The sequence below is a fragment of the Glycocaulis alkaliphilus genome, assembly GCF_004000605.1.
Taxonomy (GTDB): Bacteria; Pseudomonadota; Alphaproteobacteria; order Caulobacterales; family Maricaulaceae; genus Glycocaulis; species Glycocaulis alkaliphilus.
On sequence record NZ_CP018911.1, the window covers coordinates 1,240,191 to 1,297,861 of the forward strand.

The following is a 57,671-nucleotide window of genomic DNA, read 5'->3' on the forward strand; positions in this document are numbered from 1 at the left end:
CCGCCGAAATTCGGCTCGGAGAACATCATCAGCGCTTCGCGTCCGCCCCGGCGGAAATCAACCGGACGGGCCGAGCTTATCTGCCGGTGCCAGCCGCCGGTCAGCTGGGGGGTATCTTCCCAGAATATCTGGCAGCGGCCTCGATAATTGATGTCGAAGCAGAGCTCCCAATAGCCGCTCTGGATACGGAACGAGCCGGGAATGTCGTTGAAGTTCATGCGGCGGAAATCTGGTGCATCACCATCCACCCGTATCGAACGGCCCGTGTAGTTCGGTCCTTCAAAGAACTCGATGACCGGCGTGCCGCTGCCCGGACGTCCGCGCTGTGCCTCCGCGTCCAGCGGAATGAAAATGAACGCGATTGCGGCCGCTCCCAGAGCGGCAATGCCTTTGGCCAGGTTCATGATGGTACTCCCTTTCCAGCCTGTTCACTGCGGGAAAAGTGACCTTTCCTCCGTGAACCCCCGATGAAAGCCCTGAAGGGCTTTCGTTCATCATCAATACCCTTGTGCGGCGCCGTCCGTGCGCATTTCCGAAGCCGCGGACAGAACGCCGGTCACGGGATCGCGCCTTATTGCCTGATAACCGCCAAATCCGCCATCGCTATTGCCGAGCACATGGCCACGCTGCTCCAGCGCATCGCGGACCGCCTGCGGCACACCGCTTTCCAGATGGACAATGCCCATGCCCGCCGGCGCCCCCAGCCCGTCAGTCGGCTCGGTGGAGCCTTCATGACGCCAGCGCGCTGCATCGCCCGCCTGCTGAATGTTCAGGCCGAAATCGATCATGTTGCTGAGCACCTGCACATGCCCTTGCGGCTGCATGGCCCCGCCCATCACGCCAAAGCTCAAATAGCCCTGACCCTCATAGGTCACCATGCCGGGGATGATGGTGTGGAAGGGGCGCTTGCCCGGCTCGTAGACGTTGGGATGGCCTTCATCAAGCGAGAAGGCCTCACCCCGGTTCTGGAACATGAAGCCCAGCCCGTCGGCCACGATGCCCGCGCCCATGCCGCGATAGTTTGACTGGATCAGCGACACCATCATGCCGCTGGAATCGGCAGTGGTCAGATAGGTCGTGTCGTTGTGCTCGATCTGCGGTGGATCGCCGGGGCCCACCTGGTCCATCGCCTGCTCCATGGAGATCAGGGCGCGCCGTTCGGCGGCGTATTCGTCCGACAGCAGCCACTCCACAGGCGCAGGCTGGTAGGCCGGGTCAGCGTAGAAGCGTGCCCGGTCCTCGAAGGCGAGGCGCTTGGCCTCGATCATGACGTGCAGCGTGTCCGCGCTCATGAAGCCCGTCGAGGCAAGGTCATAACCTTCCAGGATCTGCAGCATTTGCAGGACGCTCATGCCCTGGCCCTGCGGGGGTATCTGCCAGACATCATAGCCGCGGTAATTGACCGTGACCGGGTCCACCCATTCGGACGTGTGGGCGGCGAAATCCTCATAACGCAGCCAGCCGCCAATCCGGCGCATATAGGCGTCTATCGTGCGGGCGATCTCGCCCTCGTAATAGGCATCACGCCCCTGTTCGGCGAGCAGGCGGTAGGTGCGGGCCAGATCCGGATTGCGGAACACCTCGCCCTCTGCAGGCGCGCGCCCTTGTGCGTTCAGATAGGTCGCGCGGGCATTGTCAAACTCGTTGAAGGCACCGGCATCATAGCGCGCCTGCAGGATGCGCATATTGCGCTCCCAGTAATAGGCAATCGTCTGGCTGACAGGAAAGCCCTCCTCCGCGTAGCGGATGGCAGGGGCCAGAACCAGCTCCATCGGAAGGCGGCCAAAGCGGTCATGCAGGGCAAACCAGCCATCAACCGCGCCGGGCACCGAAACGGGCAGGGGACCGACCGGAGGGATCGTGCCTTCAGGCGTCAGGTTTGCGCGAACGGTCTCGATATCGAGGCCCATGGGCGAGCGGCCCGCCCCGTTCAGCCCGTAAACCTGCTGCGTCTCCGGGTCATATACGAGAACGAAAATATCGCCGCCAATGCCATTGCCGACAGGCTCCATCAGGCCCAGCACGGCGTTCATCGCGATGGCGGCATCGACTGCATTGCCGCCAGCTTTGAGTATGTCGATGCCCACCATGCTGGCCAGCGGCTGGGCGGACGCTGTCGCGCCATTGACCGCCTGAATGGGCGAGCGCCCAGCGTAGTGGTCGCCCGTGATCCGGTCTCCGGGATAAAAGGTCTGTGCGGCGCTCGCCGGGATCATATGGGTAAAGGCCATGACGGCTCCTGCGGCCAGAACTGCGTTCAGCGTTTTCATGATGCTCCCCTTCGCCCCGCCTGCTCGGTCCGGGGCTTCTTCTTGAGCGGCATCATGGCGTTAGCTCGTGCTGACGCAAGTAAAACCGCGGGCCTTCACACGCGTGTGACGTCAATCATTGCCATCATTCCCGCTGCGGCGCTGGCGGTCGAGCAGGCCGCGCAGGAGGTCGGCTGGCGTGGGTTGTGATTGCTCCTGTTCCTCTTCGCTTTCGCCTTGCCGCTGACCCGGCAGCAGGCGGTCCAGCAGGCCGCGCGCCTGTCCGGTGGCCAGTTCCCGCGCAACCGCCTCGAAGTCGATGCTGAATGAAGGATTGCCGAAAGTGCCCCGGATACGCACCGGCACGGCAATGCCGTTCAGCTCCGGCGTGCCGCCCTGGCCTGCAAGCGACGCGACGGCGCGCGGCGAAATGCGATAATCCACCGACTGTTCCACGAGATTGAATTCACCCGCACCAGTAACCCGCAGAAGCGGGCTGAGCATGGACAGATCGCTGTTGGACAGCACACCATTGCGGATGGTGAAGCTGCCACCCAGCTCGCTGAAATCGGTTTCTTCCTCCGGTCCGAAGCCCTGCGGCAGCTGGCGGGTCGTGATCGCGGTCTGCACGCCGCGCAGTATCCGCGCCAGATTGAAGCCTTCAATCGCGCCATCGGCCAGCCGCAGATTGCCGTTGCCCGACAGCGAACGCATGATCGCCGCCGTGCTGGCGCCCGAACTGGTCAGGTCAATCGTGAAATTGCCCAAGCCCCGCAGTGCCGAGAAATCGGCGGCCGCACTCAGGAAGGGCTGGGTCTGTAGCCCCTGCAGCCGGGCGTTCAGCGTATAGCTGGGCGTCGCGCCCCGGGCATTGACGACGAGCTGCCCCGATCCGCTGCCGCCATAGAGTGTAAAGCGCGACAGGTCTGCCACCAGCCGCCCATTGGTGAGCTGGGCCCTGACATCGGCCTCGGTAACTTCGACATCGCCGAAAATCAGCCGGCCGGCGCTCAGCCGCAGATCGGCATCGACCAGCCGCAGCGCCGCCAGATCAATCTCCTCGGTGCTCCATTCGCTCTGCCCGCCTGACGGCGCCGTGCCTGCTTCCTCCTCCGGCATGTAGGGATTGAGATCGAGGCGCGGGATGACCAGTTGGCCGGTCAGAAATGGCCGTTCACCCCCGGTGCGGACGGTAAGGCCACCCGTTGCCGTGACCTCGTCGAGGCGCAGCCGGGCACTCTCGAAGCGCATCTCGCCCGGTATGCTGGTAAAGCGGCCCGAGGCCGCCGCGCTGCGCAGAGCCGATCCCGGGGGCAGGGGCTCGCCGGCAAGCCGGGCCAGGCCGGGAATGTCGGCTTCAACGCTGGCATCGCCCGCCAGATCGAACGTTCCGCTTTCCAGCGCATTGCCGTCAAAGCTCATGGTCAGCGGGGCTGACCGGACCTCCAGCGTCAACGGTGTCTGGCGTCCTTCCATGAAGGGGCGCAATCCCCCAAGCCCGGCGTTGAGCGAGATGGTCTCGCCGCGCAGCACGAAACTCCCGTTCAGGCGTGCATCCCGGTCCAGATCCGTGGCCTGCAGGCTGATATTGAGCTGCGAAACCTCCCAGGTCTCCGTCCCGTCGGAAAAGCTCACCGCGCCGTTCTCGATGCGGATATTGGAGAAAGTGCCGTCAATCGGCAGCGCGCCCGGCTGGCGGAAACCGCCATTATTGTCAGACGGCGGCGGCGCAGGAGCCTCAACGGACGCAAACGTCCAGTTATTGCCGCGGGCATTCTGGCGCAGGCGGATGACCGGATCGACCAGAACGAACTCGCTCACCTCCACCCGGTTGGAAAACAGTGGCCACAGGGCGAGGCCGAGGCGCAGCTCGGACAATTCGGCAAATGCCTCCTCGCCAAAGCCGTCCGCATTGCCGATGGAGACATCACCTGCGCTGATCTGGATGGCCGGCAGGATGGACAGGCCAATATCGCCGCCAATGCTGACCTCTCGGCCCAGCTGCTCGCTTGCGCGCCGCTCGATCTCGCCGCGCCAGTTCTCCGGCGTCAGCAGCATGGGAATGAGAAGGGCGGCGGCGATGGCGATCCCGCCAAGGACCAGGAGAATCACAAGCAGGCGGCGCATGGCATCAGCTCCGGTGTGTCAGGGCGTAAGACGACGGAAACAGTTCCGCCGCCGGTCCGGTTATGTTTAACTTCTCAAGGCAACAGTTTCCATCACCCGTGCGCCAGCATAGCGCCGCCGGGGAGGGGAGTGGATATCTTGAAGGGAGATACCGGAATGTCTGACATGGTTGATACGTCTGCAGGGCGCCTGCCGGTGGTGAAGATGGACCGGCGCGAATTGCTGATGGGACTGGCCGCGGGCACGGTCGTGCCGCTGGTCGCCGGATGTACGGCACACAACGAGGCGCTCGGCCGCAGCCAGCTGATGATTGTGTCTGATGCGCAGATCGCCCAGCTCTCCCAGCAGACCTGGCAGCAATCGTTGCAGCAGGAGCGTGTGAGCCGCGATGCCAACAAGCGCCGTCAGGTAGAGCGCGTGGGCACCCGGATCGCGCAAGGCTCCGGCCTCACCCAGTATGACTGGGAATTCGTCGTGTTCGAGAATGACCAGATCAATGCCTGGGTGCTGCCCAACGGCAAGGTCGCGATCTATTCGGGCCTTCTCGATGTGGTGGACAATGACGACCAGCTGGCCACGGTCATCGGCCACGAGGCCGGGCACGTGGCCGGGCGCCACGCCCAGGAACGCGCCTCCCAGCAAATGGCCGCAGGCGTTGGCACGGGTCTGGCGGCCATCGCACTCGATCAGGGCGGGGCAAGCAATTCGGATATGTGGGCCGGCGTGCTCGGCGCGGGGCTCACCTTTGGCGTGCTGCTGCCCTATTCGCGCCGCCATGAATACGAGGCAGACCGGCTGGGCGCCGACTTCATGGCACGCTCGAATTACCGGGCGAGCGAGGCGCTGACCTTCTGGAATGGCATGATGGCGCGCAGCTCTGGCGGCTCACAGCCTGCCTTCCTGTCCACCCACCCGTCCGATGCCCAGCGCATGCAGGCCCTGCAGGCGCATATACGCTCGTCCGGCTACGCCTGATACGCACGATACGTCACATGGCCGCCGGTCTTGCATCGCAACTCCGGCGGCGCTATGTCAGCGCTCCCGCCGCCTTGAGGCTTCGCCCTCGCGCCGGGTGAAAGCGTGCCGCCTTAGCTCAGTTGGTTAGAGCGCTAGATTGTGGATCTAGAGGTCCCCCGTTCGAGCCGGGGAGGCGGTACCATTTTTCTTACAGCGGCAGATTTCTACGCTATCGTGCGGTGTTTTAGTACATACGCTGTTGAGCGCATTTGATATCATGAAGTGATTGCAATTTAGGCTTGGTTGCGGTATGAATAACAAGCATCAGCGCACACTGAAGGCAGTTTTCGATACGCCCACCCGGTCGGGAATTGACTGGTCAGATATCGAGAAACTGTTTCTGGCTGCGGGCTGCGAACGGATCGAAGGTGCCGGTTCACGGGTAAAGTTCGTGAAGGATGGCCGTATCGCCAGTTTCCACCGTCCGCACCCGGACCGTCACGCCAAGCGCTATCAGGTAGAGGACGCACGCCGGTATTTCCGGCTACTGGGAATAGAGCCATGAGTGAAATGCGCTATCGCGGCTATCGGGCCCGCGTCGATTATGACAGCGAAGACAAGGTGTTTGCGGGCCGCATTGTCGGCATCACCGATGTCATCGGATTTCATGCCGATACCGTGGCGGCCCTGGAGCGGGCATTTCACGATGCGGTGGACGATTATCTCGAAACCTGTGCCGCACTCGGCAAAAGTCCCGACAAGCCCTATTCTGGCAATCTTATGCTGCGCATTGACCCGGAGCTGCACCGCGAGGCGGCCGTCTCGGCAGAGCTGCGCGGCAGCAGCCTGAACCAGCTCGTCGAGCAAGCGCTCAAGGACCGCCTCGCGCATTCGGGCTAGAGGCTTGCCCCGTGCATACATCCTCCGCCCCCACCCCCATTTTCCACAGGAAAGTGCTGGCCGCCTGCGCGCTGCAGGGCGCGGCTTGCTTAACAATGGGTTAATCTGTCACAGAGGGCAGCCCTAAAGTCACAATGCCGGTTGAGGGGCCGGGGCAGGGAACACGCATGGCAAGACTGACCAGCACGACCGGCACCAGCTTCATCATCCTTGATGATGGCGAGCTGTATGACGAGGCCGATATTGACCGTATCTGCGAGCGGCATGCCATCGCGGATGCTGACCAGAAAATGGCGCTCTGGCGCCTGCTGGAGGAGTGCGGCCGCGCCCTGATCGATCAGAAACGGCTGCAGACCCGGCGCACCCAGATTGCCCGTCTGCGCCAGGATTTGCAGATGGGCCTGCGCCTGACCGGCCAGCTGGCAGGCCTTGTGCCGGACGCAGCCCAGCTGCGTGACGACACCCCCACCATGACGCTGACCCGCCGCCATCTGGCCGCGCTGCGCGAGGCCGAACGCCGTCTGGACTCCGGGCGTGAGGGCAGTGCCCGCACCCGTCTGGAGGATGCGGCTCCGGCGCTGGAATGCCTGCAGCGCGTGTTCGAAATGGCGCTGGAAGCGTGCGGCGAGCGTGAAGATGAGGAGGGGCCGGACGATGCCTGGCGCGCCGCGGTGACGGCGTTTTACTCGCGCACGCTTTCACGTCCCTGGTCACGCCAGGGCGATAATGCCGGGGAGCGTTTTCTGGCCGATTGCCGGATCGCGCTGGATCGCGCCGATGAGGACGTTGAGGGCGCCGAACGCGTCAGCCCCGTGCGCCTGGCGAGCCAGACACAGGGCTGATTGGCGTATCAGTTTGCGCTCTGACGCCGTTCTTCGACGAGGGCGCGCGCGGCGTCCTCGTTTTCAACCGCTTCGATGGACGCTATGCGGCAGCGCCAGCCATCATCGGGGATGACGAACTCGCTCATGGGCTGGCAGATGCGCTGATTGCCCGTGATCGAGGTGGCAATCTCCACCCCGAAATTCAGGCCCGAGCACCGCGTCGCCGTGGTGACGAGGAAAAAGCTGCTGGCGCCTGAACGCAGGATCAGGTGCCGGTCATCAATGACCGAATAGCCGCTAATGCTGCCGATCTGCACGCAGCGCTCTGACTGTATGGTCCCGCCGGCCAAAGCTGCGCCGGACAGGGTGATTGCAGCGCCTGCAGCCGCTATAGCTGCGGCGATCCGAGATTTGGCTCCGAATTTCACCACCATGGTAATGCGAACCTTTCCTGTCTTCCTGCGTCTCGCCCTGAACCTGAGGTTCTTCGAGCGAGGCTGGTATGCGTAACAGTGCTTCACGCGTGTGCATTATCGGCGCCGGGGCAGCCGGGCTGGCACTCGCGCATGCGCTGACCTTACGCGGAATTAATACCGTTATTTGTGACGCTGGTAAGGCAGGTCAGGGCGCTTTGGCGGCATCTGCAGGCATGATCGCCCCCGGAGCTGAAATCTGGGAAACCAGAAGCAGTGCTCACCCGCTTGCCGGCGCCTTCGGTGCGCTCGCCCGCCACAGCGCTGCACTATGGCCAGCCTGGGCGGGCAGGCTGCAGGCGCAGACGGGTATCGACATCGCTTATCGCGCCAGCGGCGCGCTGCTGCCAGCTTCGCCCGGCATGGCAGAATGGCTGGCGCGGCATGGCTTCGACGCGCTGGCGCTGGACGCTGATGAGGCGCGCTCGCGCATCCCTGGCCTTGCTTTGCAGGAAGGGGCGCTCTTCCTGCCCGGCGACGCTCATCTGTCCGCGCCGATGCTGGCCTCGGCCCTGATCGAGGCCATCACGGCCCGCGGTGTCACCCTGAACGAGAATGCCCGCGTAACGCGGCTTGAACGGAAGGAAGATGGCGGCTGGCGCGTCAGGCTTGCGGCCGGCGGCGTGATCGAGGCCGACATCGTGGTGCTGGCTGCCGGCTGGGCCGCCGCAGAGCTGCACCCGGCCGCGGCGGACATCTACCCGGTAAAGGGGCAGGCCCTGATGCTGGATGCGCGCGCTCCGCTCGACTGGCCGCTCCTGCGTGGCGGCGATGTGTATATGGCCACCAAGCCGGGAGGGCGGTTGCTCGTCGGCGCCAGCACGGAACCGGGCCGCAGCGATGACCGCGCCGAACCGGACATGGCCGGAACGCTGCTGGCCCGCGCGGCGCGCCATGTGCCGGACATCGCTGACATGGCGCAGCTGGCGCACTGGGCCGGCGTGCGGCCCGCCTTGCCGGGCCTCATGCCGCGCGCGGGGCTGGCAGAGCCGGGCCTTGTCGTGTCGCTTGGCGCCTACCGGCACGGTGTCATGCTCGCTCCGGCGCTGGCCGAAGGGCTCGCAGAACTGATTGCCGGGGGCAGGGTGGATGACGCCCTTGCGCCGTTCGCGCCCGGTACAGTTAACGAAGGCTTATCCTCCGCTGAGTGAGATGGGACGCAAGCGATTCTTTTTCGGAGCGTCCCGTTCTCATGCCCGACCGCATCGGTAATGCCCTCGCAGGCCAGTTGCAGAATACCTTCTCGCCGTCGCGGCTGATCTCCGATGCGGCGAGCGCTACGGGTGCCAACTTTGATTTTCTGATGCGCACGGCGGCCCGGGAAAGCAATTTTGATGCGGGCGCGCGCGCCAGCACCTCCAGTGCATCGGGCATGTTCCAGTTTATCGAGCAGACCTGGCTGGCCATGGTTGCCCGCCACGGCGAGCGGCATGGCTATGGCGACATGGCTGCATCTGTGCGCCAGGACGGAAGCCGGTTTGTCGTGGATGATCCTGCCCGCCGCCAGGAAATTCTCGACATGCGCTTTGATCCGCGCGCGGCCAGCCTGATGGCCGGCGAGCTGACGGCGGAGAATGCGGCAATCCTGCGTTCGGCCACTGGCCGCGAGCCAACGACCGGCGAGCTTTATGCCGCGCACTTTCTGGGCGCCTCACGCGCAGCGCGCCTGATCGAGACCGCTCATACCAATCCGGACATGCGCGCCGATGCGCTGTTCCCCGATGCAGCGTCGGCCAACCGGCGCGTGTTTTTTGATGGTGCCCAGCCGCGCAGCGCTTCGCAGCTATTGTCGTTCCTGACCCGGGAGCGTCCGGTGGCCAACGTGCCCGAGACGGTTACGGCGCCGCGTATGGTGGCAGACGCGCAGGCCGGTGCCAGCCTGCAGCGTGTTCGCGAAGGCCTCCGCGCCGGTGTATCGGGCTATGCCACAGGCGGCGCGCCGGGCGCCGTACTGTCGCCGGCTGTGGTGGAAATCCTCAACACGCTCGACATGCCGTTGCGCAGCCGCGCGCGGCGCTCCTGATCGGTTCGCCCAAGTACAGCAATAACTCGTTAAGATTTAGGGCGCACGCTTGTGCCGATCGGGTGCCCTGGTTGTCTGGGAGTTTGATGCCATGAGCGTAAAGGCTTTAAGAGCGAGTCTTACCCGTGAGGATGTCGCCCGTCTTGCCAGTGCAAAGGACGATGAGGGCAGGGCCCTTGCGGCGCGAAAGATCTGCGCCCGCATCTCCATGCCCGGCCTGACACAGAGCGAGCGCACCGCCGCCAACGCCATTCTTGAAGTGCTGGCGGTTGATGCGGCGGACATTGTCCGGCGTGCATTGTCCGTCACCCTTGCCCGCTCGCCGAACCTGCCGCGCGATGTCGCACGCAAGCTGGCGGCCGACATCGATTCCATTGCCGTGCCCGTGATTGCCGGCTCTCCCTCGCTGACCGAAGAAGACCTGACGGAAATTGTCCGCTCCGGTACGGTCATCCGGCAGCTGGCGATTGCCGGGCGGGCCGAAGTGCCGGGCAATGTGGTGCGCGAGCTCGTCTTGCGCGGTGCTGACCCGGCTGTGCAGCGCGTGATCGCCAATGATGGCGCGCATTTCGATGCCGGATCCTACGCGCTGACGTTTGAGCGCTATCATGATCAACCCGCCATGCTCGAGCAGTTCGTGGAACGCGCGAGCTTGCCAATGGAAGTCACGGAAAAGCTGATCAATGTCATTTCCGAGACGGCTGTGGAGCGTCTTGTTTCACGCCACGCCTTGCCACCGCAGCTGGCTGTGGAGCTGGCCGAAACAACCCGCGAGCGTGCGACGGTTGACCTTGTTGAACAGGCTGGCCTCAGCCCCGACCCGCGCCGTTTTGTCCAGCAGCTGCAGATGAACGGGCGCCTGACGCCCTCCCTGATCCTGCGCGCGCTGTTCCGTGGACACATGAGCTTCTTTGAGCACTGCATGGCCGAGCTGGCGGGCATTCCCCACGCCAAGGCCTGGCTGCTGATCCATGATGCAGGGCCGCTGGGACTGGATGCGGTGTTTGAGCGCTCTGGTCTGCCGCGCCGGATATTGCCGGCGGTGCGCGCATCGGTCAGTGCCTACCACTCGCTGGAAGTTGGCGGGCAGGGGCCCGGCGATGTGTTGAAGTTTCGTGCGGCGCTCACCCAGCGCATCTTCACCCAGTTTCAGGGTGCGCCGGAGGCAGATCTCGAATACTGCATGTCCCGGCTGGAAGCTGATATGCGCGCCGCCAATGAAGCGGCGCCGGCCGGAGCCGCCCGTCAGGCAGGCTGATCCATTTTCAAAGGAAACTGCGCCGGCTCAGGCCGGCGCGCCGACCAGCTCGATAACGCGCGTTTCCAGCTCTTCTGCCAGCGTGCGGCCGACAGCATGCTCGTCTGTACGGATGTTCTGGCGCAGGGCTGCGCGGATTGCCCCGACATGGGCCTCCACCAGCTGCACCGGGACCAGCTCGCGCTTCTCGCCGGTCTCCACCAGGCGGGAAAGGGAAGCCGCCATGCGCGTTACCAGTGGAAACTCGTAGGTAGCGCCAAGCCCGCGCAAATCGTGGGCAACGGTGAACAGCTCATCTCCCGCTTCGCTGGTCAGCCCGTTGGCCTGCACCCTGGCAAGGGCCGCTTCCAGCTTGTTGACCTCTTCGGCCAGCCAGTCGGCAAACTCGTGCTTCATCTCGGCAAGCGCGGCTTCGGCCCGTGCGATTGCCGCCGGATCGGCTGGCGCAATCCGCCCGCCCACTTTTACCTTGAGCATGTTGGGCGGGTTGATGATTTCGATGGGTCGTTCGCGTTGCGTCATGGCCTTGTCCCTTCCCCTGTCACACTAGAGCGCCGCGTCTTCGCGGCGTTCAGGGCCTTCGTATTCATTGTTCAGGCGCCGCCGGTCCGGCCCGAAAAACATCTTGGTGCGGACAAACGGGCGCGGACGGTTAACGATGACCTGCAGCCGCTTGTAAAGCTGTTCAGCTGAAAACGGCTTGACGAGAAACTCGGTGACGCCGGCATCGCGCGCTTCGCGCACGCGCGACGGTTCGGCATAGGCCGTGAGCATCACGATGGGGATGAACGGATTGCTGCTTTTTTCGGGGTTGCGCAAATGGCGCACCATGGCCAGCCCGTCTACAGGCGACATCTTCCAGTCAGTGATGATGACATCAATCTGCTCTACCGACAGTATGCCCAGCGCGCGCTTGACATCTGCCGCCTCGAAAACGTTGTCGCAGCCAAAGGCGCCCAGCACGGCACGTACCAGCCCGCGCATGGCTGCGTTGTCGTCGACAAGCAATACGCGCAGCTTGGTGAAAGCCATGTCAGCACTAAGTTCGCCAGCCAAAGCGCTACCTCTTTCGCAGAGTCCCCACTCGAAGACAAACCCTACGCGGCACTTGCTTAATATACGGCTAAGCGAACGCTCACGAGGTGAATTGCTCAAGGATGATGCGTTCATCCAATGCCCGGCCGGCGTCGAACAGCATGGTGAGCGTCACATCATCGGCTTCCGCAATGGTGACCGAGCTCACATCACGGAACTCGCGATTATCCGCCACCGCTGCCACCGGGCGCCGTACCGGCTCTATCACCTCGAACTTCACGGTGCTGGCATGGCTCAGCAGCGCCCCTCGCCAGCGCCGTGGCCGGAAGGCGCTGATGGGCGTGAGGGCCAGCAGGCTGGCATCAATCGGCAGAATGGGCCCGTGCGCGGAAAAATTATAGGCGGTCGAGCCGGCAGGGGTGGAGACCAGCACGCCGTCCGCTGCCAGCTCCTCCATACGCTCGATCTCGTCGATGAATATGCGGATCTTGGCCGTCTGGCGGGTCTGGCGCAGCAGTGAAACCTCGTTGATGGCAAGGGATTCGAAGGCCTCGCCCGAAACGCTGGTCCCTTTGGCGCGCAAGGGATGGATGATCGCCTGCTCAGCCGCCTGCAGATGCGCGGGCAGGTCATCGTGTACCGGATCGTTCATCAGGAAACCGACTGACCCGAAATTCATCCCGTAAACGGGTATGTTGTGGCCCATCACGGCGTGCAGCGCGTCCAGCATGCAGCCATCTCCCCCCAGCGCCACCACGCAGTCCGCTTCCAGAAGCGGGCTGTCGCCATAGCGCTTTACCAGCGCGTTGCGCGCGCTCAGGGCATCGGGCCGGTCGGCGGCATGGAAGGCCAGGCGCATGGGAAAATCCGTAATCGGGACAAGCGGGGAATCCCATTGAAGCGGTGCCGGTGGCGCCGTGCAAGGGGCGAAAACGTTAGTGGAACCCCTTGCGTGTCTTTCCGTAACCCTTCGGGGTGTGCCAGAGTTGAATGCAAGCAGACGGAGCCGGGTTTGAAATGGCTATTGAAACTGCCGTAATGGCGTCTGGCGATCCCGCTCATCTCGTGCGCGCCGGCCTGCTGGACCGCTTTCATCGCCTGCGGATGCGCTCCACGGCGCTGACATCACGCCTGTCTGACGAGGACATGGGCGCCCAGACCATGGAGGATGTCTCTCCGTCCAAATGGCACCTGGCCCATACCAGCTGGTTCTGGGAGACCTTCCTGCTGGAGCCATACCTGCCCGGCTATGAGGTCTTTGATCCGCGCTTCGGATTTCTTTTCAATTCCTATTACGAGGCTCTGGGGGAGCGGCAGCCACGTGCCGCACGTGGCCATATCACCCGGCCGGGCATTGCCCATGTCATGGCCTATCGCGCCCATGTTGACGGTGCGATGGAGCGCCTTCTGGAGACGTGCGGGGAGGCTGATCTGGAACGGATTGCCGCGCTGATCGAAACCGGCATCGCCCATGAAGAGCAGCATCAGGAACTGATCCTCACCGACATCAAGCACGTGCTCAGCGTCAATCCGTTTGCACAAGCCTATAGCGAGGTCTTGCCGCCGCCTGCCCAGCCCGGCCCGGCTGCGGGCTGGATCGAACATGCTGGCGGGCTTGAAGATTTTGGTGCGGAGGCAAACGGCTTCGTGTTCGATAATGAAGGGCCGCGCCACAAGGCATGGCTTGCGCCCTTCGCGCTATCCACCCATTGCGTGACGAATGGCGAGTACGCCCGGTTCATCGCAGAAGGTGGATATGAGACCGCCTCGCTCTGGCTTTCCGACGGCTGGGCACGGGTGCAGGCAGAGGGACGCAAGGCCCCGCATTACTGGCGTGGCGCGCCCGGCGAATGGCGCGAGTTCACCCTGCATGGCGAGCAGGAGATGGACCTGTCAGCGCCGGTAAGCCATCTCGATTATTTCGAGGCCAGCGCCTTTGCCGAATGGACCGGCTATCGCCTGCCCGAGGAACGCGAATGGGAGCTGGCCGCGCGCCAGTTCAATGCTGGAAGCGCCCGCCCCATGACGCCTGATGGCTGGCTGCATCCAGCTTCAGCTGATCAGGCAAACCTGTTTGGCGGGGTGTGGCAGTGGACCCGCTCGGCCTACGCGCCCTATCCGGGCTATCGCGCGCAAAGCGGCGCGCTGGGCGAATACAATGGCAAATTCATGTGCGGGCAGTTCGTTCTGAAGGGTGGCTCTGCCCTGACGCCGCCGGGCCATATCCGGGCCAGCTACCGCAACTTCTTCCCGCCGCAGGCCCAATGGCAGATGACGGGCCTGCGTCTGGCGAAGGACATCTAGCTGTCATGGACCGTGCGATGATTACAGATGTGGCGGATTATTTCGCCAAAGGCTGCGGGCGCTGTGACCGTTTCGCCACGCCGGACTGTTCTGCGTATCTCTGGGCGGATGGCCTGGCGGCGCTACGGAGTATCTGCCTAGATGCAGGTCTGCTGGAGACCGCAAAATGGGGCCATCCCTGCTACATGCATGCCGGGCGCAATATCGTGATTATCGGCGCTTTCCGGGGTGATTTCCGCCTCACCTTTTTCAACGCGGCCTTGATGAAGGATTCACAGGGCGTACTCGAAAGGCAGGGAGCCAACACCCGCCACAAGGACATGATCTGCTTTCGTGAGAATGTGCAGGTCGCGCAGATGGAGGCGGTGATAAGGGCCTATCTGGCCGAAGCCATGGGCTATGCCGAGGCGGGTATCAAACCTGTCAAGGATGACGGCGCGTTCGAGCTGCCCGGCGAACTGGCCGAAGCGCTGGATCACGATCCCGAACTTGCCGAGGCCTTTCACGCCCTCACCCTCGGGCGCCAGAAGAGTTATGTCATCAATATCGGCTCGGCGAAGGCCTCCGCGACCCGGCACGCACGCATCGCCAAATTCCGCCCGAAAATATTGGCCGGAAAAGGCGCAATGGAGCGGTGAACCTTCATGTCAGCCCGCTTGGACGTCCTGACCCCAGGCGGGGAAGGGATCGCGCAGGCCGGAGTGGAATTCGGGTACGAATACGTCCTCTGAGCCCTCGACGAGGCAGTCTTCCAGGCGCGCGCGCAGGGCGCTCTCGTCCATGCCGATGCCGATGAAGACCAGTTCCTGGCGCCGGTCCCCCCAGACCGGATCCCAGTGCTTTTCCATGAGTGTGCGAAATGCCTCGCTGTCAGGCCAGCGCTCGCGCGGCACCTCCGCCCACCAGCGGCCAAGGCCCTGATGACGAACAAGCGCACCGGCCTGGCTCAGCTCTCCGACCCAGTCGGGCCGTGTGGCGATCCAGAAATGGCCCTTGGCACGAATGACATTGGGCCAGGTCTCACCAAAGAAGGCGTGCAGCTTTTCCGGATCAAAGGGGCGTCTGGCACGGAATACAAAGCTCTCGATCCCGTACTCCTCGGTCTCGGGCATATGGTTGGCAAATTCGTAAAGCTCCTTCGCCCAGAGCGGATGGCTCTGCGCCTTGTCGAAATCAAACCGGCCCGTCGCGATAATGTCGCCGGGCCTCGCCCGGCCAAACATGGTTTCTATCAGGTGAGCTTCAGGGTTCAGGCTGCTTACGATCTTGCGCACAATCACCAGCTGCTCGGGCGACACGTCAAACGCCTTGTTGATGACGATCGTATCAGCAAACTCGATCTGCTCCACGAGCAGGTCGATGATGGCGCGCGTGTCACCATCGCCAGAGGTTTCGCCCCTGTCAGAAAGAAACTCCGTAGAGGCGTAGTCCTTCAGCAGATTAACGGCGTCGACCACCGTTACCATGCTGTCAATGCGCGCCAGATCACCCAGAGACCGGCCATGTTCGTCGCGAAAGTCGAACGTCGCTGCCACGGGCAAGGGTTCGGAGATGCCGGTCGACTCGATGACCAGCGCGTCAAAGCGGCCGGCTTCGGCGAGCTTGCGCACCTCGACCAGCAAATCCTCGCGCAGCGTGCAGCAGATGCAGCCATTGGTCATTTCCACCAGGGCTTCGTCAGTACGTGTAACGCCGCCTGCATGATCGACGAGGTCTGCGTCAATATTCACCTCGCTCATATCGTTGACGATGACCGCAATGCGCAGACCGTCCGAGTTTGTCAGCAAGTGGTTGAGCAAGCTCGTTTTTCCGGCGCCCAGAAAGCCGGAAAGGACTGTTACCGGCAAGCGTTCTGATGGTGGGATATACATGGCCGTCGGCTCTCCGCGTGGGACTGACGGCCGCTTATAGCGTTACAGTATAACATTTCAAGGCGTGCCCGTCAGAGGAGTTGATTTGACCTGCGTGCATGGTCGCGCAATTCTTGACGGAGCAAACAATGAGAGGCCCGCCGTACGGGGCCGCACGGGAGAAAAGCCATGGATGACCGCGCCCAGCTTTCAGTAAAAGATCAGGTCTCGGCCGAGGAATGGAAGGCGCGTTGCGATCTGGCCGCGCTTTACCGGCTCATCTTCATGCATGGCTGGGACGATCTGTTCTTCACCCACATCTCCATGCGCGTGCCGGGCCCGGAGGAGCATTTTCTGCTCAACCCGTTCGGCCTGTTGTTTGAAGATGTTACGGCCTCCAATCTCGTGAAGGTCGACCTTGAGGGTAATGTCCTGCCGCCCAGCCAGTACGGCATCAACCCGGCCGGCTTTACCATCCACTCGGCGATCCATCATGCGCGCCCGGACGTGAAAGTGGCGATGCACCTGCATACCGATCAGGGTGTCGCGGTGTCGGCGCAGAAGCGCGGCCTTCTGCCCATTTCGCAAAGCGCCATGACGGTGATGAAGGATGTCGCCTATCACGGCTATGAGGGCATTGCCCTGGAAGAGGACGAGAAAGAGCGTCTGGTGGCCGATCTTGGCGACAAGAACCTGATGATCCTCAATAATCACGGCACGCTGACCACGGGCGACCATCCCTTCTCGTGCTATGTGCGCATGTATATGCTGGAGCGCGCCTGCAAGATGCAGACACTGGCGCAGGGCGCCGAGCTGGTCGAATGGGGCAAGGACATGCAGGACCGTGTCTACGCCCAGGGTGAGCAGGCCTTCACCAACGAGTTCTTCAAGGAGATCGCCTGGGCGGCCTTGCGTGGCCGGGTGGACAGGCAATCTCCGGGCTACGACGTTTAGGCGCCTTTGCTTTGCGCGGCCCATGGGTGATAGCCGCCTGTGTGCCGCTGCTGGCAGGTGTTCTGGCCGGAGAGGCGCAGGCTGGCGCATGGACCCAGAAACGCGGCGAGGGCGTGCTGCTGACCGGCTACTCCACGCACTGGCTTACCGCGCCGGGCGGGACACAGTTGCGCAAGTCGGAAATCAGCTTTTACGCTGAATATGGCCTTGTGGACCGGGTGACACTGGTCGGGCGTTTTGCGTTGCAATCGCTCAGCGAAACCCGCGCCGCGCCGGATGAAGTGGCAGACACCGCGTTCAGCAATGCGCTGGTCGCTGTTGGCGGCACCGAGGCTGGCGTGAGGCTGAGGCTTCTCGAAACCGGCCCCTGGGTGCTCTCGGCGCAGCTTTCACGCACGTTTGAATCGGGCGGCGAGAACCGCAATAATCAGCGTTTCGGGACTGGCGGGGGTGATGTGGAGACCCGGCTGCTTGCCGGGCGGGCATTTGGCCGGGATGGCTTTGCCGACATCCAGCTGGCCCGGCGGTCGCTGGCCGAACGCGGCGGCGAGGAGTGGCGCTTTGACAGTGCGCTGGGTGTGCCTGTTTCACCGCGCTGGCGCATCATCACTGAGACTTTTTCGGTGCGTGCCAGCAGGCAGCCCGGAGGGCCGGCCTATTCCGGCCATCGGGTACAGCTCAGCGCCGTCTATGATGCGCCTGCCGGGTTTTCGGTTTCTGCTGGCGTGCTGGGTACGCTGCAGACTGACAATTCCGCCCGTGAGAGAGCGGCGTTCACTCGCCTCTGGCGGCGTTTTTAGACCATGCAAGCACGCCCTTGAGCGGCGGCGGTGATGTGCTCATCACGGCTAATTCATTTTGCTTTTCGGGCCACGCGACGCATATCGCTACGCAAAAGAAAAAGAGAGACCGCCATGCGCCGCGCCATGTTCCTCATCATTGTTGCCATCATCTTTGCCGGAATGGCGGCTGCGGTTGTTGTGCGGGCGGTGTCTCAGAACTCGGGCGGCGCCGGGCAGATGCGCGGCATGGCGACGCCGGTAGCCCTGTACGAGGTCGAACCGCGCAGCTTTGCCGATATTGTCGAGGCACTTGGCACTGCCAATGCCAATGAGTCGGTGCTGGTGACAGCCAAGATTTCCGACACGATTTCACGCATCCACTTTGATTCCGGTCAGCGCGTCGCGGCTGGCGATCTTCTTGTTGAGCTGCGCGACGCCGAGGAAGTGGCAGGCTTGTCGGAAGCGCGCGCCTCCCTGCGTGAGGCACAACAGGAGCTGGAGCGCATCCGCGACCTGTCTGAGCGCGGGGTGGCGCCGCGTTCGCGCCTTGATGAGATACAGGCCAATGCCGAACGGGCCCGCGCGCGCGTCGCCGCGCTGGAGGCCCGCGTGGATGACCGGCTTATCCGCGCGCCGTTTAGCGGCGTGGTGGGGCTGCGCGCGGTCAGCCTTGGCCAGCTGGTGCGCCCCGGCGATACCATTGCCCAGCTGGACGATACCAGCATCATCAAGCTTGATTTCACATTGCCTGAGCGCTTCCTTGCCACCGTGTCCGCCGGGATGGAGATTGCCGCCCTCACATCGGCATTCCCCGGCGAGGAATTCACCGGCGAGATCACCCAGGTCGACAGCCGCATTGATCCGGCTACCCGTGCCGTGACAGTCAGGGCCGAGATTGAGAATGCAGATGGCAGGCTGCGCCCCGGCCTCCTGATGACGGTGCAGGTCCGGCGTGATCCGCGCACCCGGCCTTCAGTGCCGGAAACGGCCATCACCCGTCTGCGCGATCAGGTGTTCGTCTACACGGTGGCCCAGGACGAGGCTGGCGATTATGCGGTTCAGCGTGAGATCCGCGTCGGCGCGCGCTCGAATGGATTCCTGGAAGTGCTCGAAGGCATAGAGAACGGTACGGTCATCGTGCGTCAGGGCGTACACCGCATTCGTGACGGCGCGCGCATTGCACCGCGCGAGGACGGCAATGGCCGGCGCACGGCCAGCAGCGCGGTTGCGGCCGCGCCTGCAGGCACCGTCGCGGGGAGCGCCAATCCATGACGCTTTCCGATATTGCCGTCCGCCGCCCGGTCATCGCCTTTGTTGCCAGCGCCCTGATCGTGGTGTTCGGCATTCTGGGCGTTCGTGATCTGCCTTTGCGTGAACTGCCCGATGTCGATCAACCCGTCGTATCGGTGCGCGCCGACTTCCCGGGCGCCAACGCCGAGGTGATGGAAAACCAGGTGACGCAGCCCATTGAGGGCGCGCTTGGCGGCATTGAGGGCGTCGATATTATCCGTTCCAGCTCAAGGGATGGCGAGTCGCGTATTTCCATCACCTTCCGGCTGGGGCGCGATCTCGAAGCGGCCGCGAACGATGTCCGCGAGGCCGTATCGCGCGCGAGGCGCCAGCTGCCGCCGGATGTGGAAGAAGTTGTCGTCACCAAGCAGGATTCCGACGCGCGGCCCTTCCTCTGGTACAATCTCATGTCGGAGTCGATGACAGCCGAAGAGCTGACAGACTACGCCGACCGATTCCTCGTTGACCGCTTCTCTGTAATTGATGGTATTTCCCAGGTGCAGATCGGCGGCCAGCGCCGTTACGCCATGCGCATCTGGCTCGACCCGCAGGCCATGGCTGCCCGGCGGCTCACGGTCACTGACATCGAGAATGCGTTGCGCGCCGAGAATGTCGAGCTGCCCGGCGGCTCTCTGGAGACCGCGTCCAGCCAGCTTGTGGTGCGTGTCGAGCGTCTGTTTGCCACCGAGGACAGCTTCCGCCGCCTGCCGATAACCCGCGGTGACGGCCACATCATACGGCTTGGCGAGATTGCCGATGTAGAGCTGGCGGCAGAGCAGGAACGTGCCCTGTTCCGCGGCAATGGCCAGAACATGATCGGCATCGGCTTTATCCGTCAGAGCCGGTCGAACGCGGTGGCCGTGGCCGACTCGATCCGCGCCGAGGCTGACCGGGTCGCGCCGCAATTGCCCGAAGGCATGCAGATGCTCAACGCCTCGGACGATACGGTTTTCATTCGCGAGTCCATCAACGAGGTGTGGCGCACGCTTGCTGTCGCCGCCACGCTGGTCGTGCTGGTCATCTATCTGTTTCTGGGCAGTTTCCGCGCGGCGGTCATTCCTGCGGCCGTGGTGCCGGTCTGTCTGATCGGCGTGTTTGCCGTGCTCGCGGCCTTCGGTTTCTCGATCAACATCCTCACCCTGCTGGCGCTTGTTCTGGCGATCGGACTGGTGGTCGATGACTCGATCGTGGTCATGGAGAATATCCAGCGCCGCGTCGATCTGGGCGAGCCGCCGACACTTGCCTCGCTTCAGGGGGCGCGGCAGGTCTTCTTTGCGGTCATCGCCACGACCGCCACGCTGGTGGCTGTTTTCGTGCCGCTGGTAGTATTGCCGGGCCTGATCGGCCGCATCTTTACAGAGCTGGCCGTCGCGATCACCGGGGCGGTGGTGCTGTCCAGCTTTGTCGCGCTCACCCTGTCGCCAATGATGAGTTCCAAGCTTATCCGTCCGAGCGAGGGCGTGCGCGGCCCGGCGCGATGGGTCGACAAGGGCGTAACGAAGCTCCGCAATGCCTATAAGGAATCGCTGGATGTCGTCCTGTCGCTTCCCTGGCTGATTATCCCGTTTGTGGTTGCAGCTGTCGGCGGGTCGATCTTCCTGTTCAGCCAGTTGCCAAGCGAGCTGACGCCGCCAGAGGATCGCGGCAATTTCTTCAGCCGTTTCAGCGCAGCAGACGGCGCAAGCTTTGACTATACTGCCGAGCAGGCTGCGATCATCGAAGACATCCTCCTGGAGTATGTTGAGGCGGGTGAGCTGCGCCGCGTGCTGGTTGTTGTTCCGGGGTTTGGCGGCGGCGGCTCCAGCTTTTCCAGCGGCATTGTTGTCGGCACCATGACGCCATGGGGCGAACGCCGTCCGGGCTTGGAGATTGTCAACGAAGTCAACCAGCGCCTGGGACAGCTTACCGGCGTGCGTGCCTTTGCCTCGATGCGTTCCTCCCTGGGCGGCGGGGGCGGTGGCGGAGACGACATCCAGATCGTGCTGCAGGGGCCGGACTACGATCTTATCGACAGTGAGGCCGACCGGCTGATCGCCACACTTGAGGAGACCAATCCCGGCCTTCTGCGTGCCCGCAAGGATTTTGAGCCCAGTTCGCCGCGGGTGGTCGTTGACATCGACCGCGAGCGCGCAGCCGCGCTGGGCGTATCGGTGTCCGACATCGGGCGCACGCTGCAGACCCATCTGGGCTCCCGCCGCATGGGCCAGTTCATCGACCGGGGCGAGGCCTACAACGTCATTGCGGAAAACCGGCGCGAACAGCGCTCCAGCCAGTCGGACATGGAAATGCTCTATGTGCGCGGCGGGGCTGGCGAGCTCATTCCGCTGTCGAACCTCGTATCCTTGCGGGAAACCGGCGAAGCGCAGCAACGCAACCGCGTGAACCGTCAACGCTCGATCACGGTATCGGCCACCCTGGCCGACGGGTATACGCTGGGTGATGCCATTGACTGGCTGGACAGCTATGCGCGCGCCGAACTGCCCGCCGACATGGCGACCGAATATGTCGGCAGCGCACGCGAGTTTCTGGAATCCAACAACGCCATGCTCTTTGCCTTCGGCATGGCCCTGCTGATCGTGTTCCTGGTGCTGGCGGCCCAGTTTGAAAGCTTCATCCAGCCACTCATCATCATGCTGACCGTGCCGCTGGCAGTCGCAGGCGGCCTGTTCGGCCTGTACATGGCCGGCTCCTCGCTGAACATCTATTCCCAGATCGGATTGATCATTCTTGTGGGGCTGGCAGCAAAGAACGGCATTCTCATCGTGGAATTTGCCAACCAGCTCCGCGAGGAGGGGATGAGCGTTGCCGAAGCGACGCTGGAAGCGGCGGCCACACGCTTCCGCCCGATCCTGATGACTGGCATCTCCACGGCAATCGGCGCATTTCCGCTGGTCATGGCCTACGGCCCGGGCTCGGAAAGCCGCATCACCATCGGTGTCGTGATCTTTACCGGCGTCATGGTCGCAACCCTGTTCACGCTCTTCGTGGTACCGACGGCCTATGCGGTGTTTGGCAAATATACCAAGACACCGAACTGGGTATCGCGTCAGCTGGAGAACGAAGCGCGTCAGGCCGGTCAGAACCTTGGCGGCTCTGAAACGATCCAGCAGCCTGCCGAGTAGAATAGGGACGCTAGCGGCTGGTTTCCACCGCAAGGAACGCGATCAGGTCGTTGCGATCGGCCTCATCGCGCAAGCCCGCAAAGCTCATCCGGTTGCCGGGCAGATAGGTGCGCGGATTGGCCAGCCATTGGTCCAGCTCTGCCTTGGTCCAGACGAAATCGGCCTGTTCCAGCGCGCGTGAGAAGCGGAATCCCTCTGCCTCGCCAGCCTGCCGCCCGAACATGCCGTGAAGGTTAGGGCCAACCAGATGGCGCTCGCCACTGCCCAGCGTATGGCAGGAGGCGCAGCGGCGGAAAAGCCGCCGGCCATTATCCAGATTGGCAGACGCGTAAGGCTCGCCAAGCCCGGCAAGTATGGCCTGGCTCTCCTGCGCGCTGGCTGTGAGTTCCGGCGTGCCGCCATGGGTCTGGGGCTGCGGTGCCGCACCGGGCGTGTCGCTGCCGGGGTCTCCGCAGGCCGCCAGCATCACGGCCATCGCCAGAGAGGTCAAAGCTATCGGACGGGTCATGATGGGCGTCTCCTGTGCGGGTTCCGGCTCCAAGACCTAGCGCTGAGCTGTAGAGCTATCAATCCTTTGCTGGAGAATCGGCCTGCGTCGTGTTTACGCGCCGCGCCGTGAGGATGAACAGAAATTCCCCTTCCAGGGCTATGTCGCCATGCCTGTTGGCGATGCGTGCATGGGTGGTTGCCTTGCGGCCCGTCCTGGCGGTGACTTCGGCACTGGCAAGTGCCGGGCCGTCATCGGGCGCAAAGGGACGCCGGTATTGCAGGCTTGCGGTTGCGGTCACGAACACCTCGCCGGGATCGCACAGCGTATTGGTGGCAAGGCCCGCCACCTGATCCAGCCAGCCGGCGCTCGCCCCGCCATGAACCGCGTTGTTAAGATTCAGCCAGTGCTTCGCGACCGGGATCTCCAGCTTGGCCCGGCCATAGCCAAGCTCGATCACGTGGGCATCGAGAAGCCCCCAGAAACGCTGGTGTGCTTCATCGCTGCCAAAATGGTCCATGAGGCGGTCAGGCGGGGTCATCGGCCGGTACTGCGTTCGTCCTGCTGCGGCGGGTAGATCACACTGCGTACGCTGGAGCGCGTCACCTTGCCAACCGGATTGCGCGGCAGGCGCGGCAGGACGTGAATGGCCTTGGGCGTTTTCACCGGACCCAATAGCTCGCGCGCCAGCACGAGAATTCGCGCCGCATCAAGATCCTGGCCACGCATCGGTGTGATAGCGGCCTCCAGCCGTTCGCCCCATTGCCGGTCAGGCACGGCAAACGCGCAGGCTTCGTCGATGCCGGGCAGCGTCAGAAGCGCCGCCTCCACCTCTGCAGGGTGGATGTTGTAACCGCCGGAAATCAGCATGTCGCTGGCACGCCCGGTGATGAACAGATAGCCCTCGCGGTCGAGATGTCCCAGATCGCCGGTATGCAGCCAGCCACGGCGCAGCGTGTCGCGGGTGCGCGCGGCATCGCCGAGATACCCGTCCATCAAGAGCGGGCCTTTGACAGCGATCTCGCCTGTCTGGCCGGGCGGCAGTGCTTCGCCCTCGCTGCCCAGAATGGCGGTCTCGCATAAGCGCCCGGCCTTGCCCACACTGTTGGCAAGCCTTGGCTCCGCCAGCTCGGATTCGGTGATCGCGGCGATGGTCATGGGCGCTTCAGTCTGGCCGTAGAGCCCTGCAAGGCGCGGCCCGAACACGCGCTGTGCCCTCAGCAGCTGATCGGCCGGCATGGGAGCGGCTCCGTAAATGATGCGTTTGAGTGCCGGGGCGGCTACCGGCCTGTCGACGAGAGCGCACAGGCGCAGGATCAGCGTCGGCGCCATGAAGCTCTCGGTCACGGCCTCGTCGCGCAACAGCCGCAGGATCAGGTTGGGGTCCGGCTTGTGAAGCAGGACCAGCCGCCCCGCGCGCGCCAGCGTCGGCAGGACGAAGTGTGAGGCGCCGTGGGTGAGGGGAGAGCACGCCAGAAACACCGGCGTGTCATCGCTGCCAAACCGATCCGCCATATTGATGATATTGGCCATCACCGAGCGGTTGGACTGGACCACGCCCTTCGGCTCGCCCGTGGATCCGCCCGTAAACTTGATGGCCATCGTGTCTTCAGGCTTGCGCAACACTGGCTCAAAGCCGGGAGCGGGCGGTCCGTCCGCTGCAATCAGTTCCACATCCGGACACAGGGGTGCCAGCGCCTGAGCTTCGGCAGGCCCTGCGAGCACCAGATCAGCCTCCACCCTTTTCAGGGCGGCTGCGTTAAGTTGCGGGCCGTTGCTGGGGTTCAGCGGCACCCACACCATCCCCGCCGACTGGATGGCCAGATAGGCCGTCACATGGTCGATCGTGTTGGCTGCGGACAGGGCAATGCGCGCGCCGGGGGCAAACCGTCCGGCGAGGCTGGCAGCCAGGCTGCGCACCCGCTGGGATAGCGCATAAAAGCCGATCCGCCCGATGAGCCGGCCCTCTGAATCATATTCACAGGCGGCACCATGATCCGGGAAGCGCCGTGCCGCCTCCCAGAACAGGCTGACCGGGTGCGTGGACAGTTCAGGCTGCGTCATCGTGTCAGCACCGTCACCAGCGTGACGGCCTCCTCAATTCCCAGGAACCCGCCACCATTTTCGCAAACGCCAGCGCGCGCGCCTTCAACCTGCATACTGCCTGCCTCCCCCCTTAATTGCCGGCATGTTTCCACGATCTGGATAATGCCGGTCGCCCCCACCGGATGGCCCTTGGCGATCAGCCCGCCCCCGGCATTGACCGGAATGCGCCCGCCGCGCGCCGTCGCGCCGGATGCCGTGAACGGCCCGCCTTCCCCGCGCGGACAAAGTCCCAGATTTTCGATCTGCAGGATTTCGGCAAAGCTTGTCGCGTCGTGAACCTCGGCAACATGCATATCTGCGGCCCCGAGACCCGCGGCCTCGTACGCCAGATCAGCTGCCCGCTTGCCCAGATGCCCGTCCCAGTCATCGACGGCGCGCGCGCGGGCCGTCGTCCAGCCAGTGCCGGCCAGCTTCACCGCGCGCTTATTGCCTTTTGCGGCGCCAGTCGATTGCAGGATGAGGGCCGCAGCGCCATCGCTGACCGGCGCGCACATGGCGCGTGTCAGCGGCCAGATTACCGGCTTGTCGGCCAGTACGTTTTCAGGTGTGAAGGGCGTGCGGTACTGCGCGTTCGGGTTTTCGGCGGCGTGGGTGTGGTTCTTGGCGGCCGCCATGGCGAGCTGTTCGCGTGTGGTGCCGAACGCTTCCATGTGGGCGCGGGCAATGCCGGCATAAATATCCATGAAGAAGCTGCGGGGCGCGTCTGGGGCATCTGCCGGGATCAGGCTGGCGCCCAGGGCCGCCATGGCGCTGGCGGTTTCCTCGATGCGCTCAATATCCGTGCCGCCCCGGAAAGCGGCCATGACCTGTTCGGTGCGGTCGGGGAAGACCATCTTCTCCGCGCCAACAACCAGCACGGTCTCTGCCTCGCCTGCGCGGATCATGGCAGCGCCCAGCGCCACCGCCGAGGAGCCGGAGGCGCAGGCATTCTCCACATTGACGATTTTGATGCCTTCAATGCCAAGGGGGCTGAGCGCAATCTCGCCGCGCACGGCATTTTGCCCCTCCAGCATGGGCTGGCGCGTATTGGAGAACAGGGCAGCCTCTATCTGGTGCGCCTGCAGCCCGGCATCGGCAAGCGCGCCCGTCACCGCTTTGCGAGTCAGGTCTTTCACCGTGCGCGACAGGTGTTTGCCCAGCGGGGTCATCCCCACGCCTGTGATGTAAACGCTATCCATGAAACCTCTGCCCCGACGCGGACGGTTGCCGGGTTGCCCTGTAACTTCGATAAAGATACCTTCTATTCCGACGATACCGGCACGCGCCGGTTATGCAATCATCTTGGCACAAGAAATTTCGGCCCCGGAGGTATTTGATGAGCGTAGCAGCCCGGCTTTTCGATCAGCACCGTGAAACGCTCGACACCGCCCTGAAGGCGGTCCGGACACGCGATCACTGGAGCCCGTTCAAGGAATCGCCGAGCGCAAAACTGCATGGCGAGGATGCGCCGCGCCTTGGCAAGGCGCGCTTTGATGCCCAGCTCGGCAAGTCTTTCGATCTCGATCAGCCCGGCACGATCGGCACGCTGGGCGCGGAGGTCTCGCCCTATACGCGCCAGCCCCTTGGCATCACCTATCCCAAATCCGATCCGGCGGCGCTGTTTGCCGCCTCGCGCAAGGCGATGTCCGGCTGGATGAAGGCCAGCATCGAGGAGCGCGCCGGTATCATCACCGAAATGCTGTTCGCGATGGAGAAGAATGCCTTCGAGAACGCCCATGCCACCATGCACACCGCCGGGCAGGGCTATGTGATGGCGTTTTCCGGCTCTGGCGCCAACGCGCTCGACCGGGGGCTCGAAGCGCTCGTCTACGCCATGAAGGCGATGCAGGACGTGCCGGAGACCGCCAGCTGGACCAAGCGCTTTCTGGAGCCGGAGCCGGTCAGCCTTAAAAAGCGTTATGTGCGCGTGCCGCTGGGTCCGGCGGTGGTCATCTGCTGTGCCACCTTCCCCTTGTGGAATGCCTACCCCGCGATGACCGCCAATCTGATGACCGGCAATCCCGTTATAGTGAAGCCTCACCCGACGGGCGTGCTGCCCGTGGCGATGGCTGTGCGCACCTGCCGCGAGGTGCTGGAGAAGGCGGGCTATGACCCGAACCTCGTTCTCCTGGCCGCAGATGAGCCCCTCGATCAGATCACGATAAAGCTGCTGGAGCAGCCTGATTGCCGGATCGTCGATTACACCGGCTCGCAGCGCTTCGGCACCTGGATCGAAAACAACTGCCCCGGCAGGCTCGTCTTCACCGAGACGGCGGGCTGCAACTCGGTCGTCATCCACTCCGCCAGTGACTTTGGGCGCGTGGCGCACACCGTTGCGCGCGCGATGGTGACGTTCGCCGCGCAGATGTGTACCGCGCCGCAGAATGTCTTCATCCCGCGTTCGGGCGTGCAGACGCCGGATGGCACGATTGCCTATGATGACGCGGTGGAAGCTTTGGTCTCCGCAATGGACAAGATCGCGGGCGACAACACGCTGGGCCCGGCCATCGCCGCCGCCGTGCAGGCCGATGCGACCATCGAGAATGTGAAAGCCATGACCCGCAAGGGCGCAGCGGAGGGCAATATATTGCGCCGCTCCGGCCCGGTCTCGAACCCGGACTACCCGGATGCTCGCACCGCCAGCCCCGTCCTGATCGAGTGCGATGCGAAGAATGAGGATTTCTACGGCGAGGAGCGCTTTGGCCCTGTCAGCTTCGTCATCCCGGTGGACAGCGCAGCAGAGGGCGTGCGGCTGGCCACCTCGCAGGCGCGCACGCGCGGTGCCATCGCCTCCTATCTGTACTCCACCGATGAAAGCTTCATCGACTCCGCCGAGCCGGACTATCTCGCCGCCGGAGCCTCGCTCAGCATCAATATCGACCGTGGCATGCCGATGAACTTCATGGGCGCGTATTCCGACTATCACGTCACCGGGCTCAATCCCGCGGGCAATGCCAGCCTGACGGATCTGGCTTTCGTCGCACCCCGCTTTCGCGTCGTGCAGATGCGCAGGCCCGGCTGAGGCCTGCCGCGGTTTTTGCGCCACACTCGCTGCGAACACGACGGTTTCTTTAACAAAGTGACCTTGAGTTAGTTCGTTTATTGAAGTTATGGTGCGCGTGATACGGTGATGCAGGCGATTCCGCCTGCCTTGCCGGAATCCAAAAGACATACAGGGGAGGTTCAAATGAACAGATCAAAAGCGTGGCTACGCCTGTCTGTCGGTGCCATGGCACTGACCGGCGCGCTGGCCTCGGCAGGCACCGCTATTGCGCAGTCCGCCGAAATTATCACCGTTACGGCCCAGCGCCGCGAGCAGTCGGTACAGGACGTGCCGGTTGCCGTGACCGCGTTCAGCGCGGCTGACTTGCGCGATTCGTCCATTGCGGGCGTTGAGGGCATTGCCGAGCGTACGCCTGGCTTCACCATGACCAGGTTCAATATCGGTGAGCCGCAGCTTTACATTCGCGGCATCGGCTCCACGTCCGATTCCGCTGCAGGCGATCCGTCTGTCGCGGTATCGATCGACGAGGTCTATATCGGCCGGGCCGGTGGCGGCGCGCTCAGCTTTTTCGATGTCGAACGTGTGGAGGTCCTGCGCGGGCCGCAAGGCACGCTCTATGGCCGCAACGCGGCTGGCGGCGCGGTGAACATCATCTCGGCCCGCCCGGACGCCACCCAGTCCTTTGGCGAGTTCACCTTCGGCTATGGCGATTATAATGACCGGCAGGTCAGCGCCGTTCTGAACGGCCCGCTGGGTGAGGCTGCCGCCGGGCGTCTGGCATTCCTTTATCAGGCCAATGACGGCTACTCCGAGAGCGTACCCTCAGGCTCTGATCTGGGTGGTTCCAGCACCTGGGGTGTTCGTGGTGCCATCAGCTGGGACGCAGGCAATTGGAGCTTCCTGGCGCAGGCCGATTATGCGCGCGACGAGACCGACGGTCAGGCCCGTGTTCCGGTACTCGGCCCGAACACAAACCCGGCGTTTGTGCCGCTTATCGGCGCCATCCGTGCCGGTCTCAATGAACGCCAGAGCTTCTCCGACCCGGACACGTTCCAGGAGCGGGACAGCTGGGGCTTTCTCTTCCGCGCCGATACGACATTCGGCGACATGGATTTCACCTCGTTGACCTCGTATCGCGGGCTCGAATTTTCTTGGTTTGATGATCTGGGCGGTCTGCCCGTGCCGCCCTATGTGCTGCGCGTCGAAGACATCAACGAAGACGAAGCCTGGCAGTTCACGCAGGAATTCCGCCTGTCGCGCACGCTCGGCAATGGTGCCTTCTGGGTGGCTGGCCTCTACCTCTTCCATGAGGAAGTAGACCGCAATGAGCGCTTCATCGTCGATGCCCGCGCTCCGCTGCCCGCGATTGCATCCGGTGATGTGACCTTCTTCCAGGAAGCCACGAACCAGTCTGCTGCGGTGTTTGCCCAGCTGACCATGCCGCTTGCCGACACGCTGAACCTTACCGTCGGTGGACGCCTGACCTATGACTCCAAGGAAATCTTCGCACGCGGCGTCGATAACGATACGCCGGGCGGACCTTTCCCGGGCATTCCGCTTGGCCCGCCCCCTGGCGTCGCCTATCCGGCAGGCGCATCGGGCAGCGAAAGCTGGACCGAGCCGACCTGGCGTCTCGCGCTGGACTGGCAGGCATCGGACAATGTGATGCTCTACGCATCCTATGACCGGGGCTACAAGTCCGGCCTCTATCCCAGCCAGGCGCAAAGCGCGGTGCAGGCGACGACTGCGCTCGACCCTGAAATTCTCGATAATTTCGAGATCGGGATGAAGTCGACCTTCGCGCAAGGCCGGGGCATCTTCAACCTGGCGGCGTTCTACACCGACTATCAGAGCCTGCAGGTCTATGAGCTGCTGGGGCTGGCACTGTCGACCTCGAACGCGGATGCGGAGATCAGGGGCGTGGAGGCGGAGTTTGCCTTCCAGGCCAATGACTACTTCCAGTTCGGTGGTTCCTACGCGTATCTCGATGCGCAGTACACGACCGATGCCGTCTCCAATCTCGGTGTGCTGCCCTATAATGGCAACCAGCTGACCCGCTCGCCGGAGCACCAGTACAACGTCTATGCGGCGCTGACGGTGCCGGTTGGAACAGGCACGGCGCGTGCGCGCGTCGACTATAACTGGACGGGGGATTATTTCTTCGATCCGTCCAATGCGCCTGAAACGCTGGTGAGTTCCTATGGCACGGTGGATGCCCGGTTGAGCTGGGGACCGGACAATGCCAACTGGGACATCTCGCTGTGGGGCCGCAACCTCACCGACGAGCTCTATCCGAGCCACATCATCAAGAACCTCGATATCGGGTTCACGGTGTTTGCGCCGCCGCGCACATTCGGCGCGCAGTTCCGGATGCGTCTGGGCGGCTAGTTCTCTACGGGGATGACGCAAGACGGGAAGGGCGGTGCCGCAAGGCGCCGCCCTTTCCTGTTTCTGACCCGCCGTTCCAGCCTGCCCTTGCGCTTGTTCACTGCGCCGCGCTGATTGCGGCGCGTTCGCTGGCCGACAGGGCAGGGACGGGGCGCACGCTGCGCGCATCAATCTCTTCGCCGGTCACCGCATTGCGCAGGACCGGCAGGACCGGCTTTCCTGTGGTCTGGGAAATCAGTTCGACGGGCAGCTTGCCCGGTTCGCACATCCAGCGTGCGCCCCAGGCAAAGAACGCCAATACGGTGGGGTAGAGCGCCCGGCCGCGTTCGGTAAGCACATACTCAAAGCGCTCCGGGCGCATCTGGTAGCGCTTGCGGGCGAGGATGCCGTTAGACACGAGGCCGTCCAGCCGGTCGGCGAGCACGCTGGTCGATACGTCGAGCGTCTTCAGAAAGTCGTCATAGCGCCGCACCCGGTAAAAGCAGGCCGCCAGCACCAGATTGGTCCAGTAATCGCCAAACAGCTCGATGCCCAGCTCGATGGGTTTGCCGCTGGCGCGCATGGCCGGCTGAACCTTCCGCCGGCGCATTTCCTTCAGGGCCGGGGCCTGACCGGGCACCGGGCCAGGACGGGGCATGACATCGCCGGGCAGGATGGGGGCTTTGGGGTCTTCGCCGGCCATGACCGGCACCACGGCGCCAGAACCGTCGCGTGCTACAAGCCGTATCGCGCGGGAAGGATCAGAGCGCGGAGACCAGTCCTGCTCCCAGAAAATCAGCATGACGGCGACGCCGTATAGGTCACGCCCCATGGCCGTGAGCACGTATTCAAAGCGGTCCGGGCGGGACTGGTACTGCCTGCGTGATAGCAGCCCTGCATCGGTCAGGGTTTTCAGCCGCCGGGCAAGGACAGACCGCGCAATCGCCAGCCGGTCCAGCCAGTCATCGAAGCGGCGCGCACCACGGAACGCCTCACGCAGGATCAGCATGGTCCACGCCTCGCCCACCACATCCATCGCGTGGGAGACGGGGTTGTTCTGAATCATCTGCTTGAGGCGGGAGTCCATGGTGCCACTAGAACCGATGGTTTTGCATTACGCAAACATCCTTGCGGGGGTTGAGGCTGTCCGCGAAACCGGCTAGAGTTAGTTTCGCTAACAAAGTGACCATGCTCCCATGCGTGGCAATGCAAACGAAAAAGGCCGACACTTGAACCGCTTGCCCGATACAATCACGTGCCGTCTTCGGCTGCCTCTGGTGGCCGCGCCGATGTTTCTCGTCTCCGGGCCGGACATGGTGCTCGCCGCGTGCCGGTCTGGTGTAATCGGGTCTTTCCCCGGTCCCAACTGCCGCACCATCGAAGATGTTGAAGCCTGGATGAAGACCATATGTGAGGCGCTGACCGAAGAGGATGCGCCCTGGGCCTACAACATGGTCTGCCATTCTTCCTATCCGCGCTTCGACGCAGAGCTGGAGTTGGTGAAGAAATACCAGCCGCCGATCGTCATCACGGCGCTTGGCGGCCCGCAGCGCGTTGTGGAAGCGGTTCACAGCTATGGCGGGCTGGTGTTTGCCGATGTGAACTCGGTGCAGTTCGCCGCCAAGGCTGCAGCGACCGGCGTGGACGGTCTGGTGCTGGTGTGCGCTGGCGCGGGCGGTCATACGGGCATGGTGGCCAATGTCGCCTTCATTGAAGCGGTACGCCAGTTTTTTGACGGCATCATCGCCGTTGCGGGCGGCATCTCAACAGGACGCGGCATCCGCGCTGCCGAGGCGATGGGCGCGGATCTGGCCTATATGGGCACCGCCTTCATCCCGGCCGAGGAGAGCCTGGCTCATCCTGATTACAAGGACATGGTGGTGCGCTCCGGCGCGTCCGACATTGTTGTGTCGGCCTCCGTCACCGGCGTGCCGGCAAGCTGGCTTAAGGAAAGTCTGAGACGCTCCGGGCTCGACCCGGAAAACCTGCCTGAAAAGGGCAAGGTGCAGTTCGATGACCCCTCCCAGATACTCAAGGGCTGGAAAGATGTCTGGTCGGCCGGGCAGGGGGTTGGCGCGGTAAATGCGGTGGAGCCGCTGGGCAGCATCGTCGCCCGTCTCGCCCGTGAATACACAACACACGAACTGGGGGCCGTATCGCCCCCTCATGGTCTGGAAAGGAGTGCTCGTGATGAACGCCCCGGTGCCTGAGTCCAATAACGGTATGGAGCGCGACGCCCCGTCATGGCTCGCCAATATCGACAATGCTTATCTGCGCGGCCTTTACGCGCCGGTCGCCCATGAGACGACAGCCAATGAGCTGAAGGTCATTGGTGAAATTCCGGCTGATCTGTGCGGTGCCTATATGCGCAACGGGCCGAACCAGGTCTATGCGCCCAAGTCCAAGCATCACTGGTTTGACGGTGACGGCATGGTCCACACCATCGCCTTCAAGGACGGCAAGGCGAGCTATCGCTCCCGTTTTGTCCAGACCGCGCACTTCAAGGCGAATGCCGCGCGGGGTGAGGAGCAATGGCCGGGCTATATGGGCCATCCTGATCCCAGCGCCCCTCCGGGTGCGGGCTCTGATGGCTGGCTGAAGGATTCGGGCAATACCGACCTCATCCTCCATAATGGCGAGGTGCTGGCGCTGTGGTACCAGGCGGGCGTGCCCGTCCGGCTTGATCCGGCAACCGGCGAGACGCTGGGTGAGCAGACCTGGGGCGGCGCGCTGACCCGTCAGGTTTCCGCCCACGCCAAGACCGATCCGGTGACGGGCGAGCTTTTCTTCTTCGATTACAACACCAAGCCGCCCTACATGACCTATCACGTCGTCTCGCGCGAAGGTCAGATGATCCGCAATGTGCCCATCGACGTGCCGGGCCCGCGCCTGCCGCACGACATGGCGATGACGGAAAACTATGCGATCCTGCACGATCTGCCGCTGTTCTGGGATCCCGAGCTTCTGCCGCGCGGCATCCACAAGGTGACTTTCTATCCCGACATGCCGTCACGCTTCGGCGTGATCCCGAAATACGGCAATGAAGGTGATGTGCGCTGGTTCGAGGCCGAGCCCTGCTACATCTACCATGTCACCAATGCGTGGGAGGAGGGCGACTGGATCGTCATGGAGGGCTGCCGGGTGACCGAGCCATGCCCGCCCTCAAAGCCCGGTCAGGGCATGTATTCGCGCATGATGGCCTTCCTGCTCCTGAAGGCGCGCTTTCACCGCTGGAAGTTCAACCTGAAAACGGGCGAGACCCGCGAGGAATGGCTGGACGACCGCAATGCCGAGTTCCCGACCGTCAACATGGACGTGGCCGGGCGCAAGTCGCGCTATTCCTACCACGTCTCCATCCCGACCAATCGCGAGACGATGGTGTTTGACGGGCTGATCAAGTTCGACACCAGGACCGGCTCGTCGCAGAGCCTGAAGTTCAAGGATGGCTGGTACGGGTCTGAAAGCCCGTTCGCGCCGCGCCTCAACTCCAATGGCGATGAAGATGACGGGTATCTCATCACCTTCATCACGAACGAGGTGGACGGGCAGTCGGAGTGCCATATCATCGACGCCAAGGATATTCAGGCGGGTCCTGTCGCCCGTGTCATCCTGCCTGCGCGCGTGCCACCCGGTTTCCACTCCACATGGGTGCCGGGAACCGAGATGGGCTGGGCCTGACCGGCCACAGCCAGACATGAGACCAGTGCCCTGCCTGAACGCGCCCGGTGGCATGAGGCGCGGGGCAGGGCATAATGACTTTTCTGACAGGCTTGGGGAGGCAGACTGCATGAAACTCGCACCGCCGAAAAAGATCGCCACCTATCGCAAGCAAGGCTGGTGGGGCGACGACACATTCTACGATGTGTTTCTTCAGGCTGCCGCAAAGCGTCCCCAGGCTCTGGCCGCGATCGATCCGCCCGACCGTGAAGCGCTGACGGGACGCAAGCCGCGCCGTCTGGTGTGGGCTGATCTGGCGGACGAGGTTGAGCGCACAGCAGCGGCACTCAGCGGTCAGGGGCTGGTCAAGGGCGACCGCGTGGTCATGCAGATGCCCAACGTGGTCGACACGCTCTCGATCTATCTGGCCTGCGCCAAGCTGGGGATCATCCTCAGCCCCGTGCCGGTCCAGTATGCTGGCCATGAATTGCGCCATGCGATGGATGCAGTGCGTCCGCGCGCCTTCATTGCCTCCAGAATGTTCAAGGACCGCGAGCTGGCGCGCGGCTGCAAGGCGGTGGCTGGCGACCGCGCCAAAGTGCTGTCGATGGATGGCGGCGGGGACGGGCTGGTCGATTTCTCTGCCGAGATCAGCCGCGCCAACACCCGCAAGGGCCCGTTCGGCCTGGGCGGCGCTGTCGCCAAGCAGAAGGGCGAGGCCGACGATTGCTTCACCATTTGCTGGACGTCTGGCACGACAGGGGTGCCCAAGGGCGTGCCCCGCTCCCACAATCACTGGCTGGCCATCGGCCCGGCCACGTATCACGGCATGGCCATCCAGCCCCACGACGTGCTTTTGAACCCGTTCCCGATGACGAATATGGCGGCCATTGGCGGCATGTTCGTTTCCTGGCTCCTGAGCGAAGGCACGCTGGTTCTCCATCACCCGTTCGACCTGCCGGTTTTCCTCAAGCAGCTTGTCACCGAGAAGGTAACGGCGACGATTGCGCCGCCGGCTGTGCTCACCATGCTCCTCAAGCAGGAGGGCATGCTGGACCAGTTCGACCTGTCCAGGCTGCGCGTGGTCGGTTCGGGGTCTGCGCCGCTATCGGAGTTCATGGTCGCGGGCTGGCAGAAGCGCGGCGTGGAGATCGTCAACCTGTTCGGGTCCAATGAGGGCATTTCGCTGTGCTCAGGGCCCGATGATGTGCCCGATCCCGCCTTTCGGGCGACGGCCTTCCCGCGTTTCGGATACAAGGGCGCACATTTCGCCAACCCCATGCATGCGCGCATCGAGACCAAGCTGGTGTCGATCGAGACCGGACAGGAAGTGACCCAGCCCGGCGAGGATGGCGAGCTGCTGGTGCGCGGCCCGTCAGTGTTCGAGGGATATTGGGGCTCTACCGCCGCCGAGCAGAAAGAGGTGTTCGACGCTGACGGCTATTTCCGAACCGGCGATCTGTTTCAAATATCTGCCGAGGATCAGGCCTTCTTCAGCTTCCGGGGCAGGGCCAAGGACATCATCATCCGCGGCGGTGTGAATATTTCGGCGGCCGAGCTGGACACCCTGCTTGAGGGACATCCCAAGCTGACCGAGGCGGCCGTGTTCGGCATGCCCGATGAGGTGATGGGCGAGCGCATCTGGGTTGCCGCCGTCCCCAAAGAGGGCGGAACGGTGACGCTCGAAGAGATCGTCGAATTCCTCAAGGCCAAGGAAATCGCCAACTTCAAACTGCCTGAACAGCTCATCATCGTAGACGCTCTGCCACGCAATCCGCTGAACAAGGTCCTGCGCTGGCGTCTGGTCGAAATCGCGAAGGAAAAGCACGCATGACCGCTCCCGTCTTCATCCTTGGTGGCGCGCAAAGCGATTTCGCCGCCAACTGGACGCGCAAGGACAAAACCCTCTTCGACATGGTCGCCGATACCACGCGCGCGGCGCTGGATGATGTGCAGATGGATGCTGCCGAGATCGACGCGGTGCATGTCGGCAATTTCGCCGGAGAGCTGTTCTGCGGTCAGGGCCTGCTGGGCGGCTTCATGGGCCATGTAGATCCCGGTTTTGAAGGCAAGCCCACGAGCCGCCACGAGGCGGCTTGTGCGTCCGGGTCAATGGCGATCCTCGCCGCCATGAGCGACATCCTCGCCGGTCATTACGACACCATCGCGGTCGTGGGCGTGGAAATGATGCGCAACGTGCCGGGTGAAACCGCGGCGCAGCATCTTGGCTCAGCCGCATGGGCCGGGCGCGAGGCGCTGGGCGCAAGGTATCTCTGGCCAGCCATGTTCTCCGATCTGGCCGAGGAGTATGACCGCCGCTACGGCCTGAAATACGAGCATCTGGCCGCGATCTCGAAGATCAATTTCGACAACGCGAAACGTAACCCGCACGCACAGACGCGCGCCTGGCAGTTCGGCGAGGGCAGTTTTGCGCGCGATGACGAGGCCAACCCCGTCATCGAAGGCTGGATGCGCCGCTCCGATTGCGGGCAGGTGACGGACGGTTCTGCCGTGATCGTGCTGGCGGGCGAGACGTCAGCGCGGGCGTACGCGGCGAAGCGCGGGTTGGAGCTGGCTGCCATCCCCCGCCTCAAGGGCTGGGGGCACACCACCGCGCCGCTATTGATGGAAACCAAGCTGGAAAAATCGCGCAAGGAGGGCGGTTACGCCCTGCCGTGGACGCGCAAGGCCATCACCGATGCCTACGCGCGCGCGGGCATTTCCGGCCCGGAAGATGTCGATGGGATCGAAACCCATGACTGCTTTTCGGTCACCGAATACATGGCGATCGAACATTTCGGCCTCACCGCTCCGGGTGAAGCCTGGAAGGCGGTCGAGGACGGGACAATCGCGTTTGACGGCAAGCTGCCGGTGAACCCGTCCGGCGGACTGATCGGGCTTGGCCATCCTGTTGGCGCGACCGGCGTGCGCATGGCGCTCGATGCTGCGCGCCAGACCTCGGGCAAGGCCGGTGACATGCAGGTGGAGGGCGCAAAAACCTTCGCCACCTTCAATGTCGGCGGCTCCGGCACGGCCAATGTCTCGTTCGTGATCGGGGTTTAGGTCCAATCATTGTCATGGCCCAGCTTGTCCGGGCCACCCATGGTGTCTCCCCCCGCCTGCGGGGGGAGTGGCCCGAAGGGCCGAGGGGGGGATTATCGAAACAAGCTCCCCCCTCCGTCTGGCAAGCCAGACACCTCCCCCGTAAACGGGGGAGGACATCCCGTCGCAGGTATGGGTCACCCGCATGAAGCGGGTGATGACAGGCACAAGAACTTTAAAGAGAAAAAGAATCCCCCATGACCGACACCTATATCTATGACGCTGTCCGTTCGCCGCGTGGCAAGGCCAAGGAAGATGGCGGGCTGGCGGCGCTGAAACCGCATGAGCTGACCGGCCAGATCATCGCCGCGCTGGAGGCGCGCAACGGCACAGACGCGCTGCAGCGCGCGGCTGGCCTTACGCTGGGCTGTGTCGGGCAGGTCGGCGCGCAAGGCGGCCATCTGGCCCTTGTCACCCGAATGCATGCTGGCCTGCCCAGCAGCGTGCGGGCCCTGACCATCAATAATTACTGCGTCTCCGGCCTGACGGCGGTCGGCCTGGCAGCCAATGAGACGATGGCGGCTGATGATGACCGGCTGCGCCTTGCCGGCGGGGTGGAGATGATGAGCGCCGTGCCCTTCATGGGCGACAAGGCGTTCTACTATGCCGACCCGAAGACGGCGTCTGCCCTGCGCTATGTGCCGGTGGTTCTCTCCGCTGACCTGATGGCCACCATGGAAGGCTTCACCAAGGAGGAGCTGGACACAGTCACTGCCCGCTCCCACCAGCGTGCCGCTGCGGCGCGCGAAAAGGGCGGTCTTGATGAGGTGATCGCCATAAAGGACGCCGAAGGGCAGACCGCTCTTGCCCATGATGAAAGCGTGCGTGCCGGCACCACGGTCGAGGGACTTGCCCGTTTCGCCCCTGCCTTTGCCGAGATGGGGGCGGCCGGATTCGACGCTGTGATGCTCAAAGCGCGGCCCGAACTCAAAGAGATCAGCCATGTCCACTCGGTCGCCAACTGCCCGCCCGTGTGCGATGGCGCGGCACTGGCGCTGGTCGGTTCGAAGGCGGCTGGGGAAGCAGCAGGGATAAAGCCCAAAGCGCGCATCCGTGCTTTTACCGAGGCCAGCGCCGATCCCGTGCTGCAGCTTACCGCGGGCTTTGCCGCGATGGACCAGCTGCTTGCGCGCACGGGCCTGAAGCTCTCCGATTTTGACCGGATCGAATTCATGGAGGCCTTCGCCGCCACCCCGGTGAAGTTCGAGCGCGATTACGCGCCGGACCTCGACAGGGTGAACCCGGAAGGCGGGCATCTGGCCATGGGCCACCCGATGGGTGCGTCAGGCGGCATATTGCTGGCCACGATGGTCGCGGGGCTGGAACGCTCCGGCGGCAGCCTCGGCCTTGTCGTCGCTCATGGCGGGTCGGGTGTAGGCAGCGCGATGGTGGTGGAGCGGGTCTGACAGGGTTTTTGGGCTTACAGCCTGGCCGCTGACCTCTATTCTGGGCGGGTTCCACACAGGAGTCCGCGCCCCGTGTCCCATCTCTTCCTCACTGCCAGGCTGATCTTGCTGGCCGGCGCGCTGGCGCTGGCGGGGCTGGCATCAGCGAAGGGCGATGAGATAGCCGGGCTGGTGGCCGGACACGTGGACGCGGCGCTGGAGGTGCGCAATGAAGGGCGGCCAGTGGACGCTGCCCTCATGCTCTCTGACCTGCTGGACGCCCTTCTGGACGCTGACGAGGCGCTTGATCCGGCCATCCTTTCCGACGTGCTGTTTCATTATGCCAAAACGCTGAGGCTGGCGGACCGCCCGGACGCGGCAGAGACAATGGCGCGCCGTGCTCTGCAGATCGATACCGGCCGTCTGCCGGCGGATTCGCCCGCACTCGCAGCTGTTTACTCGGTGCTGGGTGCCGCGCTGCTCGATCAGGGCAGGGGCGCTGAGGCAGAGATCGAGTTGCGTGCCGCATTGCCGATATATGAGGCCGCGTTCGGGGACCACGCCTACACGGCCGTCACGCTCTATCAGCTCGCTCAGGCGGCCGACGCGCAGGCTCATTACCCCGCCGCCGCGCGCCTCGCCGCGCGCGCCCTTGTCATCCTGACGCGTGTGCCGGAGGCAGACCAGCCTGACGGGCTATCCGGGCAGGCCCGCTTTCTCGCTGCGAGGTCCTATGGCGAGTGGTATGACAGCGCGCGCCGGGCGAGCGACTGGGGCGGGACGCGCGATGCCATGCTGGGCCGGGCTGCACTGGCCGGGGCAGGTCAGGACCGCGCCGCGCGCCGCGTGGAGTTGTCCGAATTCCTGCTGGCACGATCACTGGAGTCACAAGCAGCATTTGAGGCCGGCCGCTTCCCCGAGATCGAGGTGCTGGCGGCGGTGGCCATGGAAATATGGCAGGCCGAGCAGGATCTTGATCCGGTCTATATGAGCGCGGCCATGGCTGCGCTTGCGCATGCCCTGTCGGAGCAGGCCCGCCCCGACGAGGCCCTTGCGATGCAAGGACGCCGCTTCGAGTTCGTGACCACTGCCATGCAGGACAGGCCGGTCAGTGTGGCCTATGCCCTGTCCAGCTACGTGACCGCGCTGACCAATAATGGGCAGGACGCCGAAGCCCGCGCGGTGTTTGCCCGTCACGCAGCGGCTCTGCAGGGGCGGCTGGGCGGCACGGACCGGGCAGTGCTTGCCATGACCGAAGCCCGTCTGCTGAGCCTGGACGGTGACCACGCGTCAGCCTTGCGCCTTGCCGGCGAAGCGCAAGCTGATCTGGAGGCTGGTGGTGCAACGGCTCATGACTTGCAGAACTTCCATTCCGAGCGTAGCGCCATCGCCCGGCGTGCCGGGCAGTATGAGGACGCTTATGCGGACCTGCTGCGCGGCCGGGAGCTGGCCGATCCCGCACCGGGCTCTTTCGACGCTATGTACTGGGACGGCAGCCTGGCCGTGATCGCACTCTATCATCTGCACCGCCCTGGCACGGCGCTTGACCGTGTAAGGGATGCGTCTGCCAGCCTGATCGGTCACGCCAGCGCGCAGGCAGATGCGCGTGGAATTGCCGATGAGGGCAGGGAAGTCACCAGCCTTCGCAACCTCTTCATCCTGCGCACCGAAGCGGTTTGGGGGGCTGCCCACGCCCGTGAGCCGTGATGTGGCCACTGTCCGCTTGCGGGCCGTCTTGCTTGCGCTAGGGTGGCGATTGGTTAACGCCGGTCAGTGAGGGCGCGGCGCACGATGGGGGTTGCGATGGTTCGGAACTGGCAGGGGGCGCTGGCGGCGCTGACACTTATTTTCGGTGTTTCGGCGGCTGGCTGGGCCGTGCAGGAGGACGCCGCGCCGCCTGTGGAACCTGAAAGCACGGTTGAAGACGCCGGACCGGAAGACGTCCCAGACCTGTCGACCTCTGACGAGGCATTAGCGTCAGAAGCGGTTGCATCCTCCTTCACGGACGCTCCGCCGCCAGCGCTCACTTCGCTGGCCGAGGGCGATACTGTCCCCGTCATCTGCCCGTTTCGCGGCTCCATCGACTATGAGCCGGGCGATATAAGCTGCGGGCTGCTGGCGGTGCGTGAGAACCGCGAAGCTGAAACCAGCCGGGTGATCCAGCTTCTCTACGTGAAAATCCACGCGCGCGGGCCGGAAGACGATGAGGCCGAACGTGACGACAGCGAAGACGAGGAGCGGCGCTACGAGCCATTGGCCGACCCGATAGCGTATCTGACCGGCGGGCCGGGCGTTGGCGTGACGAGCTATGTAGAGCGTTTCGTCGACCATGCGGCCACCGAGACGCGCGATCTCTATATCCTTCAGCAGCGGGGCATCACCCAGTCGGGAGATTTCTGCCCGCTCTTTTCTCTGGAAGAGCCCGCGCTCAATACCGGACAGACCATTGCCGAGCAGGAAGAGTTCGAGCGGCGCCGTCTTGCACGCTGCTTCGAGCGGGCGCTGGCCGAGGGCGTGGACCTCTCCGCCTATAATACGGTGGAGAATGCGCGCGATGTGCGCGTGCTGCGCGAGGCGCTCGGCTATGAAAGCTGGAATGTCTGGGGCATCTCCTATGGCTCCCATCTGGGGCAGATGCTGACGCGGGTCGACCCGGAAGGCATCCGCGCACTGGTGCTGGACGCCATTGTACCCAACGATCTGGAAAACCTGATGCGCATCCATCGCTGGGCTGCGCGGGTTCTCGATCATATCGTGACGACATGCGAGGCCGACGCGGCCTGCGCGCGCGCCTACCCTGATCTGGAGGCGCGCACCTATGCGGCCATCGCCTCGCTGCAGGAGAACCCGGTGGTCGTGACAGTATCCGACACCGAGGTGTTTCCCGGCGGACAGGTCGCTGTGGGCGGTGCGGCGATTGCCTTTGCCCCCTTCTCCATGATGTACGAGCAGAGCACCTATGCTGGCCTCGCCGGCGTACTGAACGCGCTGGTGCGGGCGGCCGAGCGGCGCGACGAGACGGTCTTCACCGCCATCGCGCTGGGCGGGGGCGGTGATCTGGCGGGCGGCGATTTCTCGCCCGGCATGAACGCCGCCATCTCCTGCAATGACGGCTATACGTGGCATAGCGCGCAGGTGATCGCCGAGGATATGGGCGAGGTGCCGGGGCTTGCCGGGCTTATCGGCTCTGTTGAGGGCGCAGCGGCCAGCCAGGCCCTGTGCGAGCAATACGGGATGGGATTGCGAGACCGGGTTGACTACATGCCTGTCAGTTTTGACGGGCCGACACTGGTGGTTAACGGGGCGTGGGATCCGATCACGCCGCCCGACCTTGCCCGCCAGATCATGCCGGGCTTTGCCAATGGCCAGTATCTCGAGGTGCCGTTTGCCGGACATGGTCCGACCCGCTCTGACGAATGCACGGCGGGCATCATGGTCGCCTTTTTCGACGATCCCGCGGCCGGGCTGGACACGTCTTGCGTGGAAACGGCCAATGCCGAGCCGTCATTCGTCATTCCCATGACGTCCCGCTTCGTGGCGCGCGCCATCGTCAATATGGAGGAGGACCCGCCCGCCCTTATCGGCCTGCTCGCCTGGGGCGGCATTTCGGCATTCATCCTTGGCATGGCCCTGCTGGTATTCCCGGTGGCATTCGTCCTGCGCCGTATCGACCGCACGCCCTCTGCCAATACGGGCGGCGCGCGCGCTGCCAGCGTGACCGCCGCCATGCTGGGTATGGTTGGCCTTGCCGTGCTGGGTTACGCCGCCTGGTATACCAGCGAAATCTCTCCGATTGTGCTGATTGCCGGTTTTGCCGGCCCGGCGCGTATCGGGGCCTGGGCCATCCTGCTGGGCGGCCTTGCCGGGCTTGCAGCCCTCTTCCTGGTGGCGGGTGCGCGCCTGTCGTCGGGACGTATGGCAATCGGCACGCTGGCCGGAATAATCCTGACAGCGCTGGCGGCGGTTTCACTGGCCGTCTTTGCCGCAGTGGCTGACCTGACGCCGTTCTAGGGAAGCCACCCCTTGCAGGAGGGCGCGCTTAAGTCCATGACGGCATGGACTTAAGCGCGCTGTCTTTTCTGTAGGGCCTCCCTCAATGTCGCTGCCGATCATACTTCTTGGAATCGTCCTGGCGGCCACCATGGCGCTCTTCCTCTGGGGAAAGCTGCGCCATGACGCCGTCGCGCTGGCGGCGCTGGTGGCGTGTGTGCTGCTGGGACTGGTGCCGGCTGGCGACGCCTTCTCCGGGTTCGGCCATCCGGCGGTCATCACGGTGGCCTGCGTTCTGATTCTGTCCGGAGCGCTGCAATCAGCCGGTACGGTGGATGTCATCGCGCGCACCGTGCTGCCAAAAAACGCGCACCCGATGGTCATGCTGACGGCCCTGTCCTTGCTGGCTGCCTTCCTGTCCGCCTTCATGAACAATGTCGGCGCCCTGGCGCTGCTCATGCCCATAGCGCTGCAGATCGCCCGCAAGCAGGGCATGGCCCCGGGGCGCTTGCTGATGCCGCTTTCTTTCGCCTCCATTCTTGGGGGCATGACGACGCTGATCGGCACGCCGCCCAACCTGATCGTGTCAGGCTTCCGGGCAGAGGCAGGCCTTGGCCCCTTCGCCATGTTCGACTTTGCGCCGGTCGGGCTTGCGATTGCCGGAGCGGGCATTGTTTTCGTGCTCGCGCTGTCTTGGCTTCTGGTCCCGCGCCGCCACTCGCAAAGCGCCGAAGGCTTCGAAACGGGCAGCTATCTGACAGAGGCGCGTGTGCTCGATGATAGCAGGGCCAACGGGAAGACCCTGCGCGAGCTCCAGTCCAAGCTGGATGAGGCCAGCGCGCAAGTGCTCGCCCTTATCCGCGATGAAAAGCGCTACCCGTCCCCTCACGCCAATCGTAAGGTGAAGGCCGGTGACCTTCTGGTGATCGAGGCGGACCCCGAAGGGCTGACAACAGCTCTGTCTGCGCTCGGCCTGCAACTGGAAGAAGAGGCGTCTACCGTTCCGGAGGACGGGGAAAACGGGCAGGAGGCTGATCTGGCGGAGGAGACAGCCCCCGGTGGCCGCCGCCGCATCGTTCACGCCGATGAAGTGCATCTGGCCGAATATGCGGTGTCGCCGGGCTCGGCGCTTGCTGGCCGCTCAGCCAGCGACATCCGCCTGCGTACACGCTTTCAGGTCAATCTTCTCGCTGTCTCGCGCAATGCCACGCATTCACGCGCCCGGCTGCGGACCATGAAGATCAGAGAGGGTGATGTCCTCCTGCTGCAGGGCAGTGAAGAGGCGATGGCGGAGTTTGCCTCGCATATGGGCTGCGTTCCGCTTGCCGAGCGCACGTTGCGCATTCCTGATGCGCGCAAGGCGGTAACGGCGGCTGTGGTGATGGGCGGTTCGGTGGCGCTGGCCGCGACGGGCACGCTGCCGGCCGCCATGGCCTTTGCGGTGGGCGTGCTGGCCGTCATGGTGCTGCGCATCATTCCGCTGCGCAATATTTACGACAATGTGGACTGGCCGGTGATCGTACTTCTTGGCGCCTTGCTGCCGGTTGCCGGAGCCTTGGAGAGTACCGGCGCGGCGAGCTTTCTCTCCGCCCAGCTCCTCTCGCTCACCGGGCAGGCAGGGCCTGTTCTGGTGCTGGCGCTCATCCTGATCGTGACCATGACGCTGTCTGACTTCATGAACAACGCCGCCACAGCGGCGGTCATGTGTCCTGTCGCAATCAGCCTCGCTGCTGCGATGAATGTCAGCGCCGATCCCTTCCTGATGGCGGTGGCTGTCGGGGCGAGCTGTGCTTTCCTGACGCCAATAGGCCATCAGAACAATACGCTGATCCTTGGACCCGGTGGCTTCAAATTCAGCGATTACTGGCGCCTTGGCTTGCCGCTGGAGGTTGTCGTAATCGCAATCGGCGTCCCAGTGATCCTGGTGGTCTGGCCACTCTAAGATAAGGAAATAATAGCGATATGTCTGATGGTGCGTTGTCCCACATCAAGGTTCTTGACCTCTCGCGTGTGCTGGCGGGACCGTGGTGTGCCCAGATACTGGGCGATCTTGGCGCCGACGTCATCAAGGTGGAGAACCCTGACGGGGGCGATGATACGCGCGGATGGGGCCCGCCCTTCATGCCCGGCGAGGGCGGCGGGCAGGGCGATGCGGCCTACTATCTCTGTGCCAACCGGAACAAGCGCTCAATCGCGGTCAATCTGCGCGATCCCGAAGGCCAGGCGATCATCCGCAAGCTGGCTGCACAAAGCGATGTGGTCATTGAGAATTACAAGACGGGCGGCCTGAAGCGCTTCGGTCTGGACTATGACTCCTTGAAAAAGGAGAGCCCCTCTATTGTGTATTGCTCAGTAACCGGGTTCGGGCAGACGGGGCCGAATGCGCATTTGCCGGGGTATGATTTCCTCATTCAGGCAATGGGCGGCCTGATGAGCGTCACCGGCGAGGATGCGCCGGTGAAGGTGGGGGTTCCAATCGTCGATCTCTTCACCGGCGTGTACGCCGCTGGCGCGATACTGGCAGCGCTTGTGGCGCGCGATCAGGGCAAGGGCGGACAGTATATCGACATGGCGCTTTTCGATGTGCAGGCAGCCATGCTGGCGAACCAGGCCTGCAATTTCCTCGTTGGCGGCAAGGTGCCTGGCCGCATGGGTAACCGGCACCCCAATATCGTTCCGTATCAGGATTTTCCTACTGCGGACGGGCGGATTGCCGTTGCTGTTGGAGCCGATCGTCAGTTCCGCGCCTTTGCGGCTGTGCTGGGGCGTCCCGAATGGGCCGATGATCCGCGGTATGCGCGCAATTCGGCGCGGGTTGAGTATCGCGAAGAGCTGTGTGGCGAGATAGCCAGCATCATGCGCCGCCGTGCCAGTGATGAATGGCGGGCGGAGCTGGACGCCGCAGGCATTCCCTGCGGCCCCATTCAAGGCCTTGATGGTGTGTTTTCCGAACCACAAGCAGTGGCCCGGGAGCTGACATTCGGTATGGAAGTGTCCGGGTCAGGGCCCGCGACGCTGGTGGCCAATCCCATGCGCCTGTCGCAAACGCCGCCCCGCTACAGCAAGGCGCCGCCACGATTCGCCGAGCACACCGCCGAGGTGTTGCAAGAACGCCTCGGACTGTCGCAAAATGATGTGGAGCGGCTGAAAGAACTGGGAATACTCGCCTGAGCGGTATTCTTTTTGGAACGGAAGCTCTGGCATCTGCGTAAGAAATCCGCTACTCCAGTAGCAGAAGCGCCGGGCTCCGGCTGTTTCGTGCGTCCAAACGGCGCTTTGTACACCACGCTCAACGAAGGACGTATTCCGCGTCCGGAGGGGGAATTATGAAAAAACGGCTTCTTACAGCTGCTGCTGTCGGTGCCTTTCTTGCTCTGCCGTCCGTAGCGGCGGCCCAGGAAGGTTGGTACGTCCGCGGCGCTCTTGGTTACGGTGCTCCTGGCGATTCTGACGTCAGCGGCATTCAACTGCCCGTCCGTCGCATCAGCGGCAAGAGCAGTGTCCGCGAGGCTCTGGCTCTGGGCTACCAGTTTGATGGCGGCTTCCGTGCCGACCTTGAACTGGCACACCGCTACAACAACACTGGCGCCATCGGCAATCTGCCGCAAAGCGCCAGCAGCGTTCATGCCTGGTCGGTAATGCTGACGGGTATCTATGAATTCAACCAGGGTGGTTGGGCTCGTCCGTATGTCGGCGCTGGCGCCGGTATTGTGGACTCCTACTTCTCGGGCGCTGGCCTGCTTTCGACGAACGTTCCGTTCACGGTTCGTGACAACGATCAGTCGTTCGCTTACCACGCTCTTGCTGGTGTTGCGTTCAGCCTGACCCAGAACCTGATGCTCGACGTCGAGTATCGTTACTTCGGTTATGGCCGCACCAACTACGACACCCCGTACAATGTCAGCGTGAACGCTCTGCGCGGGCACGAAGCATGGGCCGGTCTGCGTTACGTGTTTGCGGCTCCGGCTGCGGTAGCCCCGCCGCCCCGCCGCCTCCGCCCCGCCGCCTCCGCCGCCGCCTCCGCCCCCGCCGCCTCCGCCGGCATGCGAAGACGCGCAGTTCGTGGTGTACTTCGAGTGGGATCGCGCCAACCTGACGGATCAAGCCCGTCAAGTGGTCAACAACGCTGTCAATAACGCCCGCAACTGCGGCGTGGCCAGCGTCCAGATCGACGGTCACACCGACACGTCCGGTTCGGCCACCTACAACCAGGGCCTCTCCGAGCGCCGCGCCCGCGCGGTTCGTGACGAGATGGTTCGTCTGGGCGTCCCGACGGGTTCGATCTCTCTGAACGCGTTTGGTCAGACCCAACTGGCCGTTCAAACCCGTGATGGTGTGCGCGAGCCGCTCAACCGTCGCGCGGAAGTGCGGATGGACCTGCGCTAGTCGCAAGTTCCATAGTCTGAACGACTGACGGACGGCCCGGTGCTCATGCACCGGGCCGTTCTTCTTTGTATGGCCCGGGGTTTGTGTGGTCCGGGCGCTAGGCCTTGTGCTGCGCTGGCGCAGCGCACTTGCGGCGGGTTGACCCGCCTGCCGCCACGGCGCAAGACAGGGGTATCACGGTCATGATGGAGCAGGGCCTCTGCCTCCTGTGCGCCATAGCGCCACCACATGACCCGAACCGATTTTGAAAAAGGCGTTCAGATGAGCAAACCCGAAACCCCCTATCGCAAGCGCGCTCTCGGCAACCGGCCTTTGCGGCCGGAAACCCTGATGATGAGCTACGGGTTCGATGCCAAACTCTCTGAGGGGGCGATCAAGCCGCCCATCTTCCAGACCTCCACCTTCGTATTCTCCAGTGCGGAGGAGGGTGCTGCCTTCTTCCGTGTGATGGGCGGCCGGGCCGTGGACGGCGATCCGGCGGCGCCGGGCCTCATGTATTCGCGTTTCAACAATCCCAATGTGGAAGTGCTCGAAGACCGGCTGACCCTTTTTGATGGCGCCGAGGAGGCGTGTGTCTTCTCCTCCGGCATGGGCGCGATCTCCACTGTGCTGCTGGCCTTTGCCAGGTCCGGCGATGTGGTCTTGCAGTCCACCCCGCTCTATGGCGGTACCGAGACGCTGATCCGCAATATCATGCCCAATTACGGTATCGCGATGGAGGATTTCGTTGCGGGCGCGCCCGACGACGAAATCCGCGCGCAGGCCGAGGCCGCAATGAAGCGCGGGCGCGTGTCGATGATCTACACCGAGACGCCGACCAACCCGACGAACGAAATTGTCGATCTGGCGCTGATGAAGACGCTGGCTGACGAGATCGGCAAGCGGCAGGGCCACCGCCCGGTCGTGGTCGTCGATAACACGGTGCTTGGCCCTATCGGCCAGTCGCCGCTGGCGCATGGCGCAGACCTCGTTGTCTACTCCCTGACGAAATATATTGGCGGGCATTCCGATCTGATCGGGGGTGCAGCGATGGGTTCCAGCGAGGTGATGGCACCGGTGCGCAAGCTGCGTTCGGCTATCGGCACCAATCTCGATCCAAACACGTGCTGGATGCTCGCGCGCTCGCTGGAGACGGTCAGCCTGCGCATGCAGGCGGCGTTTGATGGTGCGGCAAAGGTCGCTGCCTATCTGAAAGATCACCCGAAAGTGGAGAAGGTGCGCTATCTCGGCTTCCTGGAGCCTGGTTCGCGCGATCACACCGTACACCACCGCCAGTCGGGCGAGTATTATGGCTCCACCTTCGCCTTCGACGTTACGGACGGGCAGGAAGGGGCTTTCCGCATGCTCAATGCGCTGAAAGTCATCAAGCTGGCGGTCAGCCTTGGCGGCACCGAGACACTTATCTGCCATCCCGGCTCCACCACGCATTCAGGTGTCGATCCGGCCCTGCGTGAGCGCCTGAAATTTTCGGCCGGCATGGTACGGGTATCCATCGGCATCGAGCACCCGGATGATCTGATCGCCGATCTCGAGCAGGCGCTCTCACACGTCTGATCGTCGCTGGCAGCAGCATTGCAGGTGGTCTTCCATGAGCGCGCTTACCTTATCGGCAGATGAGAAATCCGTCCTCGGCTGGATAGACGGTGAGGGCGATTCCATGATCGCCTCCGTCCGGCGCTGGTCTGACATCAATTCCGGCAGCCGCAATGCGGCAGGGCTGGAGGCGATGCAGGCCGAGCTGAAGGACGCGTTCTCACGGCTCGATGCCCGTATGGAGACCGTGGAGCTGGCGCCGTCTGAAACCGTCACGCCCGACGGCGAGATCAGGCCGGTTGAGTACACGCCCGCGCTGAAAGTCTCCGCGCGGCCCGATGCCCCGGTGCGCGTAGTGCTGACCGGCCATTCGGACACGGTTTTTGCCGCCGATCACCCCTTCCAGACCTGCCGGGATGTGGACAGCGACACCCTCAATGGCCCTGGCGTGGCGGATATGAAGGGCGGGCTTCTGGTCATGCTGCACGGCCTGCTGGCGCTAGAGCGCAGCCCGTGGGCGAAGGATCTGGGCTATGACGTTCTCATCAGCCCGGATGAGGAAATCGGCTCGCTCGGCTCCGGGCCCGTGCTGGCGGAGCTGGGCGCCAAGGCTCATGTCGGCATGACGTATGAGCCTGCACTGGCTGATGGCTCGCTGGCGGGCGCGCGCAAAGGCTCGGGCAATTTCTCCCTGCGGGTGAAGGGCAGGGCGGCGCATGCGGGGCGCGAGCATCATCTGGGCCGCAACGCCATCGTGGCCGGGGCGGCCTTCGCCAAGGCGATAGACGGGCTCAACGGCCAGCGCGAAGCGGTGACGATCAATGTCTCGCGCATTGATGGCGGCGGCGCGCCCAACGTGGTGCCGGATGTGGCCGTCGTGCGCTTCAATGTGCGCGTGGGCGACGAGGAGGATGCGCGCTGGGTTCTGGCCGGGCTCGAGAAGGCGGTGGCGGAGATCAACACCCGCGACGGCATCATGGCTGATCTGCATGGCGGGTTTACCCGCCCGCCCAAGCCGATGACACCGGCAAACCTGCGCATGTTTGAATGGACGCGTGAGGCGGGCCGCACCATTGGCCTCGATCTGAAGTGGAACCCGACGGGCGGCGTCTGCGAGGGCAATAATCTGTGGGCGTCGGGCTGTCCGAATGTGGATACGCTGGGCGTACGCGGCGCCGACATCCATTCAGACCGGGAGATCGCCAAAATCTCCAGCTTCACCGAAAAAGCGAAGCTTTCTGCTGTCATGCTGATGAAATTTGCCAAAGGCGAGTTCGATGCCCGCGAGGCACGCGCACTCGCCCGCGCTCTATAGAAACAGGAAATTGCCGCCATGCTGATGGTGCGTTCGGCGCGTAGCGCGGATCATTCATCCTTTACCGCTCTGGCCGCTTCAGCGGGCACAGGCTTCACCAGCTTGGCGGTCAGCGCCGATGCGCTGGCTGAAAAGCTGGAGAAGTCCGAACAGGCGTTTGCCGGGAAAATCCCGGACCGCTCCGACGCGGCCTATCAGCTCATGCTGGAGGACACCGAGAGCGGTAAGGTGCTGGGTACGGCGGCGGTCAAAGCCGCGGTGGGGATCAAGAAGCCGTATTTCGACTTCAAGATCATGACCTTCGCGCAAGCCTCCAAGGAGGCGGGCCAGCGCTTCGACATGGAAGCGATGATGCTGGTCAATGATTTTGCTGGCTGCAGCGAAGTTGGCTCGCTCTTCGTGTCGGACGCCGCGCGCGGACGCGGGGCAGGGCGGCTGATGGCGCAGTCACGCTATCTGCTGATCGGCGCAGACCGCTCGCGTTTTGGCGAGCGCGTGGTGGCAGAATTGCGCGGCGTGGTCGATGAGGCAGGCGAGTCGGTCTTCTACAACCATGTCACCCGGCCCTTTTTCCGCATGACGTTTGACGAGGCCGACCGGATGAGCGCCTCCACCGATAACCAGTTCATTCTCGATCTCATGCCGACCCACCCGATCTATCTGGATCATCTGCCTTCCGGCGTGCGCGAGGTGATGGGCAAGACCCATCCGCACGGCGTGAACGCAAAGCGGCTGCTGGAGTGGGAAGGGTTCGAGTATCACCGCTATGTCGATATTTTCGATGGCGGACCGCTGGTGGACTGCCCGGTCGAGCGTGTCCGCACGGTGCGCGAAAGCCGCGTGCTGACCGTCGGCTCGGCAGGCGGCGAGACGGTCGAGGCGATGGTCTCCACCGACCGCATGAACGATTTCCGTCTCGTCAGGTGCGAGGTCCGCGTCAGCGAGAACACGGTTGCGCTGGATGATGACGTGCGGCGCGCGCTCGATCTGAGCGATGGGAACACAGCAAGAGTATGGGTGAATACATGAGCGGCAACAGCCTCTTTATCGATGGTGGATGGCGCAAGGGCGCAGGCGAAGCCTTTGCCTCTCTCGATCCGGCAAGCGGTGAGACGGTGTGGAGCGGCAATGCCGCCAGCCCACCCGATGTGCGCGCGGCCTTTGCTGCGGCCCGCGCGGCATTTCCTGACTGGGCGCTGACAGATTTCGAGACCCGCCGCGCCATTGTGGAGCGGTTCGGCGCCATCCTGGTTGAACGCAAGGAAGCCTTCGCCGAGCTGATCTCGCGCGAGACGGGCAAGCCTTTGTGGGAAGCGCAAGGCGAGGCGGGGGCGATGGCCGGCAAGATCGCCATTTCGATCAAGGCACGCGAGGAGCGGGCAGGGCGGCGCGTGGAAGCGTCCGACTTTGGCGAGGCTGTGCTGGACCACAAGCCGCTGGGCGTGTTGTTCGTGCTGGGCCCGTACAACTTCCCCGGCCATCTGCCGAACGGCCATATCGTGCCGGCCCTGCTGGCGGGCAATACGCTGGTCTTCAAACCCTCCGAGCTGACGCCCGCTACGGCTGCGCTGATGGTGGAATGCTGGGAAGAGGCGGGCCTGCCGAAGGGCGTGCTCAATCTGGTGCAGGGCGCGCGCGAGACTGGCGCGGCGGCGCTGGACGATGTGGAGCTCGACGGCGTGCTCTTTACCGGCTCATGGACGACCGGCGCCTTCATCCACAAGACGTTTGCAGGGCGCACCGGCATCCAGCTCGCGCTGGAAATGGGCGGCAATAACCCGCTGGTGGTGTGGGATGCGAAGGACGCAGATGCCGCTGCGCGTATCGCCATCCTGTCGGCTTACATAAGCGCCGGTCAGCGCTGCTCGTGCGCGCGCAGGCTTATTGTGCCGGAGGGCGCAGCCGGTGATGCGGTGATCAGCGCGGTTGCGGACATGGCCGCGCGCCTGACCATCGGGGCGTGGAACACCAATCCTGAGCCCTTCATGGGGCCGCTGGTGACGCCGCACGCTGCCGAGGCCGTCATCAAGGCGCAAGCTGATCTGGCTTCGCTCGGCGGCAAACTGCTGCTGGAAGCAAAGCGGCTGGACGCTGGCCCCGCCTTTGTCAGCCCGTCCTTGATTGACGTGACCGGCCTTGAAACGCCCGATCACGAGGTCTTCGGCCCGCTATTGCAGGTGCGCCGGGCCACGAGCTTTGAGGATGCGCTCAAAGAGGCCAACAACACCGCCTATGGCCTTGCCGCGGGTCTCGTCAGTGATGATGAGGCGTTGTGGAAGCGCTTCTGGGCAGGTTCGCGCGCCGGTATCGTCAACTGGAACCGGCCGACCACGGGGGCGGCCTCGTCCATGCCGTTTGGCGGGCCGGGCCAGTCGGGCAATCTGCGCCCCAGCGCGTATTACGCGGCGGATTACTGCGCCTATCCGGTCGCGACACAGGCCGCACCTGAGCTTGGCTCCCTGCCGGTGAAAGGCATCTGATGAGCGCTATCGAAGCCAATTTCGACGGGCTGGTCGGCCCGACGCATAATTATGCAGGGCTTGCGGAAGGCAATCTCGCCAGCGCGAAGAATGCGGGCAATATTGCCGCTCCGCGCGCCGGTGTGCTGGAGGGGCTGGCCAAGGCGAAACGCCTTGCCGATGCAGGGCTGGTGCAGGGCTTTCTGCCGCCGCACGAGCGCCCTTTCATCCCCGGCCTTCGCGCGCTCGGCTTTACTGGCAGCGACGCCCAAGTCTGGGAGAGTGCCTTCCGCCGCGCGCCGGTGCTGGCGCGTAACATGGCCTCGGCCAGCCCGATGTGGGCGGCCAATGCGGCCACGGTCTCGCCCAGCCCAGACACGGCCGATGGCCGCCTGCATATGAGCGCGGCCAATCTTCTCTCCACCCTGCACCGCTCCATAGAGGGGCCGCAGACGGCGCGGGCCTTGCGCGCCATCTTCCCCGATGACAGCCGGTTTGCCGTCCACGATCCGCTGCCGATGCAAGGGACGTGGGGCGATGAGGGCGCGGCCAACCATGTGCGCCTGTGCGCCGAGCATGGCGCGCCGGGCGTGGAAATCCTCGTCTATGGGCGCGACGCCTTTGAAAGCTGGCAGGCGCGCTTTCCCGCCCGTCAGACCAAGCAGGCCTGTGAGGCGATTGCCCGCCGCCATGGGTTGGATCCTGAACGCACCGTCATCGTGTGCCAGTCACGCGCCGCCATTGAGGCGGGCGCCTTCCACAATGATGTGGTGTGCGTCGGCAATGGCCGGGTTCTGTTCTTCCACGAGCTGGCCTTTGAGGACACTGAGGCGACGCTCGATGCCATCCGCGCGGCGGCCAAGGGCCTGTTTGATCCGGTCTTTGTGGAGGTGGCGCAGGACGAGGTGGCGATAGAGGACGCCATCACCAGCTATATCTTCAACTCCCAGCTCCTCGACTGGCCGGGCGAAGACCGCATGGTGTTGCTGGCCCCCAAAGAGACGCAAGAGACCGCCTCAACGCGCGCCTATTGCGAGCGCATGGTGGCAGGCAATGGCCCGATAGGACGCGTGGACTATGCCGATGTGCGCCAGTCCATGAGGAATGGTGGCGGGCCTGCCTGTCTGCGTCTGCGCGTGGTGCTGACACCGGCTGAGCTGAAGGCGGTTAATCCGGGTGTGATGCTGGATGACCGGCTGTTTGCCGCGCTGACCGACTGGGCCAAGACCCATTACCGCGAGAGCCTGAGCCTGACCGAGCTGGCTGATCCCGCGCTGGTGGATGAAAGCCGCGCGGCGCTGGATGCGCTGACGCGCATCATGGGTCTGGGCAGCGATTTCTACGAGTTTCAGCGGGCCTAGACAGGCAGCTAGAGATCAAAAGTCCCGACCACGGGTACGTGGTCGGAGGCTTTTTCCTTGCCCCGCACATCCTTGTGAATCTCGATGGATTTCAGGCGGTCAGCGGCCTGCGGCGAGCACAGGAGATGGTCGATGCGGATGCCGTTATTCTTCTGCCACGCACCGGCCTGATAGTCCCAGAATGTGTACTGGTGCGCGCGGCCATCGAGATGCTGGAAGGCTTCGGTAAGGCCCAGCCATTGCAGCGCGAAGAAGGCATCGCGGCTGGCGGGGAGGGTCAGGGCATCGCCCTCCCACGCGGCCGGGTCATGCACATCGGCATCGCGCGGGATGACGTTGTAGTCGCCAGCGAGAACCAGCGGTTCTTCATAGGCCAGGAGTTTCGCGGCATGCGCGTGCAGGCGCGCCATCCATTCCAGCTTGTAATCGTATTTCGGCCCCGGAGCCGGATTGCCATTGGGCAGGTAGATGCTCGCCACGCGCACCGGGCCACCCGGTGCGCTGATCACCACCTCGATATAGCGGGCCTGTTCTTCCTCGCCATTGCCGCCGGGCAGGGCGCGCTCGGCCACTTCCTCGATAGGAAAGCGCGAAAGCAGGGCGACGCCGTTATAGCTCTTCTGGCCCACCGTCTCGATATTGTAGCCCAGCCGCTCGATCTCCTCGCGCGGGAAGCCCTCATCCTGACATTTGATCTCCTGCAGGCAGGCAATGTCCGGCTTTGCCTCGCCCAGCCATTCCAGCACGTTGGGCAGGCGCGCCTTGATGGAGTTCACATTCCAGGTCGCGATGGAGAGAGTCATGCTAGTGTGCCTTCGGCGGGGGAGTGATTATTCGGGCTGAACGGGGCCGGACATGAACCCAGACCCGCGCAAGGATGCACCGCGCCGAGAGCGGCGCATCACCTTTCTAGCAGTTCTCACCCTCTTGCTGGCAAGTCTGGCTGCAGCGGCGGTGGCGCTGTTCGGCGCGGCGACATGGGGCGTCTCGATGATGGCGTTTTCCGGCGCGGTGGAAAGCGGTGCGGACCGCGATCTCATGCGGGTGGTCCTCTATTTCCTGCTCGCCGGGCCGTTCGTCGCCGGGGCAGGGCTTCTCATTGGCTGGATCGTGTTCTGGACGCGCAGGCCCGGCGCAGGCGTGGCGTGGGTCTTCCTGCCGCCGCTGATCTGGGCGGCCCTGCTGCTCGGCTATATGTGGGCGATTTCCGCCTTCTGCGAGGGAGAGTTTACGTGCGGGGTGTAGGGGGCAACCGTTTTCTCCCCCCGTTTACGGGGGGAGTGGCTCGAAGAGCCGAGGGGGGATTCCACAAAAGTTCCCCCCTCCGTCTCGCTGACGCTCGACACCTCCCCCGTAAACGGGGGAGGAAACCCGAGGGAGGCGGACCTCGCTCACGCTCGGCCGGCCCTTGGCCTTGCAGGCCGCTTAGCGGCCTGAAAAGCGCGAACGCGCGCCCGCGACTGCCTGTGCCCGCGCAGGCGGGTATTCGCGGAACACCGCAGCGCGGATGCGCTGCGGAACAAAAAAAACTGGCCCTAAAACCCCTCAAAGCTGGCAAACTCATCCACTTCGGCGCGCCGTGTGCGCAGCTGATTCACTTTGGCGTCCTTGTCGGCATGGCCGAGCGCCAGCCCGCAATAGACGATCTGGGGCTTCTCCACGCCCAGCGCGTTTGCCACGGTGCCTGCATGCACCGTCCACGCTTCCTGCATGCAGGTGGCGAGCCCTTTGGCTTCAGCGGCGAGGCAGAAGCTCATCATGAACATGCCCAGATGCGCCCACTGATTGGGGTTCATCCGCTCATCAATCGAGAAGAACACGCCCACCGGCGCACCGAAAAATTCATAGTTCGCCATCAGGTGCGCCAGACGTGCGCCCTTGTCCTCGCGCGGTATGCCCAGAAGCTCATACATGTCCTCGCCGACCTGAAAACGGCGCGAGCGATACGGCTCCCACAGGCTTTCCGGATAGACGGGGAAAGCAGCTTCGTTGGTGAAGGGGTCGGTGGAGAGCTTTTTCTGCACCGCATCGATGACGCGCTGGCGCGCTTCACCGGCCACGACATACACCTGCCAGGGCTGGAGATTGCCGCCAGAGGCCGACCAGCGCGCGGCGTCCAGCAGCTCGCGTATTTCAGTCTCGCTGACGGGTGTGTCCAGAAAGGCGCGCGTGGAAATGCGGCGCTTCAGAGCGTCGATAACATCCATGGTTCAGCCCCCGGAAAGTTATGGAGAAATCAGATTGAAAAGCTCGTCCCGCAACCGCAGGCAGCGGTGGCATTGGGATTGTGGATGCGGAAGGATGCGCCGATCAGCTCGTCGACATAGTCGATCTCGGACCCTTTGAGGAAATCCACGCTCATCGTGTCGACCAGCACGGTCGCACCGTCGCGCTCGATGGCAAGGTCATCATCGCTGCGCTCGCTCTCCAGATCGAACTGGTAGGAAAAGCCCGAACACCCGCCGCCCACGACCGATACGCGCAGGAATTGCTTGTCCTGGCCTTTCAGGATCTGAAGGATCTGGCGGGCGGCTGTCTCGGACAGGCTGATCTGGGCTTCGCTCATGGCGTTCTACGGTTCCCGACTGGCAATACACCCGATATATGGACGTAGAGGGCCGCCGATGGAAGGGCTGGCCCCGTGAAGGAGTGATGTTGATGGTGTTTACGCGCGCGCCTTATGCCTGCGATCCGGCGAAAACGCGCGGGCGGCTGCATCGCCAAGCCGAGAGCGCCACACGCTCGGCTTTCCAGCGCGACCGGGACCGCATCATCCACTCCACCGCCTTCCGGCGGCTTAAAGAGAAGACACAGGTTTTCGTCGCCCACGAGGGCGATCATTTCCGCACACGCCTGACCCATTCGCTCGAAGTCTCCCAGATTGCGCGCACGCTGGCGCGCGCCCTGCAGGTGGATGAAGACCTCGCGGAGGCGGCTGCGCTCGCCCACGATCTGGGACATCCGCCCTTTGGCCATTCGGGCGAGGACGGGCTTGCCGATGCGATGAAGGGCTTTGGCGGGTTTGACCATAATGCCCAGACGCTGCGCGTTATCACCCTGCTGGAGCGGCGCTATCCCGAGTTTGACGGGCTGAATCTGGCTTGGGAGACGCTGGAGGGCGTCGTCAAGCATAATGGCCCGCTGATGAAAAAGGGTGATGATCCGGCCAAGCTGCCCTGGGGCTTTACCGCCTATGAGGACTGGCGCGGGCTGGAGCTGCACACCCATTCCTCGGTCGAGGCTCAGATTGCCGCCCTGTCCGACGACATCGCCTATAACAACCACGATATTGATGATGGATTGCGCGCAGGCATTTTGAAGCTCGATGAGGTGACGGAATTGCCGCTGGTCGGCGATGTGTTCCGGGCCGTGCGCGACCAGTATCCCGACATCGGCACCAGCCTGACCATTCACGAAGCGATCCGCCGCCTCATTGGCCTGATGGTCAATGATGTGCTGGAGGAAACCCGCGCGCGGCTGGCGGCTTCGGGCGTGGATAGTCCCGAAGCGGTGCGCGCGCTAGACCATCCGGTGGTCAGCTTTTCGGAAAGCATGCTGGTGCAGCTGTCTGCCGTGCGCCGCTTCCTCTACGCAAACATGTATCTGCACTACAAGGTCAAGCGCGCCAAGGAGAAGGGCAAGCGGATCGTGAGGGAGCTGTTTGAGGCTTTTCTGAATGATCCGGCCCTGCTGCCGACCGAGTTTCACCGGCAGGCCGACACACCTGGCAGCCCGGAGACGGCGCGTGTGGTGTGCGACTACATTGCCGGGATGACAGACCGCTATGCGATCGACCAACATCGCCAGCTCTTCCATGTGGAAGCCTGGCGCTGAAACCTGTGGAAGCTACGCGCCGCACCCGCGCAAGACAGGCTGCATCTTGATACTCTGTTAACCAGAGGCGCGTGGACTGATTCGCGCCCATCGCCGTCAACAGGAAAACCATGCCCTCTCGGGACCGAAACTCGACCGATTACGATCCGGACGCCTATGACACGTTCGATGCCCGCGATGACGGGCAGGGGCGGCGCGGGCCAATCCTGCTGCTGGCCGCCGCCATCGTGCTGGTGCTGTTCCTCGGCGTTGTCTGGAGCGCGTATAATCTGGGCGTGCGCGAGCGCAATACCGCGCCCATCCTTACCGCTGACAGCCAGCCTTGGCGTACCGCGCCGGAGGATCCGGGCGGGTTTGAAACACCGGGCCAGGACATTGAAGCCTATGCCCTGCGCGAGCGGGAGCGCGGCGCTGTCGAGACGGTGGAGATTGATCCGGCTGTCCGGCCCGGCCCGGAAGAGCCGGTGGTCCAGCCGGAGCGTCCGGCCCTGACCGTTGAGACCGAAGATTCCGACCGGCTGGCCCTGCCGCGTGAGGAAGCCCCTGAACCGGGCGAGC

50 protein-coding genes and 1 tRNA gene (2 of these 51 cut by a window edge) are annotated in these 57,671 nt (G+C 63.8%); 35 read left to right on the forward strand and 16 right to left on the reverse strand.

The genetic code is table 11. The features are described from left to right. The 3 genes from X907_RS05955 to X907_RS05965 form a co-directional block, all read right to left on the reverse strand. Positions 1-404, reverse strand: the 5' portion of a protein-coding gene (locus X907_RS05955) for a beta/gamma crystallin-related protein (RefSeq protein ID WP_127566198.1). It extends 547 nt beyond the left edge of the window; the window shows 404 of its 951 coding nt (coding positions 1-404); its start codon is at positions 402-404; its stop codon lies off the left edge, out of view. 93 nt (positions 405-497) lie between these two features. Further along, positions 498-2,270: a gamma-glutamyltransferase gene (gene ggt, locus X907_RS05960; protein WP_127566200.1), complete on the reverse strand. Its 1,773-nt coding sequence runs from the start codon at positions 2,268-2,270 to the stop codon at positions 498-500. A 111-nt stretch (positions 2,271-2,381) separates the two neighbouring features. Beyond that, positions 2,382-4,376, reverse strand: a complete 1,995-nt coding sequence (locus X907_RS05965) for an AsmA family protein (protein WP_127566202.1) — start codon at positions 4,374-4,376, stop codon at positions 2,382-2,384. A 156-nt stretch (positions 4,377-4,532) separates the two neighbouring features. On the opposite strand from X907_RS05965, the gene X907_RS05970 reads away from it, so the two are divergent. The 5 genes from X907_RS05970 to X907_RS05990 all read left to right on the forward strand — a co-directional run bounded on the left by X907_RS05970 (position 4,533) and on the right by X907_RS05990 (position 7,075). Continuing rightward, positions 4,533-5,351: a M48 family metallopeptidase gene (locus X907_RS05970; protein ID WP_233352547.1), complete on the forward strand. Its 819-nt coding sequence runs from the start codon at positions 4,533-4,535 to the stop codon at positions 5,349-5,351. Between the two features lie 107 nt (positions 5,352-5,458). Then, positions 5,459-5,535, forward strand: a tRNA-His gene (locus X907_RS05975). 108 nt (positions 5,536-5,643) lie between these two features. Next, positions 5,644-5,898: a type II toxin-antitoxin system HicA family toxin gene (locus X907_RS05980; RefSeq protein ID WP_127566204.1), complete on the forward strand. Its 255-nt coding sequence runs from the start codon at positions 5,644-5,646 to the stop codon at positions 5,896-5,898. Then, a complete protein-coding gene (locus X907_RS05985; protein WP_127566206.1) occupies positions 5,895-6,233 on the forward strand; it encodes a type II toxin-antitoxin system HicB family antitoxin in 339 nt (112 codons plus the stop codon). The genes X907_RS05980 and X907_RS05985 overlap by 4 nt, the downstream gene beginning before the upstream one ends. Positions 6,234-6,400: 167 nt before the next feature. Beyond that, positions 6,401-7,075, forward strand: coding sequence for a hypothetical protein (locus tag X907_RS05990; RefSeq protein ID WP_127566208.1), 675 nt, complete (start codon positions 6,401-6,403; stop codon positions 7,073-7,075). Between the two features lie 8 nt (positions 7,076-7,083). Here X907_RS05990 and X907_RS05995 read toward each other — a convergent pair whose 3' ends face one another. After that, on the reverse strand, positions 7,084-7,491 hold the full coding sequence (locus tag X907_RS05995; protein ID WP_127566210.1) for a DUF6491 family protein: 408 nt from the start codon (positions 7,489-7,491) through the stop codon (positions 7,084-7,086). Positions 7,492-7,559: 68 nt separating this feature from the next. On the opposite strand from X907_RS05995, the gene X907_RS06000 reads away from it, so the two are divergent. From X907_RS06000 to spbR, 3 genes are all read left to right on the forward strand, one after another. Beyond that, a complete protein-coding gene (locus X907_RS06000; RefSeq protein ID WP_127566212.1) occupies positions 7,560-8,681 on the forward strand; it encodes an NAD(P)/FAD-dependent oxidoreductase in 1,122 nt (373 codons plus the stop codon). Positions 8,682-8,722: 41 nt separating this feature from the next. Continuing rightward, positions 8,723-9,553, forward strand: coding sequence for a lysozyme family protein (locus X907_RS06005; protein ID WP_127566214.1), 831 nt, complete (start codon positions 8,723-8,725; stop codon positions 9,551-9,553). Between the two features lie 91 nt (positions 9,554-9,644). Next, positions 9,645-10,811 carry a SpbR family protein gene (gene spbR, locus X907_RS06010; protein ID WP_127566215.1) on the forward strand — a complete coding sequence of 389 codons (1,167 nt, stop codon included), beginning with the start codon at positions 9,645-9,647 and terminating at the stop codon, positions 10,809-10,811. Positions 10,812-10,838: 27 nt separating this feature from the next. Here the strand turns inward: spbR and X907_RS06015 are convergent, their stop codons facing one another. From X907_RS06015 to X907_RS06025, 3 genes are all read right to left on the reverse strand, one after another. Next, positions 10,839-11,333 carry an Hpt domain-containing protein gene (locus tag X907_RS06015; protein ID WP_127566216.1) on the reverse strand — a complete coding sequence of 165 codons (495 nt, stop codon included), beginning with the start codon at positions 11,331-11,333 and terminating at the stop codon, positions 10,839-10,841. 24 nt (positions 11,334-11,357) lie between these two features. Further along, positions 11,358-11,867, reverse strand: coding sequence for a response regulator (locus tag X907_RS06020; protein WP_127566217.1), 510 nt, complete (start codon positions 11,865-11,867; stop codon positions 11,358-11,360). Between the two features lie 79 nt (positions 11,868-11,946). Then, positions 11,947-12,705, reverse strand: a complete 759-nt coding sequence (locus X907_RS06025; RefSeq protein WP_127566219.1) for an NAD kinase — start codon at positions 12,703-12,705, stop codon at positions 11,947-11,949. A gap of 158 nt (positions 12,706-12,863) precedes the next feature. On the opposite strand from X907_RS06025, the gene egtB reads away from it, so the two are divergent. Both egtB and X907_RS06035 read left to right on the forward strand, forming a co-directional pair. Continuing rightward, positions 12,864-14,150 (forward strand): ergothioneine biosynthesis protein EgtB, encoded by a 1,287-nt coding sequence (gene egtB / locus X907_RS06030; protein WP_233352548.1) that lies wholly within the window; start codon positions 12,864-12,866, stop codon positions 14,148-14,150. 17 nt (positions 14,151-14,167) lie between these two features. Next, positions 14,168-14,788 carry a YdeI/OmpD-associated family protein gene (locus X907_RS06035; RefSeq protein ID WP_127569356.1) on the forward strand — a complete coding sequence of 207 codons (621 nt, stop codon included), beginning with the start codon at positions 14,168-14,170 and terminating at the stop codon, positions 14,786-14,788. A 9-nt stretch (positions 14,789-14,797) separates the two neighbouring features. Here the strand turns inward: X907_RS06035 and X907_RS06040 are convergent, their stop codons facing one another. After that, the gene (locus tag X907_RS06040) at positions 14,798-16,021 is read right to left on the reverse strand and encodes a GTP-binding protein (protein WP_127566221.1); all 1,224 of its coding nucleotides are present in this window, start codon (positions 16,019-16,021) and stop codon (positions 14,798-14,800) included. 168 nt (positions 16,022-16,189) lie between these two features. Between X907_RS06040 and X907_RS06045 the strand changes: the two genes are divergently transcribed. The 4 genes from X907_RS06045 to X907_RS06060 all read left to right on the forward strand — a co-directional run bounded on the left by X907_RS06045 (position 16,190) and on the right by X907_RS06060 (position 22,148). Continuing rightward, positions 16,190-16,954 carry a class II aldolase/adducin family protein gene (locus tag X907_RS06045; RefSeq protein ID WP_127566223.1) on the forward strand — a complete coding sequence of 255 codons (765 nt, stop codon included), beginning with the start codon at positions 16,190-16,192 and terminating at the stop codon, positions 16,952-16,954. Between the two features lie 11 nt (positions 16,955-16,965). Next, a complete protein-coding gene (locus X907_RS06050) occupies positions 16,966-17,754 on the forward strand; it encodes a hypothetical protein (RefSeq protein WP_127566225.1) in 789 nt (262 codons plus the stop codon). Positions 17,755-17,868: 114 nt separating this feature from the next. Next, on the forward strand, positions 17,869-19,008 hold the full coding sequence (locus tag X907_RS06055; RefSeq protein WP_127566227.1) for an efflux RND transporter periplasmic adaptor subunit: 1,140 nt from the start codon (positions 17,869-17,871) through the stop codon (positions 19,006-19,008). Beyond that, positions 19,005-22,148: an efflux RND transporter permease subunit gene (locus tag X907_RS06060; RefSeq protein ID WP_127566229.1), complete on the forward strand. Its 3,144-nt coding sequence runs from the start codon at positions 19,005-19,007 to the stop codon at positions 22,146-22,148. The genes X907_RS06055 and X907_RS06060 overlap by 4 nt, the downstream gene beginning before the upstream one ends. Before the next feature lie 10 nt (positions 22,149-22,158). On the opposite strand, the gene X907_RS06065 is transcribed toward X907_RS06060, so the two are convergent. From X907_RS06065 to X907_RS06080, 4 genes are read right to left on the reverse strand one after another with little or no spacing between them, the layout of a single operon-like run. After that, positions 22,159-22,656: a c-type cytochrome gene (locus X907_RS06065; RefSeq protein WP_127566231.1), complete on the reverse strand. Its 498-nt coding sequence runs from the start codon at positions 22,654-22,656 to the stop codon at positions 22,159-22,161. Between the two features lie 58 nt (positions 22,657-22,714). Next, positions 22,715-23,176, reverse strand: a complete 462-nt coding sequence (locus X907_RS06070; RefSeq protein ID WP_127566233.1) for a PaaI family thioesterase — start codon at positions 23,174-23,176, stop codon at positions 22,715-22,717. Next, on the reverse strand, positions 23,173-24,699 hold the full coding sequence (locus X907_RS06075) for a class I adenylate-forming enzyme family protein (protein ID WP_127566235.1): 1,527 nt from the start codon (positions 24,697-24,699) through the stop codon (positions 23,173-23,175). The genes X907_RS06070 and X907_RS06075 overlap by 4 nt, the downstream gene beginning before the upstream one ends. Then, a complete protein-coding gene (locus X907_RS06080) occupies positions 24,696-25,919 on the reverse strand; it encodes a thiolase family protein (RefSeq protein ID WP_127566237.1) in 1,224 nt (407 codons plus the stop codon). Before X907_RS06080 ends, X907_RS06075 begins: the two co-directional genes overlap by 4 nt. Positions 25,920-26,056: 137 nt before the next feature. Here X907_RS06080 and paaN point away from each other — a divergent pair, with 137 nt between their 5' ends. Both paaN and X907_RS06090 read left to right on the forward strand, forming a co-directional pair. Further along, positions 26,057-27,742, forward strand: a complete 1,686-nt coding sequence (gene paaN / locus X907_RS06085) for a phenylacetic acid degradation protein PaaN (protein ID WP_127566239.1) — start codon at positions 26,057-26,059, stop codon at positions 27,740-27,742. A 165-nt stretch (positions 27,743-27,907) separates the two neighbouring features. Further along, positions 27,908-30,112: a TonB-dependent receptor gene (locus tag X907_RS06090; protein ID WP_170175481.1), complete on the forward strand. Its 2,205-nt coding sequence runs from the start codon at positions 27,908-27,910 to the stop codon at positions 30,110-30,112. A 97-nt stretch (positions 30,113-30,209) separates the two neighbouring features. Here X907_RS06090 and X907_RS06095 read toward each other — a convergent pair whose 3' ends face one another. Beyond that, complete coding sequence (locus tag X907_RS06095) at positions 30,210-31,157, reverse strand: winged helix-turn-helix transcriptional regulator (protein WP_170175482.1); 948 nt, start codon at positions 31,155-31,157, stop codon at positions 30,210-30,212. Between the two features lie 172 nt (positions 31,158-31,329). On the opposite strand from X907_RS06095, the gene X907_RS06100 reads away from it, so the two are divergent. From X907_RS06100 to astB, 16 genes are all read left to right on the forward strand, one after another. After that, on the forward strand, positions 31,330-32,301 hold the full coding sequence (locus X907_RS06100; protein ID WP_233352551.1) for an NAD(P)H-dependent flavin oxidoreductase: 972 nt from the start codon (positions 31,330-31,332) through the stop codon (positions 32,299-32,301). Further along, positions 32,282-33,769 carry a carotenoid oxygenase family protein gene (locus tag X907_RS06105; RefSeq protein ID WP_233352552.1) on the forward strand — a complete coding sequence of 496 codons (1,488 nt, stop codon included), beginning with the start codon at positions 32,282-32,284 and terminating at the stop codon, positions 33,767-33,769. Before X907_RS06100 ends, X907_RS06105 begins: the two co-directional genes overlap by 20 nt. Before the next feature lie 109 nt (positions 33,770-33,878). Continuing rightward, positions 33,879-35,582, forward strand: coding sequence for a class I adenylate-forming enzyme family protein (locus X907_RS06110; RefSeq protein WP_127566247.1), 1,704 nt, complete (start codon positions 33,879-33,881; stop codon positions 35,580-35,582). Next, a complete protein-coding gene (locus X907_RS06115) occupies positions 35,579-36,811 on the forward strand; it encodes an acetyl-CoA acetyltransferase (RefSeq protein ID WP_127566249.1) in 1,233 nt (410 codons plus the stop codon). The genes X907_RS06110 and X907_RS06115 overlap by 4 nt, the downstream gene beginning before the upstream one ends. A gap of 236 nt (positions 36,812-37,047) precedes the next feature. Further along, a complete protein-coding gene (locus tag X907_RS06120; RefSeq protein ID WP_127566251.1) occupies positions 37,048-38,256 on the forward strand; it encodes an acetyl-CoA C-acyltransferase in 1,209 nt (402 codons plus the stop codon). A gap of 72 nt (positions 38,257-38,328) precedes the next feature. Beyond that, the gene (locus X907_RS06125) at positions 38,329-39,942 is read left to right on the forward strand and encodes a tetratricopeptide repeat protein (protein WP_127566253.1); all 1,614 of its coding nucleotides are present in this window, start codon (positions 38,329-38,331) and stop codon (positions 39,940-39,942) included. Between the two features lie 96 nt (positions 39,943-40,038). Beyond that, positions 40,039-42,246, forward strand: a complete 2,208-nt coding sequence (locus tag X907_RS06130; RefSeq protein WP_170175483.1) for an alpha/beta fold hydrolase — start codon at positions 40,039-40,041, stop codon at positions 42,244-42,246. Between the two features lie 85 nt (positions 42,247-42,331). Continuing rightward, complete coding sequence (locus X907_RS06135) at positions 42,332-44,167, forward strand: SLC13 family permease (RefSeq protein ID WP_127566257.1); 1,836 nt, start codon at positions 42,332-42,334, stop codon at positions 44,165-44,167. 20 nt (positions 44,168-44,187) lie between these two features. Continuing rightward, a complete protein-coding gene (locus X907_RS06140; protein WP_127566259.1) occupies positions 44,188-45,396 on the forward strand; it encodes a CaiB/BaiF CoA transferase family protein in 1,209 nt (402 codons plus the stop codon). 155 nt (positions 45,397-45,551) lie between these two features. Continuing rightward, positions 45,552-46,361 carry an outer membrane protein gene (locus tag X907_RS06145; protein ID WP_233352553.1) on the forward strand — a complete coding sequence of 270 codons (810 nt, stop codon included), beginning with the start codon at positions 45,552-45,554 and terminating at the stop codon, positions 46,359-46,361. Continuing rightward, the gene (locus X907_RS14570) at positions 46,339-46,611 is read left to right on the forward strand and encodes an OmpA family protein (RefSeq protein WP_233352554.1); all 273 of its coding nucleotides are present in this window, start codon (positions 46,339-46,341) and stop codon (positions 46,609-46,611) included. The genes X907_RS06145 and X907_RS14570 overlap by 23 nt, the downstream gene beginning before the upstream one ends. A 261-nt stretch (positions 46,612-46,872) precedes the next feature. Continuing rightward, entirely contained in the window at positions 46,873-48,165 is a 1,293-nt protein-coding gene (locus X907_RS06150) for a cystathionine gamma-synthase family protein (RefSeq protein WP_127566261.1), read from the forward strand. 34 nt (positions 48,166-48,199) lie between these two features. Further along, positions 48,200-49,459, forward strand: a complete 1,260-nt coding sequence (locus X907_RS06155; RefSeq protein ID WP_127566263.1) for a hydrolase — start codon at positions 48,200-48,202, stop codon at positions 49,457-49,459. 18 nt (positions 49,460-49,477) lie between these two features. Next, positions 49,478-50,488, forward strand: a complete 1,011-nt coding sequence (locus X907_RS06160; protein ID WP_127566266.1) for an arginine N-succinyltransferase — start codon at positions 49,478-49,480, stop codon at positions 50,486-50,488. Further along, complete coding sequence (gene astD, locus X907_RS06165; RefSeq protein ID WP_127566268.1) at positions 50,485-51,939, forward strand: succinylglutamate-semialdehyde dehydrogenase; 1,455 nt, start codon at positions 50,485-50,487, stop codon at positions 51,937-51,939. Before X907_RS06160 ends, astD begins: the two co-directional genes overlap by 4 nt. Further along, complete coding sequence (astB, locus tag X907_RS06170; protein WP_373870274.1) at positions 51,936-53,279, forward strand: N-succinylarginine dihydrolase; 1,344 nt, start codon at positions 51,936-51,938, stop codon at positions 53,277-53,279. Before astD ends, astB begins: the two co-directional genes overlap by 4 nt. An 8-nt stretch (positions 53,280-53,287) precedes the next feature. Here the strand turns inward: astB and X907_RS06175 are convergent, their stop codons facing one another. Further along, on the reverse strand, positions 53,288-54,082 hold the full coding sequence (locus tag X907_RS06175; protein ID WP_127566272.1) for an exodeoxyribonuclease III: 795 nt from the start codon (positions 54,080-54,082) through the stop codon (positions 53,288-53,290). A gap of 52 nt (positions 54,083-54,134) precedes the next feature. Between X907_RS06175 and X907_RS06180 the strand changes: the two genes are divergently transcribed. Next, positions 54,135-54,524: a hypothetical protein gene (locus X907_RS06180; protein ID WP_127566274.1), complete on the forward strand. Its 390-nt coding sequence runs from the start codon at positions 54,135-54,137 to the stop codon at positions 54,522-54,524. Positions 54,525-54,814: 290 nt separating this feature from the next. Here the strand turns inward: X907_RS06180 and X907_RS06185 are convergent, their stop codons facing one another. Further along, positions 54,815-55,486, reverse strand: coding sequence for a nitroreductase (locus X907_RS06185; protein ID WP_127566276.1), 672 nt, complete (start codon positions 55,484-55,486; stop codon positions 54,815-54,817). Positions 55,487-55,515: 29 nt separating this feature from the next. Next, positions 55,516-55,845: an iron-sulfur cluster insertion protein ErpA gene (gene erpA, locus X907_RS06190; protein WP_127566278.1), complete on the reverse strand. Its 330-nt coding sequence runs from the start codon at positions 55,843-55,845 to the stop codon at positions 55,516-55,518. Between the two features lie 86 nt (positions 55,846-55,931). On the opposite strand from erpA, the gene X907_RS06195 reads away from it, so the two are divergent. Then, positions 55,932-57,113, forward strand: coding sequence for a deoxyguanosinetriphosphate triphosphohydrolase (locus X907_RS06195; protein WP_373870273.1), 1,182 nt, complete (start codon positions 55,932-55,934; stop codon positions 57,111-57,113). A gap of 110 nt (positions 57,114-57,223) precedes the next feature. Continuing rightward, positions 57,224-57,671, forward strand: partial view of an SPOR domain-containing protein gene (locus tag X907_RS06200; protein WP_127566282.1) — the 5' portion only. It continues 371 nt past the right edge of the window; 448 of the gene's 819 nt are visible here — the first part of the coding sequence; the start codon lies at positions 57,224-57,226; the stop codon falls past the right edge of the window.

Coding starts and splice junctions, on each gene's coding strand:
- ggt (WP_127566200.1), bottom strand. CDS start 2,270: ATGAAAACGCTGAACGCAGTTCTGGCCGCAGGAGCCGTCATGGCCTTT.
- X907_RS05965 (WP_127566202.1), bottom strand. CDS start 4,376: ATGCGCCGCCTGCTTGTGATTCTCCTGGTCCTTGGCGGGATCGCCATC.
- X907_RS05970 (WP_233352547.1), top strand. CDS start 4,533: ATGTCTGACATGGTTGATACGTCTGCAGGGCGCCTGCCGGTGGTGAAG.
- X907_RS05980 (WP_127566204.1), top strand. CDS start 5,644: ATGAATAACAAGCATCAGCGCACACTGAAGGCAGTTTTCGATACGCCC.
- X907_RS05985 (WP_127566206.1), top strand. CDS start 5,895: ATGAGTGAAATGCGCTATCGCGGCTATCGGGCCCGCGTCGATTATGAC.
- X907_RS05990 (WP_127566208.1), top strand. CDS start 6,401: ATGGCAAGACTGACCAGCACGACCGGCACCAGCTTCATCATCCTTGAT.
- X907_RS05995 (WP_127566210.1), bottom strand. CDS start 7,491: ATGGTGGTGAAATTCGGAGCCAAATCTCGGATCGCCGCAGCTATAGCG.
- X907_RS06000 (WP_127566212.1), top strand. CDS start 7,560: ATGCGTAACAGTGCTTCACGCGTGTGCATTATCGGCGCCGGGGCAGCC.
- X907_RS06005 (WP_127566214.1), top strand. CDS start 8,723: ATGCCCGACCGCATCGGTAATGCCCTCGCAGGCCAGTTGCAGAATACC.
- spbR (WP_127566215.1), top strand. CDS start 9,645: ATGAGCGTAAAGGCTTTAAGAGCGAGTCTTACCCGTGAGGATGTCGCC.
- X907_RS06015 (WP_127566216.1), bottom strand. CDS start 11,333: ATGACGCAACGCGAACGACCCATCGAAATCATCAACCCGCCCAACATG.
- X907_RS06025 (WP_127566219.1), bottom strand. CDS start 12,705: ATGCGCCTGGCCTTCCATGCCGCCGACCGGCCCGATGCCCTGAGCGCG.
- egtB (WP_233352548.1), top strand. CDS start 12,864: ATGGCTATTGAAACTGCCGTAATGGCGTCTGGCGATCCCGCTCATCTC.
- X907_RS06035 (WP_127569356.1), top strand. CDS start 14,168: ATGATTACAGATGTGGCGGATTATTTCGCCAAAGGCTGCGGGCGCTGT.
- X907_RS06040 (WP_127566221.1), bottom strand. CDS start 16,021: ATGTATATCCCACCATCAGAACGCTTGCCGGTAACAGTCCTTTCCGGC.
- X907_RS06045 (WP_127566223.1), top strand. CDS start 16,190: ATGGATGACCGCGCCCAGCTTTCAGTAAAAGATCAGGTCTCGGCCGAG.
- X907_RS06055 (WP_127566227.1), top strand. CDS start 17,869: ATGCGCCGCGCCATGTTCCTCATCATTGTTGCCATCATCTTTGCCGGA.
- X907_RS06060 (WP_127566229.1), top strand. CDS start 19,005: ATGACGCTTTCCGATATTGCCGTCCGCCGCCCGGTCATCGCCTTTGTT.
- X907_RS06065 (WP_127566231.1), bottom strand. CDS start 22,656: ATGACCCGTCCGATAGCTTTGACCTCTCTGGCGATGGCCGTGATGCTG.
- X907_RS06070 (WP_127566233.1), bottom strand. CDS start 23,176: ATGACCCCGCCTGACCGCCTCATGGACCATTTTGGCAGCGATGAAGCA.
- X907_RS06075 (WP_127566235.1), bottom strand. CDS start 24,699: ATGACGCAGCCTGAACTGTCCACGCACCCGGTCAGCCTGTTCTGGGAG.
- X907_RS06080 (WP_127566237.1), bottom strand. CDS start 25,919: ATGGATAGCGTTTACATCACAGGCGTGGGGATGACCCCGCTGGGCAAA.
- paaN (WP_127566239.1), top strand. CDS start 26,057: ATGAGCGTAGCAGCCCGGCTTTTCGATCAGCACCGTGAAACGCTCGAC.
- X907_RS06090 (WP_170175481.1), top strand. CDS start 27,908: ATGAACAGATCAAAAGCGTGGCTACGCCTGTCTGTCGGTGCCATGGCA.
- X907_RS06095 (WP_170175482.1), bottom strand. CDS start 31,157: ATGATTCAGAACAACCCCGTCTCCCACGCGATGGATGTGGTGGGCGAG.
- X907_RS06105 (WP_233352552.1), top strand. CDS start 32,282: ATGAACGCCCCGGTGCCTGAGTCCAATAACGGTATGGAGCGCGACGCC.
- X907_RS06110 (WP_127566247.1), top strand. CDS start 33,879: ATGAAACTCGCACCGCCGAAAAAGATCGCCACCTATCGCAAGCAAGGC.
- X907_RS06115 (WP_127566249.1), top strand. CDS start 35,579: ATGACCGCTCCCGTCTTCATCCTTGGTGGCGCGCAAAGCGATTTCGCC.
- X907_RS06120 (WP_127566251.1), top strand. CDS start 37,048: ATGACCGACACCTATATCTATGACGCTGTCCGTTCGCCGCGTGGCAAG.
- X907_RS06130 (WP_170175483.1), top strand. CDS start 40,039: ATGGTTCGGAACTGGCAGGGGGCGCTGGCGGCGCTGACACTTATTTTC.
- X907_RS06135 (WP_127566257.1), top strand. CDS start 42,332: ATGTCGCTGCCGATCATACTTCTTGGAATCGTCCTGGCGGCCACCATG.
- X907_RS06140 (WP_127566259.1), top strand. CDS start 44,188: ATGTCTGATGGTGCGTTGTCCCACATCAAGGTTCTTGACCTCTCGCGT.
- X907_RS06145 (WP_233352553.1), top strand. CDS start 45,552: ATGAAAAAACGGCTTCTTACAGCTGCTGCTGTCGGTGCCTTTCTTGCT.
- X907_RS06150 (WP_127566261.1), top strand. CDS start 46,873: ATGAGCAAACCCGAAACCCCCTATCGCAAGCGCGCTCTCGGCAACCGG.
- X907_RS06155 (WP_127566263.1), top strand. CDS start 48,200: ATGAGCGCGCTTACCTTATCGGCAGATGAGAAATCCGTCCTCGGCTGG.
- X907_RS06160 (WP_127566266.1), top strand. CDS start 49,478: ATGCTGATGGTGCGTTCGGCGCGTAGCGCGGATCATTCATCCTTTACC.
- astD (WP_127566268.1), top strand. CDS start 50,485: ATGAGCGGCAACAGCCTCTTTATCGATGGTGGATGGCGCAAGGGCGCA.
- X907_RS06175 (WP_127566272.1), bottom strand. CDS start 54,082: ATGACTCTCTCCATCGCGACCTGGAATGTGAACTCCATCAAGGCGCGC.
- X907_RS06180 (WP_127566274.1), top strand. CDS start 54,135: ATGAACCCAGACCCGCGCAAGGATGCACCGCGCCGAGAGCGGCGCATC.
- X907_RS06185 (WP_127566276.1), bottom strand. CDS start 55,486: ATGGATGTTATCGACGCTCTGAAGCGCCGCATTTCCACGCGCGCCTTT.
- erpA (WP_127566278.1), bottom strand. CDS start 55,845: ATGAGCGAAGCCCAGATCAGCCTGTCCGAGACAGCCGCCCGCCAGATC.
- X907_RS06195 (WP_373870273.1), top strand. CDS start 55,932: ATGTTGATGGTGTTTACGCGCGCGCCTTATGCCTGCGATCCGGCGAAA.